52 protein-coding genes (2 of these 52 cut by a window edge) are annotated in these 57438 nt (G+C 72.2%); 35 read left to right on the top strand and 17 right to left on the bottom strand.

Features of this window, described 5'->3' with window-relative positions; translation table 11 throughout:
• Positions 1-415 carry the 5' portion of a magnesium and cobalt transport protein CorA gene (locus OG764_RS08705; protein ID WP_328967828.1) on the bottom strand. 758 nt of this gene lie to the left of the window's left edge, so the window shows 415 of its 1173 coding nt (coding positions 1-415); it begins with the start codon at positions 413-415; its stop codon lies off the left edge, out of view.
• 198 nt (positions 416-613) lie between these two features.
• Between OG764_RS08705 and OG764_RS08700 the strand changes: the two genes are divergently transcribed.
• Positions 614-1798, top strand: a complete 1185-nt coding sequence (locus OG764_RS08700) for a winged helix DNA-binding domain-containing protein (RefSeq protein ID WP_328967827.1) — start codon at positions 614-616, stop codon at positions 1796-1798.
• Between the two features lie 376 nt (positions 1799-2174).
• Positions 2175-3893, top strand: coding sequence for an AMP-binding protein (locus OG764_RS08695; RefSeq protein ID WP_328967826.1), 1719 nt, complete (start codon positions 2175-2177; stop codon positions 3891-3893).
• A gap of 124 nt (positions 3894-4017) precedes the next feature.
• Here OG764_RS08695 and OG764_RS08690 read toward each other — a convergent pair whose 3' ends face one another.
• Positions 4018-4506, bottom strand: a complete 489-nt coding sequence (locus OG764_RS08690) for a glutathione peroxidase (protein WP_328967825.1) — start codon at positions 4504-4506, stop codon at positions 4018-4020.
• Positions 4507-4626: 120 nt separating this feature from the next.
• Complete coding sequence (locus tag OG764_RS08685) at positions 4627-5454, bottom strand: hypothetical protein (RefSeq protein ID WP_328967824.1); 828 nt, start codon at positions 5452-5454, stop codon at positions 4627-4629.
• A 254-nt stretch (positions 5455-5708) separates the two neighbouring features.
• Between OG764_RS08685 and gcl the strand changes: the two genes are divergently transcribed.
• The gene (gcl, locus tag OG764_RS08680; protein WP_328972923.1) at positions 5709-7487 is read left to right on the top strand and encodes a glyoxylate carboligase; all 1779 of its coding nucleotides are present in this window, start codon (positions 5709-5711) and stop codon (positions 7485-7487) included.
• Between the two features lie 83 nt (positions 7488-7570).
• On the opposite strand, the gene OG764_RS08675 is transcribed toward gcl, so the two are convergent.
• The 4 genes from OG764_RS08675 to OG764_RS08660 form a co-directional block, all read right to left on the bottom strand.
• Positions 7571-8800 carry an IS30 family transposase gene (locus OG764_RS08675; RefSeq protein WP_328967823.1) on the bottom strand — a complete coding sequence of 410 codons (1230 nt, stop codon included), beginning with the start codon at positions 8798-8800 and terminating at the stop codon, positions 7571-7573.
• Positions 8801-9846: 1046 nt separating this feature from the next.
• Entirely contained in the window at positions 9847-11307 is a 1461-nt protein-coding gene (locus OG764_RS08670; RefSeq protein WP_328972922.1) for a catalase, read from the bottom strand.
• 216 nt (positions 11308-11523) lie between these two features.
• Complete coding sequence (locus tag OG764_RS08665; RefSeq protein WP_328967822.1) at positions 11524-12414, bottom strand: 2-hydroxy-3-oxopropionate reductase; 891 nt, start codon at positions 12412-12414, stop codon at positions 11524-11526.
• A 74-nt stretch (positions 12415-12488) separates the two neighbouring features.
• Complete coding sequence (locus OG764_RS08660) at positions 12489-13322, bottom strand: TIM barrel protein (protein WP_328967821.1); 834 nt, start codon at positions 13320-13322, stop codon at positions 12489-12491.
• Between the two features lie 177 nt (positions 13323-13499).
• Between OG764_RS08660 and OG764_RS08655 the strand changes: the two genes are divergently transcribed.
• The 7 genes from OG764_RS08655 (at position 13500) to OG764_RS08625 (ending at position 19615) form a co-directional block, all read left to right on the top strand.
• Complete coding sequence (locus OG764_RS08655) at positions 13500-13751, top strand: thiamine-binding protein (RefSeq protein WP_328967820.1); 252 nt, start codon at positions 13500-13502, stop codon at positions 13749-13751.
• Entirely contained in the window at positions 13748-14146 is a 399-nt protein-coding gene (locus OG764_RS08650) for a helix-turn-helix domain-containing protein (RefSeq protein ID WP_328967819.1), read from the top strand. Before OG764_RS08655 ends, OG764_RS08650 begins: the two co-directional genes overlap by 4 nt.
• A 154-nt stretch (positions 14147-14300) precedes the next feature.
• A complete protein-coding gene (gene uraD, locus OG764_RS08645; RefSeq protein WP_328967818.1) occupies positions 14301-14819 on the top strand; it encodes a 2-oxo-4-hydroxy-4-carboxy-5-ureidoimidazoline decarboxylase in 519 nt (172 codons plus the stop codon).
• A gap of 2 nt (positions 14820-14821) precedes the next feature.
• Positions 14822-15211 carry a hydroxyisourate hydrolase gene (gene uraH, locus OG764_RS08640; RefSeq protein ID WP_048478356.1) on the top strand — a complete coding sequence of 130 codons (390 nt, stop codon included), beginning with the start codon at positions 14822-14824 and terminating at the stop codon, positions 15209-15211.
• Position 15212: 1 nt separating this feature from the next.
• Positions 15213-16136, top strand: coding sequence for a factor-independent urate hydroxylase (gene pucL, locus OG764_RS08635; RefSeq protein WP_328967817.1), 924 nt, complete (start codon positions 15213-15215; stop codon positions 16134-16136).
• A 195-nt stretch (positions 16137-16331) separates the two neighbouring features.
• Positions 16332-17735, top strand: coding sequence for an 8-oxoguanine deaminase (locus OG764_RS08630; RefSeq protein ID WP_328967816.1), 1404 nt, complete (start codon positions 16332-16334; stop codon positions 17733-17735).
• A gap of 479 nt (positions 17736-18214) precedes the next feature.
• Positions 18215-19615: a nucleobase:cation symporter-2 family protein gene (locus tag OG764_RS08625; RefSeq protein ID WP_443055873.1), complete on the top strand. Its 1401-nt coding sequence runs from the start codon at positions 18215-18217 to the stop codon at positions 19613-19615.
• Positions 19616-19924: 309 nt separating this feature from the next.
• Here the strand turns inward: OG764_RS08625 and OG764_RS08620 are convergent, their stop codons facing one another.
• A complete protein-coding gene (locus OG764_RS08620) occupies positions 19925-21028 on the bottom strand; it encodes an Lrp/AsnC family transcriptional regulator (RefSeq protein ID WP_328967814.1) in 1104 nt (367 codons plus the stop codon).
• Between the two features lie 130 nt (positions 21029-21158).
• Between OG764_RS08620 and OG764_RS08615 the strand changes: the two genes are divergently transcribed.
• Entirely contained in the window at positions 21159-23156 is a 1998-nt protein-coding gene (locus tag OG764_RS08615; RefSeq protein ID WP_328967813.1) for an ATP-binding protein, read from the top strand.
• 487 nt (positions 23157-23643) lie between these two features.
• Here the strand turns inward: OG764_RS08615 and OG764_RS08610 are convergent, their stop codons facing one another.
• The 3 genes from OG764_RS08610 to OG764_RS08600 form a co-directional block, all read right to left on the bottom strand.
• The gene (locus OG764_RS08610; protein WP_328967812.1) at positions 23644-24846 is read right to left on the bottom strand and encodes a GDSL-type esterase/lipase family protein; all 1203 of its coding nucleotides are present in this window, start codon (positions 24844-24846) and stop codon (positions 23644-23646) included.
• A 330-nt stretch (positions 24847-25176) separates the two neighbouring features.
• The gene (gene aceB, locus OG764_RS08605; RefSeq protein WP_328967811.1) at positions 25177-26796 is read right to left on the bottom strand and encodes a malate synthase A; all 1620 of its coding nucleotides are present in this window, start codon (positions 26794-26796) and stop codon (positions 25177-25179) included.
• A gap of 246 nt (positions 26797-27042) precedes the next feature.
• Positions 27043-27663: a nucleotidyltransferase family protein gene (locus tag OG764_RS08600; protein WP_328967810.1), complete on the bottom strand. Its 621-nt coding sequence runs from the start codon at positions 27661-27663 to the stop codon at positions 27043-27045.
• A 39-nt stretch (positions 27664-27702) separates the two neighbouring features.
• On the opposite strand from OG764_RS08600, the gene OG764_RS08595 reads away from it, so the two are divergent.
• A complete protein-coding gene (locus tag OG764_RS08595; RefSeq protein WP_328967809.1) occupies positions 27703-27996 on the top strand; it encodes a DUF5955 family protein in 294 nt (97 codons plus the stop codon).
• A 172-nt stretch (positions 27997-28168) separates the two neighbouring features.
• Here OG764_RS08595 and OG764_RS08590 read toward each other — a convergent pair whose 3' ends face one another.
• Positions 28169-28387, bottom strand: coding sequence for a hypothetical protein (locus tag OG764_RS08590; protein ID WP_328967808.1), 219 nt, complete (start codon positions 28385-28387; stop codon positions 28169-28171).
• A 101-nt stretch (positions 28388-28488) separates the two neighbouring features.
• On the opposite strand from OG764_RS08590, the gene yczR reads away from it, so the two are divergent.
• A complete protein-coding gene (yczR, locus tag OG764_RS08585; RefSeq protein WP_328967807.1) occupies positions 28489-29955 on the top strand; it encodes a MocR-like transcription factor YczR in 1467 nt (488 codons plus the stop codon).
• A 34-nt stretch (positions 29956-29989) separates the two neighbouring features.
• Here yczR and OG764_RS08580 read toward each other — a convergent pair whose 3' ends face one another.
• Together OG764_RS08580 and OG764_RS08575 are read right to left on the bottom strand one after the other, a co-directional pair.
• A complete protein-coding gene (locus tag OG764_RS08580; RefSeq protein WP_328967806.1) occupies positions 29990-30619 on the bottom strand; it encodes a response regulator transcription factor in 630 nt (209 codons plus the stop codon).
• 31 nt (positions 30620-30650) lie between these two features.
• Positions 30651-31823, bottom strand: a complete 1173-nt coding sequence (locus tag OG764_RS08575) for a sensor histidine kinase (protein WP_328967805.1) — start codon at positions 31821-31823, stop codon at positions 30651-30653.
• Between the two features lie 147 nt (positions 31824-31970).
• On the opposite strand from OG764_RS08575, the gene OG764_RS08570 reads away from it, so the two are divergent.
• Both OG764_RS08570 and OG764_RS08565 read left to right on the top strand, forming a co-directional pair.
• Positions 31971-33062, top strand: a complete 1092-nt coding sequence (locus OG764_RS08570) for an ABC transporter permease (RefSeq protein WP_328967804.1) — start codon at positions 31971-31973, stop codon at positions 33060-33062.
• Positions 33059-33754 (top strand): ABC transporter ATP-binding protein, encoded by a 696-nt coding sequence (locus tag OG764_RS08565; protein ID WP_328967803.1) that lies wholly within the window; start codon positions 33059-33061, stop codon positions 33752-33754. Before OG764_RS08570 ends, OG764_RS08565 begins: the two co-directional genes overlap by 4 nt.
• A gap of 414 nt (positions 33755-34168) precedes the next feature.
• On the opposite strand, the gene OG764_RS08560 is transcribed toward OG764_RS08565, so the two are convergent.
• Positions 34169-34972 (bottom strand): IclR family transcriptional regulator, encoded by an 804-nt coding sequence (locus OG764_RS08560; RefSeq protein ID WP_328967802.1) that lies wholly within the window; start codon positions 34970-34972, stop codon positions 34169-34171.
• A 336-nt stretch (positions 34973-35308) separates the two neighbouring features.
• On the opposite strand from OG764_RS08560, the gene allB reads away from it, so the two are divergent.
• The 5 genes from allB to OG764_RS08535 all read left to right on the top strand — a co-directional run bounded on the left by allB (position 35309) and on the right by OG764_RS08535 (position 41004).
• The gene (allB, locus tag OG764_RS08555) at positions 35309-36643 is read left to right on the top strand and encodes an allantoinase AllB (RefSeq protein ID WP_443056196.1); all 1335 of its coding nucleotides are present in this window, start codon (positions 35309-35311) and stop codon (positions 36641-36643) included.
• A 2-nt stretch (positions 36644-36645) separates the two neighbouring features.
• A complete protein-coding gene (gene alc / locus OG764_RS08550) occupies positions 36646-37773 on the top strand; it encodes an allantoicase (RefSeq protein WP_328967800.1) in 1128 nt (375 codons plus the stop codon).
• Positions 37774-38015: 242 nt separating this feature from the next.
• Positions 38016-38630, top strand: a complete 615-nt coding sequence (locus OG764_RS08545) for a dihydrofolate reductase family protein (protein ID WP_328967799.1) — start codon at positions 38016-38018, stop codon at positions 38628-38630.
• 151 nt (positions 38631-38781) lie between these two features.
• On the top strand, positions 38782-39726 hold the full coding sequence (locus OG764_RS08540) for a DMT family transporter (RefSeq protein ID WP_443055872.1): 945 nt from the start codon (positions 38782-38784) through the stop codon (positions 39724-39726).
• An 81-nt stretch (positions 39727-39807) separates the two neighbouring features.
• Positions 39808-41004, top strand: coding sequence for a cytochrome P450 family protein (locus tag OG764_RS08535; RefSeq protein ID WP_328967797.1), 1197 nt, complete (start codon positions 39808-39810; stop codon positions 41002-41004).
• A gap of 20 nt (positions 41005-41024) precedes the next feature.
• On the opposite strand, the gene OG764_RS08530 is transcribed toward OG764_RS08535, so the two are convergent.
• Positions 41025-42041: a Gfo/Idh/MocA family protein gene (locus tag OG764_RS08530; protein WP_328967796.1), complete on the bottom strand. Its 1017-nt coding sequence runs from the start codon at positions 42039-42041 to the stop codon at positions 41025-41027.
• 154 nt (positions 42042-42195) lie between these two features.
• Between OG764_RS08530 and OG764_RS08525 the strand changes: the two genes are divergently transcribed.
• The 9 genes from OG764_RS08525 to OG764_RS08485 all read left to right on the top strand — a co-directional run bounded on the left by OG764_RS08525 (position 42196) and on the right by OG764_RS08485 (position 49786).
• Positions 42196-43212, top strand: a complete 1017-nt coding sequence (locus OG764_RS08525; RefSeq protein WP_443055871.1) for a sugar ABC transporter substrate-binding protein — start codon at positions 42196-42198, stop codon at positions 43210-43212.
• Positions 43209-44267, top strand: coding sequence for an ABC transporter permease (locus OG764_RS08520; protein WP_328967794.1), 1059 nt, complete (start codon positions 43209-43211; stop codon positions 44265-44267). The genes OG764_RS08525 and OG764_RS08520 overlap by 4 nt, the downstream gene beginning before the upstream one ends.
• Positions 44234-45103 (top strand): ATP-binding cassette domain-containing protein, encoded by an 870-nt coding sequence (locus OG764_RS08515; RefSeq protein WP_443056195.1) that lies wholly within the window; start codon positions 44234-44236, stop codon positions 45101-45103. The genes OG764_RS08520 and OG764_RS08515 overlap by 34 nt, the downstream gene beginning before the upstream one ends.
• A 15-nt stretch (positions 45104-45118) precedes the next feature.
• Complete coding sequence (locus OG764_RS08510; RefSeq protein WP_328967792.1) at positions 45119-46303, top strand: ROK family glucokinase; 1185 nt, start codon at positions 45119-45121, stop codon at positions 46301-46303.
• On the top strand, positions 46300-46881 hold the full coding sequence (locus tag OG764_RS08505; protein ID WP_328967791.1) for a hypothetical protein: 582 nt from the start codon (positions 46300-46302) through the stop codon (positions 46879-46881). The genes OG764_RS08510 and OG764_RS08505 overlap by 4 nt, the downstream gene beginning before the upstream one ends.
• A 68-nt stretch (positions 46882-46949) precedes the next feature.
• The gene (locus tag OG764_RS08500) at positions 46950-47582 is read left to right on the top strand and encodes an MBL fold metallo-hydrolase (RefSeq protein ID WP_328967790.1); all 633 of its coding nucleotides are present in this window, start codon (positions 46950-46952) and stop codon (positions 47580-47582) included.
• 29 nt (positions 47583-47611) lie between these two features.
• Positions 47612-48391: an exodeoxyribonuclease III gene (locus tag OG764_RS08495; RefSeq protein WP_328967789.1), complete on the top strand. Its 780-nt coding sequence runs from the start codon at positions 47612-47614 to the stop codon at positions 48389-48391.
• 69 nt (positions 48392-48460) lie between these two features.
• Positions 48461-48901, top strand: coding sequence for a DUF6278 family protein (locus OG764_RS08490; protein ID WP_328967788.1), 441 nt, complete (start codon positions 48461-48463; stop codon positions 48899-48901).
• Positions 48902-49042: 141 nt separating this feature from the next.
• The gene (locus OG764_RS08485) at positions 49043-49786 is read left to right on the top strand and encodes an amino acid ABC transporter ATP-binding protein (protein WP_328967787.1); all 744 of its coding nucleotides are present in this window, start codon (positions 49043-49045) and stop codon (positions 49784-49786) included.
• A gap of 183 nt (positions 49787-49969) precedes the next feature.
• Here OG764_RS08485 and OG764_RS08480 read toward each other — a convergent pair whose 3' ends face one another.
• Positions 49970-51187, bottom strand: coding sequence for a L,D-transpeptidase (locus tag OG764_RS08480; RefSeq protein ID WP_328967786.1), 1218 nt, complete (start codon positions 51185-51187; stop codon positions 49970-49972).
• 213 nt (positions 51188-51400) lie between these two features.
• Here OG764_RS08480 and OG764_RS08475 point away from each other — a divergent pair, with 213 nt between their 5' ends.
• The 6 genes in view from OG764_RS08475 to OG764_RS08450 are tightly spaced (at most 40 nt apart) and all read left to right on the top strand, a layout consistent with a single transcriptional unit that may run on beyond the window.
• Positions 51401-52564 carry a lipid II:glycine glycyltransferase FemX gene (locus OG764_RS08475; RefSeq protein WP_328967785.1) on the top strand — a complete coding sequence of 388 codons (1164 nt, stop codon included), beginning with the start codon at positions 51401-51403 and terminating at the stop codon, positions 52562-52564.
• The gene (murJ, locus tag OG764_RS08470) at positions 52561-54225 is read left to right on the top strand and encodes a murein biosynthesis integral membrane protein MurJ (RefSeq protein WP_443055870.1); all 1665 of its coding nucleotides are present in this window, start codon (positions 52561-52563) and stop codon (positions 54223-54225) included. Before OG764_RS08475 ends, murJ begins: the two co-directional genes overlap by 4 nt.
• A 40-nt stretch (positions 54226-54265) precedes the next feature.
• On the top strand, positions 54266-54946 hold the full coding sequence (locus OG764_RS08465; protein WP_328967784.1) for a response regulator transcription factor: 681 nt from the start codon (positions 54266-54268) through the stop codon (positions 54944-54946).
• 7 nt (positions 54947-54953) lie between these two features.
• Positions 54954-56390, top strand: coding sequence for an ATP-binding protein (locus OG764_RS08460; RefSeq protein ID WP_328967783.1), 1437 nt, complete (start codon positions 54954-54956; stop codon positions 56388-56390).
• Complete coding sequence (locus tag OG764_RS08455; protein WP_328967782.1) at positions 56387-57010, top strand: hypothetical protein; 624 nt, start codon at positions 56387-56389, stop codon at positions 57008-57010. Before OG764_RS08460 ends, OG764_RS08455 begins: the two co-directional genes overlap by 4 nt.
• Position 57011: 1 nt before the next feature.
• On the top strand, positions 57012-57438 hold the beginning of the coding sequence (locus tag OG764_RS08450; RefSeq protein WP_328967781.1) for a cytochrome P450. 893 nt of this gene lie beyond the right edge of the window; only the first 427 of its 1320 coding nucleotides appear in the window; the start codon lies at positions 57012-57014; the stop codon falls past the right edge of the window.

Genomic DNA, 57438 nt, shown 5'->3' with positions numbered 1-57438 from the left:
CGGCGCGCAGGACCACGAACAGGGTGTCGCCGTACCGCTCCAGCTTCGGGCGCTGATGGGCCTCCAGGGCGTCCTCGACGGCGAGCGGGTGCAGGTTGAACTCGGCCGCGAGGGAGTGGAGTTCGGATTCGGACGGACGGTGCAGGCCGATCCAGGCCATGCCGTCCTCCTGCTCGCGCAGTCGGCGGAACGTCTCGGCAAGCGTGGCGGGGGAGGCCACCCGGCGGCCGTCGTGGTAGAGGGCGGCCTCGACCACGCTGCGGTGCTGCGCGTCCGGCGCGGAGGGCCGCGCCGGGGCGGGCGCCGGCGCGGGCGGGGGCTGCGGGGTGCCGGCGCCGGCCGGGGGAGCGGCGGGGCGACGCCACGCGTGCTTCCTGGGCGTGGGCGCGTGGCGGCGGCCTCGGCTCTCCGGCATCGCAGGTTCAGCTCCCGGTCGGGCGGTAGAACGAATGGTCGAGGGTGTCTTGTTGGACTCCGAGCACGAGCAGGATATACGGGTAAAAGGGGACCGGCGCGTCCCTGCCGTGCCGGGACGTTCCGGCACGCAGGGCGAGCGGGGGAGCGTGGCCATCGAGGACGGTAATCGTCCTCAATCGGCGTTAGCGTGACCGTCATGGACACCCGGACGATTCCCGTACTCAGCCGCCGCGCCCTGGGCCGCGCCACGCTCTCCCGGCAGTTCCTCCTCACCCGGGCCGATATCAGCGCCAAGGAGGCCGTCGGTCACCTGCTCGGCCTACAGGCGCAGAACGTGAAGCCCCCGTACTTCCAGCTGTGGTCCCGTATCGCGGGCTTCGACCCGCAGGAGCTGTCGGCGCTGATGGAGTCGCGTCAGGTGCTGCGCATCGTCACCATGCGCTCCACCATCCACACCCACACGGCCGAGGACGCGGCCCGGCTGCGGCCGCTGGTCCAGCCCGCCCGCGACCGCGAGATCCAGAACTTCCGGAAGGGGCTGGAGGGAGTGGACCTGGACCGGCTGGCCCGGATCAGCCGGGAGCTGGTCGAAGCCGAGCCGCGCACGATGGCGCAGCTGCGCGAGGAGCTGCTGAAGGAGTGGCCCGACGCGGACCCGATGTCGCTGTCCGTGGCCGCGCGCTGCCGGCTGCCGCTGGTACAGGTCACGCCGAGGGGGGTCTGGGGCCGTTCCGGGCAGGTCCGGCTGACCACCCTGGAGAAGTGGGTGGGCGAGGCCGCCACCGACGCATCCGCCGCCCCGGAGGAGAGATCCGCCGCCTCTGCCGCCTCTGCCGCCTCCGACGCGTCCGCCGCTCCCGCCGGGACCGACGTGCTCGACGAGACCGTTCTGCGGTACCTCGCCGCGTTCGGGCCCGCGTCCGTCAAGGACATGCAGACCTGGTCCGGGCTCACCCGGCTGCGCGCCGCCTTCGACCGGCTGAGGCCGCGGCTGCTCGTGTTCCGCGACGAGGAAGGCGCCGAGCTCTTCGACCTCCCGGACGCGCCGCGCCCCGACGAGGACACCCCCGCGCCGGCACGCTTCCTGCCCGAGTTCGACAACCTGCTGCTCTCGCACGCCGACCGCAGCCGGATCGTTCCGCCCGAGTCCAAGGGCCGTACCTGGCGCGGAAACCAGGCCTACTGCACGTTCCTCCTCGACGGGCAGCTCGCCGGCATCTGGCGGCTGGAGCAGGACAAGCAGCGGTCCGAGCTGGTGATCGAGGCGTTCGGGAGCATCACGAAGGGACAGCGCGAGGAGTTGGCCGAGGAGGGCGGACGGATGGTGCGCGAGATGACCACGGCCGAGCACCCTTCCGTCCGCTTCGGCCCCGTCGCATGACCGGCCGCGACGGGCGATGACCGGCGACGCCCGCCGTGTGAACGGCGACGACGGGCGATGACCGGCAACGCCCGTCGCGTGAACGGAGACGACCGGCGATGACCGGCGCCCGGCCGACCCCGGCGATGCGCGCGCCGCTCCACCGGTCTGCGTCAATCAACGGCTGACGCGCACCTGGTGACGGACCCTCCCGAACCGGCACGATGCTCACGATCGATCGACGCCGCCGCACGATGCCCACGAACGTCCGCCGGACGACGCTCACGAACGTCGCCGTATGACGCTCACGCATGACGCTCACCCACGACGCTCATGCGCAACGCTCACGTACGACGCCGATCGATGCCTCACACCCGGCACGAGGAGGACGTACGTGATGGCGGAGACCACGGATCAGAGCGCGACCGGCAGTTTCCGGGCAGCGAGAGACTTCCTGCTGGCGCACCGGGAGGACTACGAGGCCGCCTGCGCGGGTTTCACCTGGCCGCGCCCCGAGCGGTTCAACTGGGCCCTGGACTGGTTCGACCGGCTCGCCGAGGGCAACGACGCCATCGCGCTGCACCTCGCCGAGGAGGACGGCACCGAGGAGCGCGTCTCCTTCGCCGACCTGGCCGTACGCTCCGACCGCGTCGCCAACTGGCTGCGCGCGCAGGGCGTACGCGCCGGCCACCGCCTCGTCGTCATGCTGGGCAACCAGCGCGAACTGTGGGAGACGGCGCTCGCCGCGATGAAGCTGCGGGCCGTCGTCATCCCGGCCACCCCGCTGCTCGGCCCGCACGACCTGCGCGACCGCATCGACCGCGGCGAGGCCCGGCACGTCCTGGTCCGCGCCGAGGACACCGCCAAGTTCGACGCGGTCCCCGGCTCCTACACCCGGATCGCCACCGGCGACGCGGTCCCGGCCGGCTGGCTGCGGTACGCCGACGCGTACGCCGCCGACGCCGCCTTCACACCCGACGGGGAGACCCGCGCCGACGACCCGTTGATGCTGTACTTCACCTCGGGCACCACCGCCCGGCCCAAGCTGGTCGAGCACACGCACGCCTCGTACCCCGTCGGCCACCTCTCCACCATGTACTGGATCGGGCTGCGCCCCGGCGACGTGCACCTCAACATCTCCTCGCCCGGCTGGGCCAAGCACGCGTACTCGAACCTCTTCGCCCCCTGGAACGCCGGGGCGACCGTGTTCATCCACAACTACACGCGCTTCGACCCCAAGCGCCTCATGGCCGAGATGGACCGGGTCGGCGTCACCTCGTTCTGCGCCCCGCCCACCGTGTGGCGGATGCTCATCCAGTCCGACCTCACCCTGCTGCGCACCCCGCCGCGCGAGGTGGTCGCCGCCGGGGAGCCGCTGAACCCCGAGGTGATCGAGCAGGTCCGGCGCGACTGGAACGTCACCGTCCGGGACGGCTTCGGGCAGACCGAGACCACCCTCCAGGTGGGCAACTTCCCCGGGCAGCAGGTCCGGCCCGGGTCGATGGGGCGGCCCGCGCCCGGCTACTCCATCGTGCTCGTCGACCCGGTGACCGGGCGCCCGGCCGAAGCGAAGCCCGGGGACGAGGGCGCGGGAGAGGCCGAGGGGGAGATCTGCGTGGAGCTGGCGGCCGGCCCGGTGGGGCTGATGACCGGATACCGCGGGGACGAGGAACGTACGGCGGAGGCCATGGCCGGCGGTTTCTACCACACCGGCGACATCGGCTCCCGGGACGCCGACGGGTACCTCACCTACATCGGCCGGGCCGACGACGTCTTCAAGGCCTCCGACTACAAGATCTCGCCGTTCGAGCTGGAGAGCGCGCTGCTGGAGCACGAGGCGGTGGCCGAGGCGGCCGTGGTCCCCTCGCCGGACCCGCTCCGGCTGGCCGTCCCCAAGGCGTACGTGACCCTCGCCGCGGGTTGGGAACCGGGAGCGGAGACCGCCCGGGCGCTGTTCGCGCACTCCCGCGCGGTGCTCTCGCCGTACAAGCGGGTGCGGAAGATCGAGTTCTCCGAGCTGCCGAAGACCGTGTCCGGCAAGATCCGCCGGGTGGAGCTGCGGGAGCTGACCGCGCAGGGCTCGACCGCGGAGTACGACGAGGCCGACCTGCGCTGACGCGTACGGCCGCCACGCCGCACACGCGCCCGCGGGTCACGTACCGCACGTGACCCGCGGGCGCCGCGTACGGCGCCCACTGCGTACCGCGGGCGTCGCGTACCCGGGCGTTGCGTACCGCCGGTCAGGCCGGCAGGAGGGCCTCGATGGCCGCGATGACCTCGGGGGACTCCGGCTCGGTGCGCGGGCGGAAGCGGTGCACGACCTCGCCGTCGGGCGAGATCAGGAACTTCTCGAAGTTCCACTGGATGTCCCCGGCCTCGCCGTCGGCGTCCGGGTGCTTGACCAGCTCGGCGAAGAGCGGGTGCCGGTTGTCGCCGTTGACGTCGCTCTTCTCCATCATCGGGAAGGTGACGCCGAAGCCGGCCGCGCAGAAGGTCGCGATGTCGTCCGCCGTGCCGGGCTCCTGGCCGCCGAACTGGTTGCAGGGCACGCCGATGACGGTGAAGCCCTTCTCCTCGTACGCGAACTGCAGCCGGGCCAGGCCCGAGTACTGCGGGGTGAGGCCGCACTGGGAGGCGGTGTTGACCAGCAGGATCGCCTTGCCCTTGAACGGCGCGAGGCTGGTGGGCTCGTCGGACAGGGTGGTCAGCGGGATGTCGTACAGGCTCACGACGTCTCTCCTCGGCAGTCGGGCAGGCGGCCGAACGCGCAGCCGGACGGGCATCCGGACGATGGTCCGGGCGGACGTCCGAACGGGTACGCGGACGGGCATGCGAACGGGCGGCCCAGCCTAGGCCCCGGTCGCCAGCAGTGCGTCCGCCGGGTCGTTCACCGGCTGCGGAACCCCGGTGAGGTCCATCACGAACAGCGGGATCCGCAGGTCGTCGGCACGCGCCCGGGCCTCCTCGGTGTAGCCGGCCAGCGCGAAGTAGACGGCGGCCGCCGAGGCCGTCAGCCCGTACAACCAGAGGCATTCCACGGCCCGCAGCCCGGCCGGCGCGGTCGTCGGGTCGACCTGCGCGACCAGCCCGGGCGCCCGCAGGTCCACCGCGGCCGAGGGCGCCGGCCGGTCGCCGGGCTGCCGTACGTCCCGGAAGCCGAGCCAGCGCAGGTAGAGCGCGGCGGTCGTCACCGCGTCCCGGGCGGTACGGATGGTCACCGGCCGGAACGCCGGGCGTGGAACCGGTCCGCCCGGGTCCCTGCCCGCAGCCCCGCCCGTCGGCCCGGCCGAGGCTCCACCCGTAGGAACACCCGCGGTCCCGCCCGGCGGGGGCGGGATGTGCGCCGGGGTCCGGCCCCCGGCCCCGCCGCCCGCCGGCGGGCGGAAGGGGAAGCCGGCCGGTCCGGGCACGGCGTCCGCCGGGACGACCGGTACCCGGGTCACCGTCCCGCAGCCGCACCCCACCTCGGGCTGCGGCCACTCGTCCCGCCGCCCGCAGGCGCCGCAGCGCACCGCCACCCAGCTGTCCGACCAGTTGCGGTGGGTCAGCGCCACCGGCTCCGCGCCGAGGTCCAGGGGCGGGCTGACGGGGGTGCCGCAGGCGCAGGGGAAGACCGCCGGGACGTACGGATTGTGCTGTCCGCACGCCGGGCAGCGCACCGGGAACGTCTCGGCCATGGTCAGCAGCCCCTCATGCCTGGTCGTACACGTGCTCGCTCTGTGTGTTCCATCGTCCACCACGAGCGACACGGTCGGGGTGCAGTCCCCGGGATTCGTGCAACTGACGGCCGCCCGCGGGTCTTTTGGTGGGTTCCGGGGTCCGGTACGGCCTTGACGGCTGTGAACGGGACCCCTTAGCTTGTTCCGTATAGCAGAACAAAACTTCCGCATTACGGAAACAGCCTGACCCGCAGGGAGACACGATGCCTCGTATGACAGCCGCCGCCGCTGCAGTGGAGATCCTCAAGCGCGAGGGTGTCGCACAAGCGTTCGGTGTCCCCGGCGCTGCGATCAACCCCTTCTACCGCGAGCTCAAGAACGTCGGCGGCATCGCCCACACGCTGGCCCGCCACGTCGAAGGCGCCTCGCACATGGCCGAGGGCTACACCCGCGCCAAGGCGGGCAACATCGGCGTCTGCATCGGTACGTCCGGCCCCGCCGGCACCGACATGATCACCGGTCTGTACTCGGCGATCGCGGACTCGATCCCGATCCTCTGCATCACCGGCCAGGCCCCGGTCTCGAAGCTCCACAAGGAGGACTTCCAGGCCGTCGACATCGCGTCGATCGCGAAGCCGGTCACCAAGAAGGCCACCACCGTCCTGGAGGCCGCCCAGGTCCCGGGCGTGTTCCAGGAGGCCTTCCACCTGATGCGCTCCGGCCGTCCCGGCCCGGTCCTCATCGACCTGCCGATCGACGTCCAGCTGACCGAGATCGAGTTCGACCCGGACACCTACGAGCCGCTGCCGGTCTACAAGCCGTCCGCGACGCGCGCCCAGGCCGAGAAGGCCCTGGGCTTCCTGCTGGAGTCCGAGCGCCCGCTGATCGTCGCCGGCGGCGGCATCATCAACGCGAACGCCACCGACCTGCTGGTCGAGTTCGCCGAGCTGACGAACATCCCGGTCATCTCCACCCTCATGGGCTGGGGCACCATCCCGGACGACCACGAGCTGGCCGCCGGCATGGTCGGTGTGCAGACCTCGCACCGCTACGGCAACGCGACGTTCCTGGAGTCGGACTTCGTCCTGGGCATCGGCAACCGCTGGGCCAACCGCCACACCGGTTACAACCTGGACGCCTACACCAAGGGCCGCAAGTTCGTCCACGTCGACATCGAGCCCACCCAGATCGGCAAGATCTTCGCCCCGGACTACGGCATCGCCTCCGACGCCAAGGCCGCCCTGGAGCTCTTCGTCGAGATCGCCAAGGAGCTCAAGGCCGCCGGCAAGCTGCCCGACTTCTCCGCCTGGGCCGCCTCCGCGCAGGACCGCAAGGCCACCCTGCAGCGCCGCACGCACTTCGAGAACATCCCCCTGAAGCCGCAGCGCGTCTACGAGGAGATGAACCGGGCGTTCGGACCGGAGACCCGCTACGTCACCACCATCGGCCTCTCCCAGATCGCCGCCGCGCAGTTCCTGCACGTCTACAAGCCGCGCAACTGGATCAACTGCGGCCAGGCCGGCCCGCTCGGCTGGACCATCCCGGCCGCCATCGGCGCCGCCACCGCGGAGCCGGAGACCCCGATCGTCGCCCTGTCCGGCGACTACGACTTCCAGTTCATGATCGAGGAGCTCGCGGTCGCCGCGCAGCACAAGGTCCCCTACGTCCACGTCCTCGTGAACAACGCCTACCTGGGCCTGATCCGCCAGGCGCAGGGCGGCCTCGGCATCAACTTCGAGGTCAACCTCGAATTCGAGAACATCAACACCCCCGAGCTGGGTGTCTACGGCGTCGACCACGTCAAGGTCGCCGAGGGCCTGGGCGTCAAGGCCATCCGCGTCACCGACCCGGACAAGCTGGGCGAGGCCTTCGAGCAGGCCAAGAAGTGGGCCCAGGAGTACCAGGTCCCGGTCGTCGTCGAGGCGATCCTGGAGCGCATCACGAACATCGCGATGAGCAAGACGGTCGACATGAGCGACGTCACCGAGTTCGAGGAGCTGGCCACCGAGCCCGGCCACGCCCCGACCGCCATCAAGGCCCTGCAGGCCTGACCCGCGGTCTGCCCCACCCCGCACCACCCGAACGGCCCCCGCCCCTCCCCCCGGCGGATTCTAGGGATCGTCGCAACACGTGATCACTGACGTGTGGTGGCGAGCAGTTTATGCAGGCGCTCGGCTGGGGTTTCCCAGCCGAGCGTTTTGCGTGGGCGGCTGTTCAGTTCGGCGGCGACTGCGTCCAGTTGCTCGCTGGTGTGGGCAGCGAGGTCGGTGCCTTTGGGGAAGTACTGCCGCAGCAGGCCGTTGGTGTTCTCGTTCGAGCCGCGCTGCCAGGGACTGCCGGGATCGCAGAAGTAGACCGGCATTTCGGCAGCGGTGGAGAAGACGTGGTGGCTCGCCATCTCGTTGCCCTGGTCCCAGGTCAGCGACCGCCGGAGGTGGGGCGGGATCGTCTGGACGGTGCTGGTCAACGCGTGGTGGAAGTGCTCGGCCCGGTGGCCGTCGGGCAGGTGGACCAGCATCAGGAACCGGGTGGAGCGTTCGACGAGAGTGCCGATGGCGGAACGATGGCCGGCGCCGACGATGAGGTCGCCTTCCCAGTGTCCGGGGATGGCACGGTCAGCGGCTTCGGCGGGTCGTTCGCTGATCATCACCATCGGTGAGGTGAAGCGGGGCTGGCGTTTGTTGGACTGGCGGTGTGGCTTGCGGCGAGCCCGTCCCGTTCGCAGAGCGAGGGCGAGTTCCCTGCGGAGCTCGCCGCGGCCCTGGACGTAGAGGGCCTGGTAGATCGTCTCGTGGACCACGTGCATCTCCGGCCGGTCGGGGAACCGCCTGCGCAGAGCGTGGCAGATCTGTTCCGGGCTCCAGTGCCGACCAAGACGGTCCTGGATGAATTCTCGCAGTTCGGGGGTGGTGCCGATCTTTCCGGCTTTGGGCCGGGGCCGGCGTGCGTCGGCGCGACGCTGGGCGGCATGGGGCCGGTAGTACCACCGCCCGTTGGGCAGGACCGTGCGATTACGGCGTATCTCTCTGCTGACCGTCGACGGACTGCGTCCCAGCTCGGAGGCGATGGCGCGGACCGTCGCCTTCTCCCGCACCCGGTCGGCGATGTGAAGACGCTCGGACTCCGACAGAAAACGAGAAGCGCCCGGTGGCGCCCGCACGATGTGTGCGGGCGCCACCGGGCGCTTTGCGCGTCCCTCAGGCCGTCCATTGCGCCACTCACGGCCGGTCCTGGGGTTGATGCCGACGAGGCGACTGGCCTCGCGGTTGCCGTATCCGAGTCCCATGAGCCGGAAGTATTCCTCCCGCTCCCGGCTCAGCTTCCCCCGGGAGTGCTGCTTTGCAGGCCGAATCTCGAAGTCCATCGCATCCCCTGAGCTGGGGTGTTGCGACGACCACTAGAACGGAAGCCCCCCGGAGGGACGGGGGCCGTCTCGCGTGCCCCCCGCAACGGCCCGTCCCGCCTGACCGGCAACCTCCGGTCTCGCCGGTGCCCGGGCGGCACGTCCCGCCTGGCCGGCAACCTCCAGCCTCGCCGGCGTTTGAGGCGCGGGGTTTGGGGCGGAGCCCCAAGCAACCCGGCTTCGCCGGGCACCGGGCTCCGCCCGGACCCGCTCCTCAAACGCCGGAGGGGCGGGGGGTGCGCGGGGTTGGCGGGCTCCGCCCGGACCCGCTCCTCAAGCGCCGGAGGGGCTGGGGGGTGCGCGGGGTTGGCGGGCTCCGCCCCGATCCGCTCCTGAAATGCCGGAGGGGCTGGAAGTTGCCGCCCCGGCCACCGGCAAGGCTGGAGGTGGCGCTCCCGGGCACCGGCGAGGCGCAGCGCCCCGTACAGGGCGAGGAGCGAATCGCCGACCCCTGGGTACGACAGAGCACTGGGTCACGGGCCCCGGGTACGACAAAGCGACCGGGTCGCGGGCCCCCGGTACGACGAAACGCCGGGTCACGGACCCCCGGGTACGGCAAAGCGCCGGGTCACGGGACCGTCCGTGACCCGGCGCTTTGGCCTGGGAAGTGTTACCGCCCGACGGGGCGAGGCTGGCGCGACAGGACGTTCGCACCCGCCGGGCGGGGTCTGTGTGCTCCTTCGCTCCGTGCCGCGCGTACGGAGGGGACGCTGTGCGTGCCCCCTGCACACGCGCGCCGTCGCGCGTCCCCTATATAGGGGACAGGAGTTGCCTGGGACCGCGGTGGTGGCGACAGACCCTCCGGCTTCGTCCCCCTCAGGTCAAGGGACGGGCCTCGGAGCCTTTACCACCGCACTGGCTCGACACCACCGCGGTCCTCACGCGGCGCCGGCCACGAGGACCGGCGCATTGTGCCCTTGCCGTGGACCACCCCTCATCCGGGTTCACGACAGCGGGCGTGCACCCGGGGCCTGACCTCCCGTCGGGCCCCCGGCACGTTCTGGTGGCTACTGCTCGTCGCGCAGGGCGCGGACGGCCGCCTCGACGCGCTTGCCGTAGTCGGCGTCGGCGGCGTGGAAGTGAGCCAGGTTCTTCTCGATGACGTCCTCGCGGGAGACCTGCGACAGGCCACCGGCTATGTTCGCCACCAGCCGCTGCTTCTCGTCCTCGGACATCAGGCGGAAGAGCTCACCGGCCTGGAAGAAGTCGTCGTCCTTGGTGTGGGCCGGGGCCTCGTGCGTGCCGGTGAAGCCGGAGACGGCCTTCGGGGCACCGAGCGCCAGACCGGTCTCGGCCGGACCCTGGTACGAGTTGGGCTCGTAGTTCTTGTCGTGGCGCGAGCCGTTGCGCAGCGCCATGGCGCCGTCGCGGCCGTAGTTCTGGGCCTCGGTCGCCTTGGGGGCGTTGACCGGCAGCAGGGTGTGGTTCACACCGAGGCGGTAGCGCTGGGCGTCCGCGTAGGCGAAGAGGCGGCCCTGGAGCATCTTGTCCGGCGAGGCGGTGATGCCCGGGACGAAGTTGTTCGGGGAGAAGGCGGACTGCTCGACCTCGGCGAAGACGTTCTCCGGGTTGCGGTCGAGGACCAGGCGGCCCACGCGCTGCAGCGGGTAGTCGCTGTGCGGCCACACCTTGGTGAGGTCGAACGGGTTGAAGCGGTACTCCGCGGCCTCGGCGGCGGGCATGACCTGGACGTACAGGGTCCAGCTCGGGTTCACACCGCGCTCGATCGCCTGGAGGAGGTCGGTCTGGTGCGAGTTGGCGTCCTTGCCGGCGAGCTCGGCGCCCTGCTCGGAGGACAGGCAGCGGATGCCCTGGTTCGTCTTGAAGTGGTACTTGACGAAGAAGGCCTCGCCCTGGGCGTTGGTCCACTGGTACGTGTGGGAGCCGTAGCCGTTCATGTGACGGTACGACGCCGGGATACCGCGGTCACCCATCAGCCAGGTGATCTGGTGCGTCGCCTCGGGGGCGTGCGCCCAGAAGTCCCAGACGTTGTCCGCCTCCTGCTTGCCCGTGAAGGGGTCGCGCTTCTGGGAGTGGATGAAGTCGGGGAACTTGATCGGGTCCTTGATGAAGAACACCGGGGTGTTGTTGCCGACGAGGTCGTAGTTGCCCTCTTCGGTGTAGAACTTCAGCGCGAAGCCGCGCGGGTCGCGGACGGCGTCCGCGCCACCCAGCGAGTCGGCCACCGTGGAGAAGCGCAGGAACGTTTCGGTCTTCTTGCCGACCTCGTTCAGGAACGCCGCGCTGGTGTACGCGGTGACGTCGTCGGTCACCTCGAAGTAGCCGTAGGCGGCGGAGCCGCGGGCGTGCACGACACGCTCCGGGATGCGCTCGCGGTTGAACCGGGCCAGCTTCTCGATGAGCTGCTGGTCCTGGATCAGGAGCGGGCCACCGACGCCGGCGGTGGCGGAGTTCTGGTTGTCGGCGACCGGAGCGCCTGACTCGGTCGTAAGCACGCGCTTCGACATGGTGACCTTCCGTACGGGTAACTGCTGACGGAAACGGACTTCCGTCATGCGGATGAGCCTAAATTCGGGCCGATCGCAGCGTCAACAGTTTGTTGAACAAAGATGGAGAGAGGTGCTCCGGACGGCACCGGCGCTTGGGCGCGACAGGACAGGTGTCAGCACCGGTGCCATCCGGAAACTCGGGTCCCCCGGAGGGGGTGGTGGGGCTCGGTCGGGTCAGACCTGCGAGCCGGAGAGGCGCTCGACGGCGCGCAGCAGGGCCGAGTGGTCCAGGCCGCCGTCACCCTGGGCGCGCAGCGAGGCGACCAGCTGGGCGACGACCGCGCCGACCGGAAGGGCCGCACCGACGTTGCGGGCGGCGTCGGTGACGATGCCCATGTCCTTGTGGTGCAGGTCGATCCGGAAGCCGGGCTTGAAGTCGCGGTTCAGGAAGTTGTCCTTCTTGCGGGTCAGGACCGTGGAGCCGGCCAGACCGCCGTTGAGGACGTCCAGGGCGGCCTGGAGGTTCACGCCGGACTTCTCGAGGAAGACGACGGCCTCGGCGCAGGCCTGGATGTTGACCGCGACGATGAGCTGGTTGGCGGCCTTCACCGTCTGGCCGGAGCCGTGCGGGCCGCACAGGACGATGACCTTGCCGAGTGCCTCGAGGATCGGGAGGGCCTCGTCGAAGTCGGCCTGCTCGCCACCCACCATGATCGAGAGCACGGCCTCGATGGCGCCGGCCTCGCCGCCGGACACCGGGGCGTCCAGGACGCGGATGCCCTTCGCGGCGGCGTTCTTCGCGAGGTCCACCGAGGTCTGCGGGGTGATCGACGACATGTCGATGATCAGCGCGCCGGACCTGGCGTTCGCCAGGATGCCGTTCTCGCCGTACGAGATGGCCTCGACCTGGGGGGAGGCGGGCACCATCGTGATGATCACGTCGGCGTCCTTGACGGCCTCGGCGATCGAGCCGGCCGCGGTGCCGCCGGCGGCGGCGAGGCGCTCCAGCTTGTCCTGCTCCAGGGTGAAGCCGGTGACGGAGTAGCCCGCCTTCAGCAGGTTCTCGGCCATGGGGGAGCCCATGATTCCGAGGCCGATCCAGGCGATCTTGGGAAGCGTGCTCATGATGAGGTCCTTCTCTTAAAGCTATGTACGAAAAGTGGCGAGGGTGCCTGGCGGAACGCCCGGACTTCGTCCTCTTACTCGGCGGCGCGAGCCTCGGCGGGCAGCCACTCGAAGGACGCGGCGGCGTCGGCGGCCTTGTACTCCAGGCCGACGAAGCCCTGGTAGCCGGCCTTGCGGAGCTGGTCGAGCAGGTCCTCGAGGGGAAGCTCGCCGGTGCCCGGGGCACCCCGTCCCGGCTTGTCCGCGATCTGGACGTGGCCGGTCTTGGCGGCGTACTTTTCGATGACCTCGGAGAGGTCCTCATCGTTCATCGCCAGGTGGTACAGGTCGAGCAGGAACTTGGCGTTCCCGAGGCCGGTGGCCTCGTTCACCTTGTCCACTACCTCGATGCCGGCCGGGGCGCTCACCAGCGGGTAGAGCGGCGACTCGGGCTTGTTGAGGGTCTCGATCAGGAGGATCGCGCCGACGCGGTCCGCGGCCTGAGCCGCCACGACCAGGTTCTTCAGCGCGAGCTCGTCCTGAACGGCCGGGTCCACGCCGTCGACGCGGTTGCCGTAGAGGGCGTTCAGCGCCTTGCAGCCGACCGAGGCCGCGAAGTCGGCGGCCACGTTGATGTTGGCGTTGAAGCGCTCCGACTCCTCGCCGGGTACCGACACCGCGCCGCGGTCCGGGCCCGGCAGCCGGCCGGCGTAGAAGTTCAGGCCCACCAGCTGGGTGCCGGCGTCCTCAAGAGCCTTCTTGAGGGCGTCGAGCTCCTCCTGTGCGGGGGTGGGGGTCTCGATCCAGGGCCACCACAGCTCGACCGCCGTGAAGCCCGCCGCGGCGGCGGCCGCGGGGCGCTCCAGGAGCGGGAGTTCCGTGAAGAGGATCGACAGGTTCACATCGAAGCGCTGGTCCGTGTATCCCATGAGGGGTGTGCGCTCCTTCCGTATTGCGGAAGTTATTTTCTGCTTGATGGAAGGTTGCATGGGTTCTCGTGTCGATGTCAAGTGCCGACTCCCGGAATTTCGCCCACCCGTCGCCCGGTCACCACCGCTGAAGGAGGCGCTGTCGCGCCGCCCCTCCTGGCCGGGTAGCTTGACGGCGTGCGATTGAGAGTGGAGTTCACGACCGAGCCCTTCGATCTCGAAGAGGCCCCCGCCCATGCCGTGGCCGCTCGCGAGGTCATCCAGAAGGCGCAGCTGGACGCGGTGGATGTAGGCCCGTTCGGCAACACCGCCGAGGGCGGTGCCGACGAGGTGCTGGCCGCGGTGGCCGCGCTGCTGCGCGACTCGCTGGAGGCCGGTGCCACCCGGGTCTCGCTCCAGGTCAACGTGGTCGGGGAGGAAAACCGATGACCGAGCCCCGCGACCACCCCTTCGTCACCGCGGTCAAGCCGCTGGTGGACGCGATGGGCGGCGAGCTGATGGATCCGGCCGCGGCCGGCCCCGACGACGTCGTGCTGGCCTGGGAGGGCCGGGACCTGCTGGCCGTACGGCTGCCGCAGCTCTCCGATTCGCTCGACCACATCCTGGCCGCGCTGGAGCGGCGGCACGGCATGCCGCTCGCGCAGCTCGACCGGAAGGCCAAGCAGGACGTGGTGCGCATACTGGAGGCGCGCGGCGCCTTCGCCGTGCGCCACGGTGTCGAGACCGTCGCCGGCGCGCTCGGGGTCAGCCGCTTCACGGTCTACAACTACCTGAACCGGGATTCCGGCGCGCCCGCCCGGCCCGCCAAGGACGTCCAGGGGTGAGCGGAGCGTTACCCCAGGTTACGAGCCGCCGCCCGAATCGACCGGGCGGCGGCTTTTGTGTACGGGAAGTTTCAACAAAGTGTTGACGCCGTGTTGTCCAGGGCGTTAGCTATGCGCAGCCCGTCAAAGCAACAACAGGCCACGGAGGCCTACCGTGACTTCGAGTCCGACCCCGGGTCTCACCCGGTTCAACGCCTTGGACGACAGCGAGGCCACGGCCGAGCTGCACGAGGTGTGCGCCAGTTCGGCGTGGGGGAGCAAACTGCTCGCCCAGCGCCCCTTCGCAGACGCCGAGTCCCTGTTCGCCGCGAACGAGTCCGCCATGGCGGAGCTCACCGCGGAGGACCTGGGCGAGGCCATGGGAGGCCACGCGCCGATCGGCCGTCCGAAGCCGGGAGACCCGACCTCCGCCCGCGAGCAGCGCGGCATGGCCGGCGCCTCGGAGGAGCTCAAGACCGAGCTCCTCGAACTGAACCTGGCCTACCAGGAGAAGTTCGGCCACGTCTTCCTCATCTGTGCCACCGGTGCGACCGGTGAGTTCATGCGGGACGCGGTCAAGGTCCGGATCGACAACTCGCCGGAGCAGGAGCGGGAAATCGCCCGCGGCGAGCTCGTCAAGATCAACAGGATCCGTCTGACCCGCCTCGTCGAACTCGCAGAAGAAGGAGCGTGAGCATGAGCACCGCGACCACCGCGTCGGTGTCCACGCACATCCTGGACACCAGCATCGGACGCCCCGCCGAGGGCGTCGCCATCTCCCTGTCGGCCCGTACGGGTCTCGACGGCGAGTGGGCGGCCCTGGGCGGCTCCGCCACCGATGCGGACGGGCGATGCAAGGACCTGCCGGCGCTGCCGGAGGGCACCACCCACGTACGTCTCGACTTCGAGACCGAGACGTACTTCTCCAAGAAGCAAGCCGAGGCGCAGCAGGACGCCCCCCGCGTAAGGGACAGCGGTGCGTTCTTCCCCGAGGTCACCATCACCTTCGCGGTGAACCCCGGTGAGCACTACCACGTACCGCTGCTGCTCAACCCGTTCGGCTACTCCGTTTACCGAGGGAGCTAGCATGGCCACGATTCTGGGCCAGAACCAGTACGGCAAGGCAGAGAACCGCGTCGTCAAGATCACGCGGGACGGCGACACGCACCACATCAAGGACCTGAACGTCTCGGTCGCGCTCTCCGGCGACATGGACGACGTCCACTACTCCGGCTCGAACGCCAACGTCCTGCCGACGGACACCACCAAGAACACGGTGTACGCGTTCGCCAAGGAGTACGGCATCGAGTCCGCCGAGCAGTTCGGCATCCACCTGGCGCGCTGGTTCGTCAACAGCCAGGAGCCGATCCAGCGCGCGCGCATCCGGATCGAGGAGTACTCCTGGTCCCGGATCGCCACCTCGGACGCCAACTCGAAGTTCATCGGCTCCGACGAGGTCAACCACTCCTTCGTCCGCGACGGCGGCGAGACCCGCGTCACCCAGATCACCTACGACGGTGAGAACTGGGAGGTCATCTCGGGCCTCAAGGACCTGGTCGTCATGAACTCGACCAACTCCGAGTTCTGGGGCTACGTCAAGGACAAGTACACGACCCTCAAGGAAGCGTACGACCGCATCCTCGCGACCCAGGTGTCCGCCCGCTGGCGGTTCAACTGGACCGACGACGAGCAGCGCATGCCCAACTGGGAGAAGTCGTACGAGCAGGTCCGCAAGAACATGCTGGAGGCCTTCGCGGAGACCTACTCGCTGTCGCTCCAGCAGACCCTGTACCAGATGGGTTCGCGGATCATCAACCACCGTTCGGAGATCGACGAGGTCCGCTTCTCGCTCCCGAACAAGCACCACTTCCTCGTCGACCTGGAGCCCTTCGGCCTCAAGAACGACAACGAGGTCTACTTCGCCGCCGACCGCCCGTACGGTCTGATCGAGGCGACGGTCCTGCGGGACGGCGCCGACGCGCGCATCCCCGTGGACATGACCAACCTCTGACGAGGACCGGCACGTCCCGGGGCGCCGCAGTGGCCCCGGGGCGTGCGGTGTCGCAACACCCCCCCACTTCCTGAACTCGGCACCCGGAAGAGCGACCGGCCGCGCAGTACTGTCAGCTGCCAGGCCGGGCTCCGGCACTCAAATCCCCTGGGTCCTGCCGTGCCCGCACCGCCACTGAAAGCACGAGGAAGCCCCATGGCAGCATCGGCAGCCACTGACAGCGCGGTCGAGCGCATCGTCATCGAGAACTGTGCGATCGCGACCGTCGACGCCAACGACACCGAGTACGCCTCGGGCCACGTCGTCGTCGCAGGCAACCGCATCGAGTCCGTCGGCGCGGGCAAGGCGCCCGAGAACCTCGAGAACGTCGTACGCCGGATCGACGGTACGGGCCACCTCGTGACCCCCGGTCTGGTCAACACGCACCACCACTTCTACCAGTGGATCACGCGTGGTCTGGCGACCGACCACAACCTCTTCAACTGGCTCGTCGCGCTGTACCCGACCTGGGCGCGCATCGACGAGCAGATGGCGTACTCGGCCGCGCAGGGCTCCCTCGCGATGATGGCCCGTGGCGGCGTCACCACCGCCATGGACCACCACTACGTCTACCCCAAGGGCTCCGGCGACCTCTCCGGCGCGATCATCCGCGCCGCGTCCGAGATGGGCGTCCGCTTCACCCTCGCCCGCGGTTCCATGGACCGCAGCGAGAAGGACGGCGGCCTGCCCCCGGACCACGCCGTCGAGACCCTCGAAGGCGCGCTCGCCGACACCGAGGCGACCGTCAAGAAGCACCACGACCACTCCTTCGACGCGATGACCCAGGTCGCCGTCGCCCCGTGCTCCCCGTTCTCCGTCTCCACCGAACTCCTCAAGCAGGGCGCGGAACTGGCCCGCCGGCTCGGCGTACGCCTGCACACGCACGGCTCCGAGACCGTCGAGGAAGAGCAGTTCTGCAAGGAACTGTTCGGCATGGGCCCGACCGACTACTTCGAGTCGACCGGCTGGCTCGGCGAGGACGTGTGGATGGCGCACAGCGTCCACATGAACGACTCCGACATCGCCGCCTTCGCCCGTACGAAGACCGGTGTCGCGCACTGCCCGTCCTCGAACGCCCGGCTGGCCGCCGGCATCGCCCGGGTCCCGGACATGCTCGCCGCGGGCGTCCCGGTCGGCCTCGGCGTGGACGGCACCGCCTCCAACGAGTCCGGCGAACTGCACACCGAGCTGCGCAACGCGCTCCTCATCAACCGCCTCAACCCGGTGCACCGCGAGCGCGCCCTCAACGCGCGCCAGGCCCTGCGCCTGGGCACGTACGGCGGCGCCCAGGTCCTCGGCCGCGCCGACAACATCGGCTCCCTGGAGCCGGGCAAGCTCGCCGACCTGGTGATGTGGAACCTGAGCACCTTCGCCCACTCCTCCATCGCCGACCCGGTCACCGCGCTCGTCTTCGGCGCCGCGGCCCCGGTCACGCTGTCGCTCGTCAACGGCAAGCAGATCGTGGACAACAACCGGCTGCTCTTCGTCGACGAGGACGCCATCGCCCGCTCCACGCGGGAAGAGGCGCAGCGCCTCGCGCGGATCACCGCGCAGGCCTGATCCTCCCCCCGGCCCCTCCCCCCAGCTGCCGCTGGGAGGTGCCCCCAGGGGGGACCCCAGGAATCCGGCCGGGGGGGACGGCCCTCGGCCGGTGGCCGCGGACCCGAGCGGGGTCCGCGGCAGCCGCTCCGGGGGGTGCCGCACTCGTGACGGCATCCCCCGGGCCGGCGACTCGTAACGTCCCGCGTACGCGCGCGGCCGAACGCCCCGCCGTGACGGCCGCTACCGGTACCACTCGTGGCACCGCCACCCGCACCCACGTCGCTCGCCGCGTGCCGCTTCGGCACGCCCCGAGCACGGGGCCCGGAAGCCGCAGCCAGGGGCCCGCCCGCAGCACGGAGCACCGGAGACCGGTCAGGGCACACCGGCCTCTCCCGCACCACCCTTCACAACTGAATCGCCGCACGACGCGCTCAGCTTTCGCACCACCTCCCAGACACCCACGTCCCTGCCGACGTGTTAACCGACCGGAGGAAGCCGTGGCCGAAATGCCCAGGTTTCGCAAAGACGCAGTCGATGTACCAGCCCGGACGCAGCCGGTCGCCGAGACCCATCCGGTGGACGAGACCCTGCCGCCGCTGAAGATGTTCACCAGCGGCCTCCAGCACGTGGCCGCCATGTACGCGGGTGTCGTCGCCCCGCCCATGATCCTCGGACCGGCCGTCGGCCTCTCCGCCACCGAGACCGCGTTCCTGATGGGCGCCTCGCTCTTCACCGCGGGACTCGCCACCCTGCTCCAGACCCTCGGCTTCTGGAAGATCGGCGCCCGGCTCCCCTTCGTCAACGGGGTCTCCTTCGCCGGAGTGACCCCCATGGTCGCCATCGGCAAGGGCGCGGGGGCCGACGCGATACCCGTCATCTTCGGCGCGATCATCGTCGCCGGACTCCTCGGCTTCCTCGCCGCCCCCTACTTCGGCAAGCTGGTCCGCTTCTTCCCGCCCGTGGTCACCGGCACCGTCATCACCCTCATCGGGATCTCCCTGCTGCCCGTGGCCTTCAACTGGTCCCAGGGCGGCAACCGCACCGCCACCGACTACGGCTCCCTGCGGAACATCGGCATGGCGGCCGCCACGCTCGTCATCGTCCTGCTGCTGCGCCGGCTGCTGCGCGGCTTCCTCCAGCAGATCGCCATCCTGCTCGGCCTGGCGGCCGGCACCCTGCTCGCCGTCCCGCTCGGCATGACGAACTTCGACGCGATGCGCGACGCCGACCTGGTCGGCTTCCCGACCCCGTTCCACTTCGGCGCCCCGCAGTTCGAGGTCGCGGCGATCGTCTCGATGTGCATCGTGATGCTCGTCTGCATGACCGAGTCCACCGCCGACATCCTGGCGCTCGGCAAGATCGTGGGACGGCCCGCCGACGCGCGGACCATCGAGGGCGGGCTGCGCGCCGACACCCTCGGCAGCGCGCTCAGCCCCCTCTTCAACGGCTTCATGTGCAGCGCCTTCGCCCAGAACATCGGGCTCGTCGCCATGACCAAGGTGCGCAGCCGGTTCGTCGTAGCGGCCGGCGGGGGCATCCTCATCCTGCTCGGGCTGTGCCCGATGGCCGCCTCGGTCATCGCGCTGGTACCGCTGCCGGTGCTCGGCGGGGCCGGGATCGTGCTGTTCGGGTCGGTGGCGGCCAGCGGGATCCAGACGCTCGCCGGGGCGGCCATGGAGAAGGGCGAGAACGCGCTGATCGTCGCCGCGTCGGTGGGTGTCGGCCTGATCCCCATCGCGGCCCCGGACTTCTACCACGCGTTTCCCGAGGACCTGCTGGTGGTGCTCGACTCCGGCATCAGCACGGGTTGCGTGGTCGCCATCCTCCTCAACCTCGCCTTCAACCACCTCGGCGCGAGGCACACCACCCCCACCCCCGACCCCCTACCCGCCCACTGACGCGCCCTTCGGGCTGACGGTGGCGCGCGTATTCAACCCCTCCGGCGTTTGAGGAGCGGGTCCGGGCGGAGCCCGGCAACCCCGCGCACGCTTCAGCCTCGCCGGCGCCCGTGGGGGCAACTCCAGCCCCTCCGGCGTTTGAGGAGCGGGTCCGGGCGGAGCCCGGTGCCCGGCGGAGCCGGGTTGCAGCCTTGGGGCTCCGCCCCAAACCCCGCGCCTCAAACGCCGGCGAGGCTGGAAGTGGCGCCCCAGGGTGTCGGCGAGGCTGGGGGCGCCCGTTAGGGCGGCGGGTTGGGGGCCGGTGGCGGGTCAGGCGGCGCGGGGGCGTAAGGGGCCCGGTTCGGGGTCGGGGTCGGCGTAGGGCGAGGCCGTGCCGGGCGCCGGATCCGACCAGATGTCCGGGACCACGCACCGCACCCTCCGCCCACCCTGATCCAGCACCTGCGCCTCGGACTTGCGCGTGTGCAGCGCGACCGCCGTGTCGGTGATCCGCAGCCCCGGGAGCCGCCGCGTCAGCTCGGCCGTGTACCGCGACAGGTCCTCGGTCGTCCGCAGCCGCGCACTGATCATGAAGTTCCACGGCCCGCTGACCGACATGCAGGTCCGTGTCTCGCGGATGCCCGCGGCCACCGCCGCGCAGTCCGCGACCTCGTACTCGGACACCTCGGCCCACACCGTCGCCGACACCGGCCAGCCCGAGAGCCTGGCGGCCAGTGCGCAGCTGTACCGCAGGCTGTGCCCGGCCTCCAGCCGGGCCAGCCGGCGGCGTACCGTCGACTCGCTCATCGCGAACTCGCGGGCCAGCGAGGCCACGCTGCGCCGGGCGTCGGAGGCCAGCGCCAGCACCAGCGGCCGGTCCTCGTCGGTCATTCCGGCGGGCGCGGCCGCCGACAGCTGGAGCGGCCGCCCGGCCCGGCCGGTCAGCTGCGCCACCTGGGCCGGCGTCAGCTGGTCGAGGCGCCAGCGGTCCGGCGCGCAGTGCACGGACGTCACCATCGAGGAACGGGTGGTGACGACCCCCGGTATCCGCTGCACCCGCTGCGTGAGGTACCGGTACAGCGCGTGCAGGTCCGGCACGGCCACGAAGGCCAGCAGGTCCCGCCCGCCGGTGACGTGCTCCACGCCCAGCGTGTGCGCGTCACCGGCGAGGACCCTGCCGACCGCGGGCGAACGGCCGGCCGCACAGCCGATCTCGACCCAGGCCATGCACGGGGGCCGGCGGCCGGTCCGCAGGCCCAGTCCCGATATCCAGGCGTCGCCGGTGGCGGTGAGCCGCTCCCAGCGGCGCGCGAGGGTGTCGGGACGGGCGCCGAGCACCGGCCCCAGCCGCTCCCAGCTCGCACGGGGAGCGAGCTGGAGTGCGTGGACCAGCGCCCGGTCCATGTCGTCCATGGCGGAATTGGCTGAGTACATACCCTTCCCCTGGTGGTTCTCCCGGTCGCAGGCGAGGGGACCGGTGTGACAGCCGATGATCTCTCTTTGGTGCGTTCAACCCGGCACGGGGGTTGTCGCGTGCGTCTTCGTCAGCAGCGGGGGAGGAAGTGTGGCCGAGTCCCCGGGGGGCGTACGCGCCATGGTGCCCGCCGAACCGTCAAGCTTCGTCGGCCGTGAGGACGAGCTCGCCGCCACGGCCGCGCTGCTCGCCACCGGCCGCCTGGTCACTCTCACAGGGCCCGCGGGCATCGGCAAGACCCGGCTCGCGATCCGGGCGGTCCGTACCGGCCGCACCGGGCAGCCCGCCGGGCGCCGGGCCCCCGAGACCGTCTGGGCCGACCTGGCCGGGCTGCCCGAGGAGCGCTGGGCCGCCCTGGAGGGCGAACTCGTCGACGGCCTCGCCGGCCGGCCCGTCCTCCTCGTACTCGACGGCTGCGAGCAGCTCGGCGAGACCTGTGCCGGGCTGGTCGGCCAGCTGCTGGTGCGGCTGCCGCAGCTGCGTGTGCTCGCCACCTCGCAGTGGCCGCTGGGCATCGACCCGGAGGTGTGCCTGCCGGTGCCGCCGCTCGCCGTGCCCCCCGTCGAGGCCGAGGGCGACGCGGCCGCCGACCCCGCCGCGTACCCGGCCGTACGGCTGTTCACCGAGCGGGCCCTGGGCGCCGACCCGTTCTTCGAACTGACCCGGCGCAACTCCGCGCCGGTCGCCCGGCTGTGCCGCGCCCTCGACGGCATCCCCGGCGCCCTCGAACTCGCGGCCGGGCGCCTCCACCAGTACGCGCCCGAGCAGGCCCTGCGCCGGGTCGAGGCCGACCCGCTGCGCTTCCTGGCGGGCGGCGCCGGCCGCGGCACCCGCGGCGACGTCGAACGCACCCACCGGCTGTGCTCCCCGGCCGAGCGGCTGCTGTGGGAGCGGCTGTCGGTGTTCGCGGGCGCCTTCGACCAGGCCGCCGTCGAGGCCGTCTGCGGATTCGGCGCGCTGTCCACGGAGGAGGCGGGCGAGGCCCTGCGCCGGCTCGCCCCCGGCCTGCTGCTCGACGCCGGGCCGGGCCGCCACCGGCTGCCGCTGTCCGTACGGGCCCACGCCGCCCGGCAGCTCCTCGTACGCGGGGACCACACGGAGGCGGCCCGCCGGCACCACGAGTGGTACCGGCTGACCGCCGAGCGGTCGGCGCAGCTGTGGCGGGCCGGGCTCCAGCGGGAGGCGCGCGAACTGGCCCTGCGGGAACTGCCCGACCTGCGGCTGGCGATGAACCCCGTGGGCGGCGCGGGAGCGGCCGCCGCCCTGGAGGTCGCGGTCGCGCTGTGGTTCCTGTGGGCGGCCTGCGGGCTGCTGGTCGAGGGCCGCCGGCACCTGGAACGGGCGCTGGCCGCGCACCCGGCCCCGCGTCCGGCGCGCGCCCTGTGGCTCACCGCGTGGCTGGTGGGCTGCCTGGGCGAGGCGGACGGGGCGGATCCGCTGCTGATCGAGGGATGGGCGGCGGCCGTGCAGGAGGGCGAGGACACCTGCGTGGCGTACCTCGCGCACGCCCGCGGCACGGTGGCGCTGTGGGACACGCGCTTCGACGACGCCGCGGGGGAGTTCCGCGAGGCGCTGGACCTGCTGCCGGCGCAGCCGGAGTTCGGGCCCGGCCGGGGCGCGCTGATCGCCGCGCACACCTTGGCGCTGTCCTGGACGGACCCGTCGGCGGTACCCGTCGAGGACGGCCCGCCCACCGGCGCCGATCCGTGGGCCCGCGCCTGGGTCGGGTACGCGCACGCCCAGGTGCTGCGGCGGGAGGACCAGGTGCGGGCGGCCCGGGGCGAACTGCTGCGGGCGCTCGGCACCCAGCTGGCCCTGGGCGACCTGCTGGGCCAGGCCGCCGCGGCCGAGTTGCTGGCCGCGCTGGAGACGGACCTGGGGCGGCACCGGGAGGGCGCGATGCTGTTGGGGGCGGTGGACCGGATCAGGGCGGTGCTGTTGCGGGATCCGCGGGCCGCGGCGTTCTGGGCCCGTGGCCGGGCGCCCGCCGAGACCGTGTTGCGGGCCCGCCTGTCGGAGGCCGAGTACACCCGCGCCTACGCCGAAGGCGCCCGCGCCGGCCTCCGCACCCTCCTCCCGGACGCCTGACCCCCGCCCCACCCCAGCACCCTGGTGCGCAACCCCCGGTCCTGTCGGCGCCCCGGGCGCAACCTCCGGCCTCGTCGACGCTGCCTGCGACAACTCCAGCCTCGCCGGCGTTTGAGGGGGGCCTGTGCGGGGCCCACCCCTGCCTCGCTGACGTCTTGGGGCGCAGTTCCCGGCCTCGCCGGCGTTTGAGGCGCGGGGTTTGGGACGGAGCCCCAAGACTGCAACCCGGCTGACGCCGGGCACCGGGCCCTGCCCGGACCCGCTCCTCAAACGCCGGAGGGGCTGGAGGGTGCGGGGGGTTAGCCGGGCTCCGCCCGGCACCGCTCCTCAAGCGCCGGAGGGGCTGGAGGGTGCGGAGGGTTGCCGGGCTCCGCCCGGACCCGCGCCTCAAACGCCGGCGAGGCTGGGTGTTGCCGGCGGAGCCGAAGGGCGCGCCACGGTCAGCGTGGGGGCTGACCGTGGCGGGGTCCGGGACGGGTCGGGGCGGTTACGGGAGGGGGGTCAGGTACATGCCGGTGTGGTCGGCGCCGGCCGTGTTGCGGCAGGACTGGCCACCGCCAGGCTGCCCCGCGAGCAGCGTGAGACAGCGTCCCAGCGCCAGCTGGCCGTAGTAGTTCGGGTGCATGGACTCCTGCACCAGCCCCTGCGACGAGTTGTTGTCGATCCAGCGCGCCCACTCACTGGTCTTGGCGGACGGCACCTGCGTGGACGTGACCTGCTTGCTGGCCTTGGCGCACACCTCACGGCCCTGCATCATGTCGCGCAGGTCGAGGAACTGGACGCTCTTGGCGGCGGCCACCGCCTTCAGACGGTTCGCGATCTGCGGCACGAGCGTGTCGCGGGCCCAGTCGGAGTCCCGGTTCCAGAACGGGCAGCCGCCGGTGTTGTAGCGGCTCCAGTCGCTCTGCGTGTAGCGGTTCTCGGCGCCGCGCGGGATGGGCGACGGGTACGACTGCAGGACGAGCCGGTAGTCCCCGGTCCCGTAGCCCGCGGCGGACATGACCGCGCGGATCTCGTCGACGGACTTGCCGACCTTGGCCATCACCGCGTCGATCTTGCCGTTGACGACCTCCTGCTGGTCGTCGTAGCAGTACGAGCCCCAGAGCACGAAGTCGTAGGCGCAGTTCTCGATGATGTCGGCGAAGCCGAGGTCGTTGCCGCCGATCGAGAGCGTGATCATCTTGACGTCGTGGGAGGCGGCGACGGCGGCCAGCCGGTCGGCTTGGGGCGCCTCGCCCTTGTAGGCGACGCCGCCGTTCGCGGCGCGGAACACGTTGTCGGTGACGGCCCCGGAGCAGGCGAGGTTGACGGCGACGTCGGCGATCCCGGTCGCGCTGTTGACCTCGGAGGAGTCGGAGCGGTGGCAGCCGTTGGCGGCCGTGGCGCCGTACACCCGGCTCGGGTCGTACGTACTGCCGGAGACCCACGCGCGGTCGGAGCCGTTGCGGCTGCCGCTGTTGGTGAGGCTGTTGCCCTTCCAGCGGCCGGCCTCGCCGGAGATGTAGCTGTCGCCCATGGAGACGACGGCGCTGGGTCCGGCCCCGGGGCTGGCGGCCGCGGTACCGGCGCTCGCGCCGAACAGCGTGGTGGCGGCGAGCGGCAGCGCGAGCGCGGCGCAGGCGGCGAGCCGGGCGGTGCGGGCGGCGCGCGGGGACGGGGTGGCGGTGCGGGAGGTGCGGAATCCGATCACTGCGGAACTCCTGCGGTCGGCCTGCACCCGATGGTCAACTCGGGCACATGGCTGGGGAAGTGGGGGAACCGCCGGCCGGTGGCAACGGAAAGGTGCCACGCACGCCTTTGTTACCGCTAGGTAGCCGCAGGTTACTTTTGGGTAACGACCGACCGGTCGTTCGGCTCCCCCTCGCCGCCGGGCCTCCTCGACGAACCGTCAGATCTCCGCCCCATCGGCGTGCGAGCAGGAAAAACCGCCGCCCCCGGGGTCGGTGACCCCGGGGGCGGCGGCGGGCCGGTTCGGCTGCTGTGCGAATTCAGCCGAAAGGGCGGGTTTTCAGAGGGTTGCTCAGCCGGTGAGCTGGTCGTAGGCGGGGAGGGTGAGGAAGTCCGCGTAGTCGGCGTCCAGGGAGACCTGGAGGAGCAGGTCGTGGGCCTGCTGCCACTTGCCGGCGGCGAAGGCCTCGTCGCCGATCTCGGCGCGGATCGCGGCCAGTTCGGTGGCGGCGACCTCGCGGGCCAGGTCGGCGGTGGCGAGCCGGCCGTCCTCGAAGATCACGCCCGCGTTGATCCACTGCCAGATCTGCGACCGGGAGATCTCCGCGGTGGCGGCGTCCTCCATCAGGTTGAAGATGGCGACGGCTCCCAGGCCGCGCAGCCAGGCCTCGATGTAGCGGATGCCGACCTGGACCGCGTTGCGCAGGCCGTCGAACGTGGGCTTCGCGTCGAGCGAGTCGATCGCGATCAGGTCGCCGGGCGCCACGGAGACGTCCTCGCGCAGGCGGTCCTTCTGGTTCGGCTTGTCGCCGAGGACCGCGTTGAAGGAGGCCATGGCGATCGGCACCAGGTCCGGGTGGGCCACCCACGAGCCGTCGAAGCCGTCGCCCGCCTCGCGGTCCTTGTCGGCCTTGACCTTCTCGAAGGCGACCTTGTTGACCTCGGCGTCCTTGCGGGACGGGATGAAGGCCGCCATGCCGCCGATGGCGTGCGCGCCGCGCTTGTGGCAGGTGCGGACCAGGAGTTCGGTGTACGCCCGCATGAACGGGGCGGTCATCGTCACCGCGTTGCGGTCCGGCAGGACGAACTTCTCGCCGCCGTCACGGAAGTTCTTGACGATGGAGAAGAGGTAGTCCCAGCGGCCGGCGTTCAGGCCCGCGGCGTGGTCCTTGAGTTCGAAGAGGATCTCGTCCATCTCGTACGCGGCCGTGATCGTCTCGATCAGGACGGTGGCGCGGACGGTGCCCTGCGGGATGCCCACGTAGTCCTGCGCGAAGACGAAGATCTCGTTCCAGAGGCGCGCCTCCAGGTGCGACTCCGTCTTCGGGAGGTAGAAGTACGGGCCCTTGCCGAGGTCGATCAGCCGCTGGGCGTTGTGGAAGAAGTACAGGCCGAAGTCGACCAGCGCGCCCGGGACGGCGCGGCCGTCGAAGCGCAGGTGGCGCTCCTCGAGGTGCCAGCCGCGGGGCCGCATGACGACGGTCGCGAGCTCCTCGGCGGACTTGAGGGCGTACGACTTGCCCGTGCGCGCGTCGGTGAAGTCGATCCGGCGCTCGTAGGCGTCGATCAGGTTGAGCTGGCCGAGGACGACGTTCTCCCAGGTGGGAGCGGAGGCGTCCTCGAAGTCGGCGAGCCAGACCTTCGCGCCCGAGTTGAGAGCGTTGATGGTCATCTTGCGGTCGGTCGGACCGGTGATCTCCACGCGGCGGTCGTTGAGCGCGGCCGGCGCCGGCGCGACCTTCCAGTCGCCCTCGCGGATCTGTGCGGTCTCCGGGAGGAAGTCGAGGTGGGAGGTGCGGGCGATCTCGGCGCGGCGCTCGGCGCGGCGGCCGAGGAGCTCGTCGCGGCGGGGCGTGAATCGCCGGTGCAGCTCGGCCACGAAGGCCAGTGCCGCTTCGGTGAGGACCTCGTCCTGCCGGGGCAGGGGCTCGGCGTCGACGATGGCCAGCGTGGACGGCGCTGGTGCTGACATATCTGTCACTCCTTCAGCGGCGGTGCCTTGCGGCCGCGGGAATGCTCGCGCACGGCACGGAGTGCCGCAGGGTGTTGAGAGTTCCTGGATACGGTCGCGGGCGCCGTATGTGGTTCAGGGCGCTTCTGACCAGTGGATAGTAATTTCCACGTCGTGGAAGTTCAATGGTTTGTTGATGTCGAGATTCTCTGAGTCGACAGACTCCGGTTGTGGATGGCTCTCAGTGCCATCGCGGTCACGCCCCGCTCAGGCGAGACGCGCCAGATCGGGCGGGGTGTCGATGTCGTAGTCCTCCGCGATGTCGGCGCACTCCACCAGGATGAGGTCCGCGGCGTGATTCCTCAGGTGGACGCGCGCACCGCGGTCCCCGGTCGCGGTGGCGCGGATGTCCGGCCACCGGTCCGAGCCGAAGAGCACCGGATGCCCGCGCTCCCCGTCGTACGCGGCGGCGGCCAGGCTGGCGGGGGAGCGGTACGCGGCCCGCACCCGGGCGACGGCCTCCGGCCCGATGCCCGGCTGGTCGACGAGGGAGACCAGCGCGGCATCGGCGCCGGTGCCGGCCAGCGAAGCGAGGCCGGCCCGCAGCGAGGAGCCCATGCCCTCGGCCCAGTCCGGGTTGTCGACGACCACGCATCCGGCCAGGTCGGCGCGCTCGCGGACCTCCGCGGACGCGGCGCCGAGCACCACGTGCAGCGGCGCGCAGCCCGCCTCGCGCAGCACGCGCACCGCGTTCTCGACGAGCGGGCGGCCGCGGTAGTCCAGGAGTGCCTTGGGCCGGCCTCCGAGGCGGCGGCCGCCGCCCGCGGCGAGCAGCAGGCCGGCGATGCGGGGCGCCGTGGTCGGCGCGGTGATCCGGGTGTGTGCCATGGGTCCTGGATACCACCACGGCATGGTTGACTGACCGGCGTGCGCGAGCGCGTGGACAACGGTGAAGGGGACCCCAGGGTGGTCGCGCTGCGACTCGCGGTCTCCCGGCTGCGACGGGAACTGGCCGGATACCCAAGGGAGTTCGCCGAGCGGGGGATCGCCGAGGACGAGCTCGGCGCACTCGGCGCAATGGCGTCCGGCGCCGCGCCGGAACCGGCCCGGCTGGTGCGCTCGCTGCTGGCCGTGGCGGGCGCCCTCGGCTCGGTCAGCGCCCTCTCCGCCCCCCTCGCCGCCCTGAGCGAAGCGGTCCGCGCCTTCACCCCCCGCCGCTGACCGAAACCCGCGCCCTCGCGACCCGCCCCGCCCCGTCCGCCTCCGCCCTGCCCCGCCCCGTCCGCCCCCGCCCTGCCCCGTAGCGTCCGTCCCCGTCCCGCCCCGTAGCGTCCGTCGCCTCCGTCCCGCGTACGGACGCCCCCGCGCGCCCGCCGCAGATCCCGCGCCGCCCCTACGTACGTACCGGGCGCTCGGGACGGGACGCCCGCGCGCCGGCGCCCGCGTGCCGGCGGGGAAAGGTGCGCGTGATCGTGCGGGCCGCCGTGCGGACGGCCGAGCGCAGGGCGCGGGAGACGCCCAGCGGGGCCGCGATGCGGGACTCGTGGGCCCGCAGCAGCGCCCGCTCGTCGCGGTCCGTGAGGGTCGCGGCCGGCGTGCGGTCAGCGTTCACACCATGGATGTTCACCAGATCTCCCTTGCCAATCGGGGGCCAATAAGGGGAGTCTGGAGCCGGATTGGCCTGGTCGGCAGAGCCAATCGGGGGAGGTTGGCATGGCAAGCGGGCGAGTGGTCCATACGGCGGACAGGACCATCGGCAGCCGCCAGCTCGCTGCCCTGCTCCCCCCGGAAGTGCTGGCCCGCCCCGGCTACCGGGCCCTCGCCGAGGCCGTCCGCACCCTCATCCTCGACGGCCGGGTCCCCCTGCACGTCCGGCTGCCCGCCGAGCGCGAGCTCGCCGAGGCCGTCGGCGCCAGCCGGGCCACCGTCACCGCCGCCTACGACCTGCTCCGCGAGAGCGGCTACCTGCACAGCCGCCGCGGCTCGGGCACCTTCACCGAGTTGCCCGCCGGCCACGCGCCGGTCGGCGCGCACGCGCTGGTGCCCGACGACGACGGCATCGACCTCGCCATCGCCGCGATGGGCGCCCCCGAGGGGGTCCTCGGCGAGGCCCTGGCCTGGGCCGCGCCGCGGCTCGCCGAAGTGGCCCGGACCCCCGGCTACCGCCCGTACGGCCTGCCCGAGCTGCGCGCCGCCGTAGCCGACCGCTACACCCGCCGCGGCCTGCCCACCCGCCCCGACCAGATCCTGGTCACGGCGGGCGCCCAGCAGGCCCTGGTCCTCGCGCTCGGCCTGCTGTGCCGCGTCGGCGACCGGGTGATGACCGAGAACCCCACCTACGCCAACGCCCTGGACGCCGTACGCCACGCCCGGCTGCGGACCGCGGCCGTCGCCGTCTCCGACCGCGGCTGGGACATGGAGCTCGCCGAGTCCGCACTCCGCCAGACCGAGCCGCGCGCCGCCTACGTCGTACCGGACTTCCACAATCCGACCGGCTCGCTGATGCCCGTCGAGGACCGGCAGCGGCTGCTCGCCGCGACCCGCCGCGCCGGCACCTGGCTGATCGTCGACGAGACCATCTCGGAGATCGCCCTCGACGTGCCCCGGCCCGCCCCGCTGGCCTCCCTCGGCAGTCGCGGCGGCGCCGACCACGTGCTCACCATCGGCTCGCTCAGCAAGACCCACTGGGGCGGCCTGCGGGTGGGCTGGATCCGGGCCGGCGCCCAGCTGATCACCGAACTCACGGCGGTCCGGGTCGCCTCCGACATGACCGGTTCGCTGCTGGACCAACTGGTCGCGATCCGGCTGCTGGCGGACCTCGACCAGGGCCTGCCCGCCCGCCTCGCCCAGCTCCGCGACCAGCGGTCCGCGCTGGTCACCGCCTTGCAGCAGTACACCCCGGAGTGGCGCTGGCAGCTGCCGCCCGGCGGCCTGTCGCTCTGGGTCGACCTCGGCGAACCGGTCAGCTCCGCGCTCGCCGAGCGGGCCGGCGCGGCCGGCGTCCACATCGGCCGCGGTGCCCGCTTCGGCGTCGACCCCGGCACCTTCGAGCACCGCCTGCGCATCCCGTACACGCTGCCCGCCGCCAGGCTGGAGGAAGGCGTCCGACGCCTCGCCGCCGCCTTCCACGAGGGCGTGCCGCTGTCCCCGGCCGTCGACCGCCCGCACTGGGTGGCCTGACCCCGCCGGCGGGGTCGGACCGCGACGACACGGGCTACGGCGTGCGGATCAGGCGCCGGGCACCCGCGAGCGCCACGGCCGCCGTGCGCGAGTCGACGCCGAGCTTGGCGTAGACGTGGACCAGGTGGGACTTGACCGTGGCCTGGCTGAGGAAGAGCTTCTTGCTGATCTGCTGGTTCGAGAGGCCGTCGGCGACCAGCTGGAGCACCTCCAGCTCCCGCTTGGTCAGCGCCTGCGCCGGGGTGCGCATCCGGTCCATCAGGCGCAGCGCCACCGCCGGAGCCAGCGCCGACTGGCCCGCCGCGGCCGTACGGACCGCCGCCGCCAGCTCCTCCGGCGGGGCGTCCTTGAGCAGGTAGCCGGAGGCGCCCGCCTCGACCGCCGCCAGGATGTCCGCGTCCGTGTCGTACGTGGTGAGGACCAGCACCCGCGGGGCGCCGGGCCGGGCCGTGATGGCCGCGGTGGCCTCGGAGCCGTGCATGCCGGCACCGAACCGGAGGTCCATGAGGACCACGTCGACCGGTCCGGCGGCGGCCAGCGCCACCGCCTGCTCGGCGGTCGAGGCCTCCGCGACGACCGCGAAGTCCGGCTCGGTGTCGAGGACCGCGCGCAGCCCGGCCCGTACCACCGGGTGGTCGTCGGCCAGCAGCAGCCTGATGGTCATACGTGCTCCACGGTCGGCGGGGTGCGGGGGGTCATGCCGGCGCCACCGGCAGCGGCAGGGTGACGGCCAGCGCGGTGCCCTGGCCGGGCGCAGACTCCACGGTGAACGTGCCGCCGAGGGACTCGGCGCGCGAACGCATCGCGGGCAGGCCGAAGCCGCCCTCGCCGGACGGCGCGGACCGAGGGTCGAAGCCCCGCCCGTCGTCCACGACGTCCAAGGTCACCGAGGTGTCCATGAAGGTCAGCGTGATCTCGGCGCGCTCCGCCCGCGCGTGCCGCACCACGTTCGCCAGCGCCGACTGCGCGATCCGCAGCAGCGCCACCTCGTACGGGGTGGGCAGCTCGGCCGGGCCGCCGCTCAGCGAGAACCGCACCCGGGGCCCGGGCGCGGCCGAACACAGCCGCTCCAGCGCGGCCGCCAGCGAACCGTGCTCCAGGTCGGGCGGGGTCAGGGCGCGGACGAAGCGGCGGGCCTCGGCCAGGTTCTCCTGGGCGGCCTCGCGGGCCCGCGCGATGTGCCCGGCCGCCGGCGAACCCGCCGGCAGCGAGCGTTCCGCCGCGCGCAGCAGCAACTGGATCGAGGACAGGCCCTGGGCCAGCGTGTCGTGGATCTCGCGGGCCAGCCGTTCCCGCTCGGCCATGGTGCCGGCGCCGCGTTCGGCGGCGGCCAGCTCCGCGCGGGTCGTGATCAGCTCCTCGATCAGCTCCCGGCGGCGCTCGCTCTCCCGGTACAGCGCCTGGTAGCCCAGGGCGGTCGCGACGGCCACCGCCGCGCCCAGCAGCGGGCCGAGGAAGGCCCCCGGGTTCACGGTCGGACTGTGCGCGACGAAGCCCGCGATCGCCCCGCACGCGGTGACCGCCACGGCCGGCACCGCCCACCGCAGCGGCAGCAGGTGCAGGTGCAGGAAGTACAGCGGGAAGGCGATCCACACCCCGAGAGGCGACACCGCGAGCAGGCCCGCCCAGGCCACCAGCAGGACGGCCAGCCACAGCGCGCCGGCGCGCGGCGAGCTGCGCACCGCCGGGGCGCGCACGCCCGCGCAGTACAGCGCGGCCATCACCGCGGCGGCCGCCACCGTCCACCCGGCCCGCGGCTCGGCATCGGCCGTGGCCCGTACGGCGGCCAGCGCCAGCAGGCCCAGCAGCAGGGCGTGCAGACACAGCCGCAGGATGCGGGAGACGGGGGTCAGGGGGCGGGGCTCCATGGCGGAAACCAGCCTAAGCGGGCCGGGCCGTGGAGCGGCCGCCGCGGCGGTCAACCGAAAGTTCGATGTCCCCGTGCACCCTTTGACCCCAGGATCCCTACCGTGGCGCGATGCCGTGTGCCCGAGGGGAAGGCCAAGGTGGGGGACATGTTCGTCGCATGGAAAGACCTCCGGTTCGCCAAGGGCCGCTTCGCCCTGATGGGCGCCGTCGTGGTGCTGATCACGCTGCTCGTGGGCCTGCTGTCCGGGCTGACCGCGGGCCTGGCACGGGAGAACACCTCGGCCGTCACCGGCCTGCCCGCCGACCACCTCGCGTTCGGCGCCCCGGCCGGCGGCCAGAAGGTGTCCTTCACCCACTCCTCGGTGTCCGAGAGCGCCTGGCGCAGCTGGGCCGGCCGGCCCGGCGTGGCCGCGGCGGACCCGGTCGGCATCCGCACCCTCAACGCGCGGGCCGGCGAGCGGACCGCCGCCGTCTCGGCGTTCGGCGTGGAACCGGACGCGGGCATCGCCCCCCGGGTGCCCGGCGTCCCGCTCGGGCCGGGCCGGGTGATCCTCTCCGAGAAGGCCGCCGCGGAACTCGGGGTCACGGCCGGCGACACGGTGCGCGTCGGCAGCGTCGAGGAGACGGTGGCGGCGGTGTCCGGCACGGCCGCCTACAGCCACACGCCCGTGGTCTGGGTGGCCCTCGACGACTGGCAGCGCATCGGCAACTCCGGCACCCCGCCGGAAGAACAGGCCACCGTGATCGCGCTGCGCACCACAGGCGGCGCCGACCTCGCGGCCGGCGACCGGGCTGCCGGTACGAAGACCCTGCCGCTGGACGAGGCGCTGACCGCCATCGGCTCGTACACCGCGGAGAACGGCTCGCTCCAGCTGATGCGCGGCTTCCTCTTCGTGATCTCCGCCCTGGTCATAGGGGCCTTCTTCACCGTGTGGACCATCCAGCGCAGCGGGGACGTCGCCGTCCTCAAGGCGCTCGGCGCGTCCACCCCGTACCTGCTCAAGGACGCGCTCGGCCAGGCCGTCGTCATGCTGCTCGCCGGCACCGGCCTCGGCAGCGGGCTCGCGGCCGCCGCCGGAGTGCTGATCAGCGGGGGCGACGTGCCCTTCGTGCTCGATCTGCCGACCGTGCTGATCCCCGCCGCCGTCATGATCGGCCTCGGCGTGGTCGGGGCGGCCCTGTCCATCCGGCGGATCACCGCCGTCGACCCCCTGACCGCCCTCGGGAGCGCCCGATGACCCTCCTCGTCCACGACGTCACGCTCACCTACCCCGACGGCGACGGCCGCCTGACCGCCCTGGACGCGGTCTGCCTCGACGTGCCCGCCGGCACCCTCACGGCGGTCGTCGGACCGTCCGGCTCGGGCAAGTCCAGCCTGCTCGCGGTGGCCGCGACGCTGGTGACGCCGGACTCCGGGCGGGTGGTGGTGGCCGGGCAGGACACCGCGCGGCTGACCGCGGCGCAGAAGTCCGCGCTGCGGCGCGAGCACATCGGCATCGTCTTCCAGCAGCCGAACCTGCTGCCGTCGCTGAGCTGCGCCGAGCAGCTGCTGGTGATGGCGCATCTGTCCGGACGGCCGTCGCGGCACCTGCGGCGCCGGGCGCTGGAGCTGCTGGACGCGGTGGGGCTGGCGGACAAGGCGGACCGGCGTCCGCATCAGCTGTCCGGGGGGCAGCGGCAGCGGGCGAACATCGCGCGGGCGCTGATGAACGAGCCGTCGGTGCTGTTGGTCGACGAGCCGACCAGTGCGCTGGATCACGAGCGGGGCGAGGGGGTGCTCGACCTGCTGGTCGGGCTGACGCGGGAGCGGGGGACGGCGACGGTGCTGGTCACTCACGACCGTACGCACCTGGGGCGGATGGACCACACCGCCACCATGACCGACGGCCGCCTCGCCCCCGCCGCCGACCTCAAGTCCCTCACGGGCTGACCCCGCCGCCCCCAGCCTCGCCGGCTGCCCGAGGGTCAACACCCTGCCTCGGCGGCAAACCCCGCCGACCCCGTCGCACGCTTCAGCCCCTCCGGCGTTTGAGGAGCGGGTCCGGGCAGGGCCCGGCGACCCCGCGCACGCTCCAGCCCCTCCGGCGTTTGAGGAGCGGGTCCGGGCGGAGCCCGGTGCCCGGCGTCAGCCGGGTTGCAGTCTTGGGGCTCCGCCCCAAACCCCGCGCCTCAAACGCCGGCGAGGCTGGAAGTTGCCCGCCAGGGCACCGGCGTGGCCGGGGCGGGCCCGGCCCAGGTCCGCCTCAAACGCCGGCGAGGCTGGAAGTTGCCCGCCAGGGCACGGTAAGGCTGAGGCGGGCCACGCCCAGGACCGCCGCGAGCGCCGCCCAGGGCGTCAGGCCCGCTACGCCGGGTTCTGGTTGGAGAGGGCTACCGAGAGTTCGGCGGCGATGCCCTGGAGGACGGGGACGATCGTTTCGGTCGCGGCCTCGGTGACGCGACCGGCCGGGCCGGAGATGGAGATCGCGGCGGCCGTCGGAGAGTTCGGCACCGACACGGCCAGGCACCGGACTCCTATTTCCTGCTCGTTGTCGTCCACCGCGTAGCCCGCCCGGCGGACCTGCTCCAGCGCCTCCAGGAAGCCCTCCGGAGTGGTGATGGTCTTCTCGGTGGCGGCGGGCATGCCGGTCCGGGCGAGCAGCGCCCGCACCTCGTCGGCAGGCGTGTACGCGAGCAGCGCCTTGCCCACGCCCGTCGAGTGCGGCAGCACCCGGCGGCCGACCTCGGTGAACATCCGCATGGAGTGCTTGGACGGCACCTGGGCGACGTAGACGATCTCGTCCCCGTCGAGCAGGGCCATGTTGGCGGTCTCGCCGGTCTCCTCGACGAGCCGGGCCAGGTAGGGCCGGGCCCAGGTGCCCAGCAGCCGCGAGGCGGACTCGCCGAGCCGGATCAGGCGGGGGCCGAGCGAGTACCGCCGGTTGGTCTGCTGGCGCACGTAGCCGCAGGCGACCAGGGTGCGCATCAGGCGGTGGATGGTGGGCAGCGGGAGTCCGCTGGCGGCGGAGAGCTCGCTCAGGCCGACCTCGCCCCCGGCGTCGGCCATACGTTCGAGCAGATCGAAGGCGCGCTCAAGGGACTGGACGCCACCGCTGGCGGCAGGGGCCTTTGAGGAAGCGTCGGTGGTGCTGGCGCTGGACGTCGGCACGGCGCGGTCCTTTCGGTGCTGGCAGGCAAGGGAGCAGCCTACCGGGCGCTTGTCGCCCGCCCTAGTGCGAGGGCGAGACCGTACCCGCCGGTCAGAGGGGGTTTGTCCGGGTGGGCCGGGCCCCGGCGGGCCGTCCGGCACGCCACCCGTGGTGGTAGCTACGTTCTGTAGAGTGAAATCTTAATTCCATTCTGTGGAAACATCCAATTGCGCCGAGCGCCACTCGGGCGACCGTCCGGGGGCTCTTGACGGGCTCCGTGTCGCCGTGAAGACTCCGTCAACAGAACGTTGAATTTCGCTCTGTGGAAGTAGATGGGGAGGTTCCGGGTGTCCGACGTGGCTGTGGAACTGGTACTGCGCTCGACGCGCGTCATCACTCCCGAGGGGACGCGCGCGGCCTCGGTCGCCGTCGCCGACGGGAAGATCGCGGCCGTGCTGCCGTACGAGGCCGAGGCGCCCGCGGGCGCCCGGGTCGAGGACTTCGGCGACGACGTCCTGCTTCCGGGCCTGGTCGACACCCACGTCCACGTGAACGACCCCGGCCGCACCGAGTGGGAGGGCTTCTGGACCGCCACCCGCGCCGCCGCGGCCGGCGGCATCACCACCATCCTGGACATGCCCCTCAACTCCCTGCCGCCGACCACCACGGTGGACAACCTGCGCGTCAAGCAGGACGTCGCCCGCGCCAAGGCGCACGTGGACGTCGGCTTCTGGGGCGGCGCGCTGCCCGGCAACGTCAAGGACCTCGCCCCGCTGCACGACGCCGGCGTCTTCGGCTTCAAGTGCTTCCTGTCGCCGTCCGGCGTCGAGGAGTTCCCGGAGCTCGACCAGGAGCAGCTGGCCTCCTCGCTCGCCGAGATCACCGGCTTCGGCGGCCTGATGATCGTGCACGCCGAGGACCCGCACCACCTGGACTCCGCGCCGCTCGTCCCGGGGCCGAAGTACACCGACTTCCTGGCCTCCCGGCCGCGCGACGCCGAGAACACCGCGATCGAGAACCTCATCGCCCAGGCCCGGCGGCTGAACGCCCGCGTGCACGTCCTGCACCTGTCCTCCAGCGACGCGCTCCCGCTGATCGCGGCCGCGAAGGCCGAGGGCGTACGCGTCACCGTCGAGTCCTGCCCGCACTACCTCACCCTGACGGCCGAGGAAGTCCCGGACGGCGCCAGCGAGTTCAAGTGCTGCCCGCCCATCCGTGAGGCCGCCAACCAGGACCTGCTGTGGGACGCGCTCGGCGACGGCACCATCGACTGCATCGTCTCCGACCACTCGCCGTCCACCGCGGACCTGAAGACGGCCGACTTCTCGACCGCCTGGGGCGGCATCTCCTCCCTCCAGCTGGGCCTGCCGGCCGTCTGGACGGAGGCGCGCAAGCGCGGCCGCACCCTGGAGGACGTCGTCCGCTGGATGTCGGAGGCCCCCGCGCGACTGGCCGGGCTGAGCCAGAAGGGCGCCATCGAGGCCGGCCGTGACGCCGACTTCGCCGTCCTCGCCCCCGAAGAGACCTTCACCGTGGACCCGGCCGGTCTCCACCACCGCAACCAGGTCACGGCGTACGCGGGCAGGACCCTGCACGGCGTCGTGAAGTCCACCTGGCTGCGCGGTGCGCAGATCGCCGACCACGGCACCCCGTCCGAGCCCACCGGCCGACTCCTCGAAAGGCAGAACTGACCGTGGCACAGCGTTCAACTGGATTGGCTTCCTTCACCGGCAACGCGAACCCGTACGGAGGCGGCGACCCGTACGCGGACTACCGCACCGCGGACTTCCCGTTCACCCAGTACGCGAACCTCGCCGCCCGTGAGCTGGGCGCCGGCGTCATCGCTGCCAACGACGAGTTCTTCGCCCAGCGCGAGAACCTCCTCATCGCCGAGGCCGCGCACTTCGACCCCGAGGACTTCGGGCACAAGGGCAAGGTCATGGACGGCTGGGAGACCCGCCGCCGCCGCGGAATCTCCGCCGAGCAGCCCTGGCCCACCGCCGAGGACCACGACTGGGCGCTCGTACGCCTGGGCGCCCCCGGCGTGATCCGCGGCATCGTCGTCGACACCGCCCACTTCCGCGGCAACATGCCGCAGGCCGTGTCCGTCGAAGGCGCCTCCGTGGCCGGCGCGCCCACCCCCGAGGAGCTCCTCGGCGACGACGTGAAGTGGACGACGCTGGTCCCGCGCACCCCGGTCGGCGGCCACGCGGCCAACGGCTTCGAGGTCGACGCCGAGCAGCGCTTCACGCACCTGCGCGTCAACCAGCACCCCGACGGCGGCATCGCCCGCCTGCGCGTCTACGGCGAGGTCCTGCCCGACCCGAAGTGGCTCGACGCGCTCGGCTCCTTCGACGTGGTGGCCCTGGAGAACGGCGGCGCCGTCCAGGACGCGTCCAACCGCTTCTACTCCCCGCCGACCAACACCATCAACCCGGGCCGCTCCCGCAAGATGGACGACGGCTGGGAGACCGCCCGCCGCCGCGACGACGGCAACGACTGGATCCGCTACCAGCTCGTCGCCGAGTCCGAGATCCGCGCCGTCGAGATCGACACCGCCTACCTCAAGGGCAACTCGGCCGGCTGGGCCTCCCTGTCGGTCAAGACCGGCGAGGAGGGCGAGTGGACGGAGTTCCTGCCGCGCACCCGCCTGCAGCCCGACACCAACCACCGCTTCGTCCTGGACGCCCCGGCGGTCGGCACGCACGTCCGCATCGACATCTTCCCGGACGGCGGCTTCTCCCGCCTGCGCCTGTACGGCTCGCTGACCGAGTCGGGCGCGGCCGCGCTGACCGCCCGCCACCGGGAGCTGAACGGCTGACGCCGGCCGCTCCTGACCACCGATGAACCCGGGCGGTGCGACACCCGCCCGTGATCCCGGGACGTGCCGGAAGACAGCGCCGGCACGTCCTGAGGCGCCCGCGGGGCGTGCCGGAAGACAGCGCCGGCACGCCCCGCGGTTTTTTCCGCCGTTTTCCGCGCGGGACCGATGAGTTCCACGCCCCAGGGAAGTCTTCCTCCTGAAGTGACCGACGTTCCGGCTGATTCAGGAGTTGTGTATCCATGGGCAAGCTGACCCTCACCACGTTCCTCACCCTCGACGGCGTCATGCAGGCCCCCGGCGGGCCGGACGAGGACCGCAGCGACGGCTTCGCGTACGGCGGCTGGCAGTTCCCGTTCGCCGACCAGGACTTCGGCGCGTACATGGGCGAGGTGTTCGGGCGGGCCGGCGGCTTCCTGTTCGGCCGCCGTACGTACGACACCTTCGCGGCGTTCTGGCCCACGCTCACCGACCCGGCTGACCCGATCGCCTCGCGCTTCAACTCGCTGCCCAAGTACGTCGCCTCGAACTCCCTCAAGGACCCCGAGTGGGCGGGCACCAGCGTCCTCACGGGCGACCTGCGGACCGCGATCGAGGCGGCCAAGGAGCAGACCGAGGGCGAGCTCCAGGTGCACGGCAGCGGCGAGCTGGCCCAGTACCTCCTCGGCGAGGACCTCGTCGACGAACTCAACCTGCTGATCCACCCCGTCTTCCTCGGCGAGGGGCGGCGGCTGTTCCCGGCCGGCGGGCTGCCGACCGCGTGCGAGCTCACGGACTCCCGCACCACCGGCGCCGGCATCGTGATCCACACCTACCGGCCGACCGGACGCGCCACCTTCGGCAGCATGGGTGGCTGAGGCCGCTGACGCGGCTGAGGGGGCTGACGGGACGGCCCCGGCTGACGCGGCGGATCGAGCGGACCCCGCGGATCAACGCCCTCGACCGGGGCGGGCCGGGCCGGTACCGTGATCGTTCCCGTGTGAGCCGCCGAAGTCTCCACCCCGCACCATGCCGCCGGAGACCAAGGTGTCCTCACTCAGCGCCACCGCGCCCGCTCTCGCCCCGCGCCGCCCCTGGGCCGCCGACCTGCCCGTCCTGCTGGTCGCGGTGGTCTGGGGCGGCAGCTACCTCGCGGCCAAGGGCATCACCGTCGCGCACACCGTCGTCGCCGTGCTCGTCCTGCGCTTCGCGGTGGTGCTGCCGGTGCTGGTGGCCGCGGGGTGGCGGGGCCTGCGGGCGCTGACCCCCGCCCAGTGGCGCGGCGCGGGCCTGCTCGGACTGGTGCTGAGCGGGATCTTCCTGCTGGAGACGTACGGAGTCGTCCACACCTCGGCCACCAACGCCGGTCTGATCATCAGCCTGACCATGATCTTCACGCCACTCGCGGAGGCAGCCGTACGCCGGGTCCGGCCCCGGGCGGCCTTCCTCGCCGCGGCCGGCGTCTCGGTCGCCGGGGTGGTCCTGCTGACCCAGGGGGCCGGCTTCACCGCGCCCTCGGCGGGCGATCTGCTGATCCTGCTGGCGGCCCTCGCCCGTACCGTCCACGTGCTGCTCATGTCGCGGGTCAAGGCCGTCCAGGACGCCGACGCGCTCTCGCTCACCACCGTCCAGCTCGGCGCCGCGGTCGTGGTGTTCGCGGTCCTCGCGGCGCTCCCCGGCAGTGGCAGCACGCCCTGGGCGGTCGCGGCGGACTTCGGTCCGCGGGAGTGGGCCGGGCTGCTCTTCCTCTCCGTCTTCTGCACGCTCTTCGCCTTCTTCGTGCAGATGTGGGCCGTGCGCCGCACCTCGCCCTCCCGGGTGAGCCTGCTGCTCGGAACCGAGCCGCTGTGGGCCGCGGCCGCCGGCATCGCGATCGGCGGTGAGCACCTGGGCGCCGCGGGCCTCGCCGGGGCCGCCCTGGTGCTGGCCGGTACCGCCTGGGGCCGCCGCGCGGCCACCCCCGAACCGGCCTGAACGGGTGTCCGAATATCACCCCCGGGTGTAAGGGCCGCGCCTAGGCTGAGCGGATCACTACGGGGGAAAGGGTGGCCTCTCATGCCACTGATGGACATCAACGGATACGCCGAGGGCTTCAACGAGAATCCGTACCCGCACTACGCGGCGATGCGCGCGGCCGGACCGGTGCACCGCGTCAAGGACGCGGGCGGCGACGACCTCTGGCTGATCGTCGGATACGAGGAGGCCCGCCAGGCCCTCGCGAACCCGGCGCTCGGCAAGGACTGGCGCATCCACGAGCGCTACACCGACAACGTCCAGGCCAGCGAGGTCAACCGGAACATGCTGGAGGCCGACGCGCCGCACCACACCCGGCTGCGCAAGCTGGTCGCCCGCGAGTTCACCGGCCGCCGCATCGAGGCCCTGCGCCCGCGCGTCCAGCAGGTCACCGACGAACTGCTCGACGCCATGGCCGCCGACCCGGCCCGGCAGACCGACCTGATCGAGGCGCTCGCCTTCCCGCTGCCGATGACCGTCATCTGCGAGCTGCTGGGCGTCCCCGACCTGGACCGCGAGCCCTTCCGGCTCATGTCCAACGAGATCCTGGCGCCCGCCACCCCGGAGACCGAACTCAAGGCCCTCCAGGACATGGCCGCCTACCTCGCCGTGCTGATCGAGCGCAAGCGCGCCGCCGGCGGCGAGGACCTGCTCAGCGCCCTCATCCAGACCAGGGACGAGGACGGGGACGGCGACCGCCTCGACGGCGAAGAGCTGATCGGCATGGCCTTCCTGCTGCTGGTGGCCGGCCACGAGACCACCGTCAACCTGATCGCCAACGGCGTCCGCGCGCTGCTCGACCACCCCGAGCAGCTCGCCGCGCTCCGCGCCGACCTCGACGGACTCATCGACGGCGCCGTGGAGGAGATGCTCCGCTACGACGGGCCCGTCGAAAACGCGACGTTCCGCTTCGCCCACGACGACATGGAGATCGCCGGCACGGCCATCGCCAAGGGCGACCCGGTGCTCGTCTCGCTGGCCGCCAGCAGCCGCGACGGCGAGCGCTACCCGGAGCCCGACACCTTCGACATCCGCCGCGCACCCCAGGGCCACCTGGCCTTCGGCCACGGCATCCACTTCTGCATCGGGGCCCCGCTGGCCCGGATGGAGGCCCGGATCGCGATCCGCGGCCTGCTGGAACGCTTCCCCGACCTCGCCGAGGTCGGCGACCGCGAACCGTACGAATGGATCACCTCCTCGCTGATCCGCGGCGTCAGGCACCTGCCGGTCCGCTGGTAGCGGAAGTGACCCGCCGCCGCTCAGCGGACCGGAAGACCGGCCGGGACCTCCGCGAGGAGGACCGGCCGGTGCTCCCGGCGGGACAGCTCGCACGCCTCCGCGATCCGCAGCGCGTGCAGCCCCTCCCGCCCGTCGCACGGATTGCCGCCCTCGCCGCGCACCAGCCGTACGAACGCGTCCAGCTCCGCCTCGTAGGCGGCCGCGAACCGCTCCAGGAAGCCCGTCCAGGGCTTGCTCGCCGGGGGAGGGCCCAGCGGCTCGGTCGACGCGATCGGCGTCCGGTCGTCGAGGCCCGCCGAGACCTGGTCCAGCTCCCCGGCCAGCTCCATCCGCACGTCGTAGCCCGCGCCGTTGCACCGGGTCCCGGTGCAGGTCACCAGCGCCCCGCCGGTGAGGGTGAGGACGGCCGCCGCCGTGTCGACGTCCCCGGCCGCACGGAACATCGCCGGCCCGGCGTCCGAACCGGTGGCGAACACCTCCGCCACCTCCTGCCCGGTCACCCAGCGCACCATGTCGAAGTCGTGCACCAGGCAGTCCCGGTACAGCCCGCCCGACGTGCCCAGATATCCCGGCGGGGGCGGCGCCGGGTCGGCGGTCATCGTCCGTACGGTGTGCAGCCGGCCCAGCGCCCCGGACCGGACCAGCTCCCGGGCGGTGCGGTAGCCGGCGTCGAAGCGGCGCATGAAGCCCAGCTGGAGGATCCCGCCCGCCGCGTCCACCTCCGCGAGCGCGGCCAGGGTCCCGGGCAGGTCCGGGGCGACCGGTTTCTCGCAGAACACCGGCAGCCCCGCCCGGGTGGCCCGTGTGATCAGCTCCGCGTGCCCGGCGGTGGCGCAGGTGATCACCACCGCGTCCACACCCCACGTGAAGACGGCGTCCACGCTCGGGGCCGCCGTGGCCCCCAGCCGGTCGGCGAGCGCGACGGCCCGCGCCGGGACGGCGTCGGCCAGCAGCAGGGAGCCGGCATCCGGATGCCTGCTGAGCGCCGCGGCGTGGAACGACCCGATCCGGCCCGTCCCGATGAGCCCGATACGCATGGAATCAACGTGACCCCACCGGCGGCGCCTGTCAATCATTTCGGTGTTTGCCGCCATTCCGCCGGGTTCGGTGTTCTGGACCGGGTGGCGGATACTTGGGCGGCTGGAATCGGTTTGGCCGTATTTACTCGATGCACGGGAAGGGCGCGGCGACGTGGCTAGGGTTCGGACAGGGGCGGCACGGGTCGTGGGCGCGCTGCTCGCGGCGGTGCTGGGCGCCTCCCTCGCGGGATGCAGCAGTACGGGCGGCAAGCGGGCCGAGGAGCGGGCCCGCGCGGCGGCCGAGCAGGGCCGCCCGGCCGTGTCCACCCCGCGCTGGACCTTCGCCATGGTCACCCACGCGGGGGACGGCGACACCTTCTGGGACATCGTCCAGAAGGGCGCCGAGGAAGCCGCGGCCAAGGACAACATCAACTTCGTCTACTCGCACGACGACCAGGCACAGCAGCAGGCCCAGTTCGTGCAGAACGCCATCGACCAGAAGGTCCAGGGCATCATCGTCAGCCTCGCCAAGCCCGAGGCCCTCAAGGACGTCATCGCCAAGGCCGTCAAGGCCGGCATCCCCGTGATCACCGTCAACTCGGGATCCGCCCAGTCCAAGGCCTACGGCGCACTCACCCACATCGGCCAGGACGAGGAGATCGCGGGCGAGGCCGTCGGCGCCGAGCTGACCGAGCGCGGGAAGAAGAAGGCCGTGTGCGTCCTGCACGAACAGGGCAACGTGGGCCACGAGCAGCGCTGCGCCGGCGCGAAGAAGACCTTCGGCGGCACCCTGGAGAACCTGTACGTCGAGGGCACCAACATGCCCTCCGTGCAGGCCGCCATCCAGGCCAAGCTCCAGGCCGACCCGTCCGTGGACGCCGTCGTCACCCTCGGCGCGCCCTTCGCGCCCACCGCCGTCAAGGCCAAGGACGCCGCCCGCAGCAAGGCCGAGATCGACACCTTCGACCTCAACGAGTCCGTCGCCCGGGACCTGCAGTCCGGGGCGCTCGGCTTCGCCGTGGACCAGCAGCCCTACCTCCAGGGCTACGAGGCCGTCGACCTGCTGTGGCTCTACCGCTACAACGCCGACGTGCTGGGCGGCGGCCGGCCGGTGCTCACCGGCCCGCAGATCGTCACCGCCGGCCAGGCGGCCGAGCTGGAGAAGTTCATCAAGCGGGGCAGCCGATGAAGGCCGCCGCGCCCGCCCCCGCTCCGGCCCCGGCGGCGCGCGACGAGCGGCTCGTACCGGTCTCGCTGGTCAAGCGGCTCCTCGGCCGCCCCGAGCTGGGCGCGGTCGTCGGCGCCGCCGCCGTGTTCGTGTTCTTCTCCTTCGCGGCCGACAGCTTCCTGCGGGCCAGCAGCCTGAGCACGGTCCTCTACTCGGCCTCCACCATCGGGATCATGGCCGTGCCGGTGGCGCTGCTGATGATCGGCGGCGAGTTCGACCTCTCCGCCGGCGTCATGGTCACCAGCTCGGCGCTGATCTCCTCGATGTTCAGCTACCAGATGACGGCCAACGTCTGGGTCGGCGTCCTGGTGTCGCTGCTGGTCACCCTCGGTTTCGGGTTCTTCAACGGCTTCATGCTGACCCGGACGAAGCTGCCCAGCTTCATCATCACGCTCGGCACCTTCCTGATGCTGACCGGACTGAACCTCGGCTTCACCAAGCTGATCAGCGGCACCGTCTCCACCAAGAGCATCGGCGACATGGAGGGCTTCCCCTCCGCGCGGGCGCTCTTCGCCTCCCAGTGGACGATCGGCTCGGTCACCCTCAAGGTCACCGTCCTGTGGTGGTTCGCGCTGGTCGCCCTCGCCACCTGGATCCTGCTGCGCACCCGCGCCGGCAACTGGATCTTCGCGGTCGGCGGCGGCGCCGACGCCGCCCGCGCGGTCGGCGTCCCCGTGGTCAAGACCCGCATCGGCCTGTACATGGGCGTCGCCCTGTGCGCGTGGATCTCCGGCCAGCACATCCTGTTCTCGTACGACGTGGTCCAGTCCGGCGAGGGCGTCGGCAACGAGTTCCTGTACATCATCGCGGCGGTCATCGGCGGCTGCCTGATGACCGGCGGCTACGGCTCCGCCATCGGCTCGGCGGTCGGCGCGTTAATCTTCGGCATGACGAGCAACGGCATCGTCTACGCCCAGTGGGACCCCGACTGGTTCAAGTTCTTCCTCGGAGCCATGCTCCTTCTGGCCACCCTGCTCAACGCCTGGGTGCGCAAGCGCGCGGAGGCGACCTCGTGACGGCCCTGATCGAGCTGGACGGAATCAGCAAGTACTACGGCAGCATCAAGGCCCTCGAAGGGGTCTCGCTGGAGGTCTCGGCGGGCGAGATCACCTGCGTGCTCGGCGACAACGGCGCCGGCAAGTCCACCCTCATCAAGATCATCGCGGGGCTGCACCGGCACGACGCCGGCAGCTTCCGGATCGAGGGCGAGGAGACGGTGCTGGCCAACCCGCGCGCCGCCCTCGACCTCGGGATCGCCACCGTCTACCAGGACCTCGCCGTGGTCCCGCTGATGCCGGTGTGGCGGAACTTCTTCCTCGGCTCCGAGCCGACCCGCGGCCGCGGCCCCTTCCGCCGCCTCGACGTGGCACGGATGCGCGAGACCACCCGCACGGAGCTGCTCCGCATGGGCATCGACCTGCGGGACGTGGACCAGCCCATCGGCACCCTGTCCGGCGGCGAGCGCCAGTGCGTGGCCATCGCCCGGGCCGTCCACTTCGGCGCCAAGGTGCTCATCCTCGACGAGCCCACCGCGGCACTCGGTGTCAAGCAGTCCGGGGTCGTGCTCAAGTACGTGGCCGCCGCCCGTGACGCGGGCCTCGGCGTGGTCCTCATCACGCACAACCCGCACCACGCGCACCTGGTCGGAGACCGCTTCGTACTGCTCAAACGCGGTGCGATGGCGGGCAGCCACACCCGTGACTCGATCACCCTGGACGAGCTGACGCGCCAGATGGCGGGTGGGTCCGAGCTGGAGGAGCTCAGCCACGAGCTGGAGCGGGTGGCAGAATCGGAAGGACCCCGACCGGAACCGTCCCGGCCGACACCGCCCACCGACCGCGACGGACACTGAGGACATCAGCACTCGATGAGCACCTACCGGGAGTTCACGCTCGCCCACCGAGGCTCGGCGCGAGGCACCGTCCTGCGGACCGTCGGGACCCGCGAGCGGCGCTCGCACCTGACCGCCCCGCGCGTCCCCACCGTCGGCATCGACATCGGCGGCACCAAGGTGATGGCCGGCGTGGTCGACGCCGACGGCGTGATCCTGGAGAAGCTGCGCACCGAGACCCCCGACAAGTCCAAGAGCCCCAAGGTCGTCGAGGACACCATCGTCGAGCTGGTCCTCGACCTCTCCGACCGGCACGACGTGCACGCCGTGGGCATCGGCGCGGCCGGCTGGGTCGACGCCAACCGCTCCCGGGTGCTGTTCGCCCCCCACCTCGCCTGGCGCGACGAGCCGCTCCGGGACGCCCTGCAGTCCCGCCTCGCGGTCCCGGTCATGGTCGACAACGACGCCAACACCGCCGCCTGGGCGGAATGGCGGTTCGGCGCGGGCCGCGGCGAGGACCACCTCGTGATGATCACCCTGGGCACCGGCATCGGCGGCGCGATCCTGGAGGGCGGGCAGGTCAAGCGCGGCAAGTTCGGCGTCGCCGGCGAGTTCGGGCACATGCAGGTGGTCCCCGGCGGCCACCGCTGCCCCTGCGGAAACCGCGGCTGCTGGGAGCAGTACAGCTCGGGCAACGCCCTGGTGCGCGAGGCCCGCGAGCTGGCCGCCGCCGACTCCCCGGTCGCGTTCGAGATCATCGACCGGGTCAAGGGCAACGTCGCCGAGATCACGGGCCCGCTCATCACCGAGCTGGCCCGCGAGGGCGACCCCATGTGCGTCGAACTGCTCCAGGACATCGGCCAGTGGCTCGGCGTCGGCATCGCCAACCTCGCCGCCGCCCTCGACCCGTCCTGCTTCGTCATCGGCGGCGGCGTCAGCGCCGCCGACGACCTGCTCATCGGGCCCGCCCGGGACGCCTTCCGCCGCCACCTGACCGGCCGCGGCTACCGTCCCGAGGCCAGGATCGCCAAGGCCGAGCTCGGCCCCGAGGCAGGCATGGTCGGCGCCGCCGACCTGGCCCGGCTGGTGGCCCGCCGCTTCCGCCGCGCCAACCGGCGCCGGGTCGAGCGCTACGAGCGGTACGCGCAGGCCGGACGCCTGTGGACCGGATTCACCACGGGGGACAGCAGCCGCAAGACAGAGGACCAGGACCAGCCGTGAACCCCACCCTGCCCCGCCAGGCCCAGGCCCCCGACGAGGTCGGCTCCCGGCCCCCGGAGGACCGCCGCCACGTGGTGCGCCGCCGCTGGCTGACGGCGATCATCATCGTGCTGCTCATCGGGGTCCCCGCCGGCTACCTCGCGATCTCCGCCGAGCAGAGCCGCAGCAGCGGCCGGGAGAAGGCCGCGAAGGTCGGCGCCACCCAGGTCCGGGCCGGCTGGCCGTCCCGGGTGCAGCGCAGCATCTACGAGGTGCCGATCCCCGACTGGTCCACGAGCGTCGGCTTCTACGAGACCAACAACTGGCGCACCAGCCGGCTGTACGTCCAGTTCACGACGAACCCCGTCGACCTGGGGATCTTCCTCAAGGCCATGGGCACCGACCGGGAGGCGCTCAAGCCGGGCGTCTGCGTCAGCGAGCGGGACTCCGGGGTGGCCGGCTGGACCTGGTCCGCGGACCGCCGGTGGGTCTGCACCACCCACGACCAGCCCGACCCGCGCCCCACCCAGGACGTCATGGTCGACCTCACCGACCCGGAGAAGCCCCGGGTGTACGTGGTCTCCACCGCGACCCCCTGACGGCCCCGGCTCCGGACCGGGCCGCGCCCCCGCTCCCGCCGCCGTTGATCAAGCCCTAGCCTGGGCCCATGAAGCTCACGAAGAAGCTGCACTCGTGCGTACAACTGGAGAAGGACGGGCACACGCTCGTCATCGACCCGGGCACCTTCAGCGAGCCGGACGCCGGACTCGGCGCGGACGCCCTGCTGGTGACCCACGAGCACCCGGACCACTTCGAGGAGGGCCGGCTGAGGGCCGCGCTGGAGGCCAATCCGGCGGCCCGGCTGTGGACCCTGCGCAGCGTCGCCGACCGGCTCGCCGCCGCCTTCCCGGGCCGCGTGCACACCGTGGGCGACGGCGACACGTTCACGGCCGCCGGCTTCGAGGTGCAGGTGCACGGGGAGCTGCACGCGGTGATCCACCCCGACCTGCCGCGGGTGACCAACATCGGCTTCTTCGTGGAGGACTCCCTCTTCCACCCCGGCGACGCCCTGACGCTGCCCGGCAGGCCCGTGGACACCCTGATGCTGCCGGTGCACGCGCCCTGGAACAAGGTCGCCGAAGTGGTCGACTACCTGCGCGAGGTCAAGCCGCGCCGGGCCGTCGACATCCACGACGCCTACCTCTCCGACCTCGCGCGCCCCATCTACGACGGGGTGATCGGCGCGCTCGCCGGGCCGGGTCACGAACGGCTCGCCGCGGGTGACGCGACCGACCTGTGAGTGTCGGACCCGGGCGGTAGGTTGGTGACATGCGCATCGCCACATGGAACGTCAACTCGATCACCGCCCGGCTGCCCCGGCTGCTGGCCTGGCTGGAGAGCACCGGCACCGACGTGCTCTGCGTCCAGGAGACCAAGTGCTCCGCCGAGCAGTTCCCGTTCGACCAGCTGCGCGAGCTGGGCTACGAGTCGGCGGTCAACGCGACGGGCAGGTGGAACGGGGTCGCGCTGCTCTCCCGGGTGGGCCTGGAGGACGTGGTCGCGGGCCTGCCCGGCGGCCCGGACTACGAGGGCGTCGCCGAGCCCCGCGCCATCTCCGCCACCTGCGGCGGCGTCCGGCTCTGGTCGGTGTACGTGCCCAACGGCCGGGAGGTCGAGCACGACCACTACGGGTACAAGCTCGACTGGTTCCGCGCGCTGGCCGCGGCGATCGCCGAAGACGCCGCGGGGGAGCGCCCGTTCGCCGTCCTCGGCGACTACAACGTGGCGCCGACCGACGAGGACGTGTGGGACCCGGCCGTCTTCGCGGGCCTGACCCACGTCACCCCGGCCGAGCGGGAGGCCCTCGCGGCCCTGCGCGCCGCCGGCCTGGCCGACGTGGTGCCGCGCCCCCTCAAGTACGACCGCCCGTACACGTACTGGGACTACCGGCAGCTCGCCTTCCCGAAGAACAACGGCATGCGCATCGACCTGGTGTACGGCAACGCCGCCTTCGGCACGGCGGTCAAGGACGCCTACGTCGACCGCGAGGAGCGCAAGGGCAAGGGCGCCTCGGACCACGCCCCGGTCGTCGTCGACCTGGACGTCTAGGCACGCGGACCCCGGCGGGCGCAGGCGCGCCTGGGCCCGCCGGGCGCATACGAATGCGAGGCTGGCGGTATGAACATCCCCTTCCTGGACCACTGGCGCAAGCGGCACGAGACGGAGCACGGCCACGCTCTGGCCACCGCGCTGGCGGACGATCCCGCGGGGGTGGTCGAACTGTTCTCCGAATGCGAGATGCTCCGGGTCCAGGCGGGGGCGGCCGGACTCGAACTCGACGAGACCCCGGCCTCGTTGCAGGCGCTCGACCAGCTGATGCCGCGCTGGCGGCGCGACCCCGAGGCGGCGCCCTGGCTCGGCAACGACGCGGGCCTCTACCTCGGCACCGTGATCATCAGGTCCGTTCCCGGCGCCGGCTGGCAGGTGTGGCCCAACGGCCAGCCCGTGATCCGCCTGGCCTCGGGCCGCGAGCTGAACGTGGTGGAGTCGGGCGTCTCCTGGGCCATGACCGGATCGCCCGAGCTCTGCCAGGTCTACGCCGAGGCCGCCGAGGTCTGACCCTCCGAGGTCCGGCCCCGGTCCGTGCGCCGCTCCCGCCGGTAGGTTTATGCCGTTCTTATGCGTGTCGAGGTGAAGTCCCGTTCCCGGGTGGATAGTTTGCGCTGACCTCGGCACAGCAACAGGTGGGTAGGGCAGCGCATGGCGGTCGATCCGTTGATCGAGCTGCGGGACGTCAACAAGCACTTCGGGCAGTTGCACGTCCTCCAGGACATCAGTCTCACCGTCGGCCGCGGGGAGGTGGTGGTGGTCATCGGCCCCTCCGGCTCCGGGAAATCGACCCTGTGCCGGGCGATCAACCGCCTGGAGACCATCGAGTCCGGCACCATCACCCTGGACGGCAAGGCCCTGCCCGACGAGGGCAAGGACCTCGCCGCGCTGCGGGCCGACGTGGGCATGGTCTTCCAGTCGTTCAACCTCTTCGCGCACAAGACCGTCCTCGACAACGTCTCCCTGGCGCAGATCAAGGTCCGCAAGCGCAAGAAGGAGGACGCGGACCGGCGCTCCCGGGAGCTCCTGGACCGGGTCGGCCTCGCCTCGCAGGCCGAGAAGTTCCCCGCCCAGCTCTCCGGCGGGCAGCAGCAGCGCGTGGCGATCGCCCGGGCGCTGGCCATGGACCCCAAGGCGCTGCTCTTCGACGAGCCGACCTCGGCGCTCGACCCGGAGATGATCAACGAGGTGCTGGAGGTCATGCAGGCCCTCGCCCAGGAGGGCATGACGATGGTCGTGGTCACCCACGAGATGGGCTTCGCCCGCTCGGCGGCCAACCGGGTCGTCTTCATGGCCGACGGGCGGATCGTCGAGGACCGGACCCCGGAGGAGTTCTTCACGGCGCCCGAGAGCGAGCGTGCCCGGGACTTCCTCTCCAAGATCCTCAAGCACTGAGGGGAGGCCGGTGACGCGGACCCGCCCGGCGCCCGTGCCGCCGGCGCCGGGGACGTGGACGGGCCGCCCCGCCCCCGGCAGCAGGAGATCACTGCTCGCGCAGCGGCACCGACAGGTACGAGGGGTCGGCGCCGGGCGAGGAGAAGGTCAGCTGCGCACCGGCGGGGCCGTGCCCGGTACGCGTCATCCCTTGAGCGCGCTCTTGGCCTGCCACTCGGTCCAGGACAGGTTCCACTCGCCGTAGCCGTTGCCGATGTCGGGCTTGCCCTTGGAGCCGTTGCCGGTCACCTCGAAGGGGTCGCCGGGCTGGACCTCGGCGTAGAAGTCCGCGGCGTTGGCGGTGCTCATGCCCACACAGCCCGAGGAGGTGTTGGCGCTGCCGAAGTTGCCGGCGTTCCACGGCGCGGCGTGCGCGTACATGCCCGACCAGGTGAGCCGCATCGAGTAGTCGACCATCTTGTCGTAGGCGTCGCCGAGGCCCACCGTCTGGGAGTCCATGCGGATGGTGCCCTCCTTCGCCATCACGACGAGCTTGCCCTCCCAGGAGGCCTTCTGGCCGCCGGGGGTGCCGGCCGAGATCGGGATCTGCTTGATCTCCTTGCCGTCGCGGGTCATCGTCAACTGCTTGGAATCGAGGTCGACGGCGATCCGCTGGTCCTTGCCGATCTTGAACTCCGTGTTGTAGTCGCGGACGAAGTAGCCGCCGCCCTGCCCGGAGTCGATGCCGTTCAGGTCCATCTGGAGCTTGACCTCGGTGCCGGACTTCCAGTACTCGCGGGGGCGCCAGTCCACCCGGTCCTTGCCGGAGTAGTCCGTGAACCAGCCCCACGAGCCCTCGGTGTTGTTCGAGCTCGTCACCTTGAGGTGCTTCTCCACCTCGGCCCGGTTCTTGACCGGGTTGTCGAAGACCAGGGAGATCGGCTGGGCGATGCCGACCACCGAGCCCTTGCCGGGTCCGATGGTGATCTTGTTGACCTTGTCGGCGGCCGCGGTGGTGAACCCCGCGTTCGCCGAGGCGCCGGCGGTGTCCTTGGCCGCGACCCGGTACGACGTGCCGGGGGAGGCGTTGCGCTCCGAGGTCCAGCTCTTGCCGTCGGCCGCCATCCGGCCGGTGAGCTCACCGCCCTTGCCGTCCGTGACCTTCACCAGCGAGAGCTTCTCGCCCCCGGTCAGGGTCACCTTCACCGGCTCGCCCGGCTTCGCCTTGTCCCCGGACAGGTTCACGGATATGGACATCGCGGCCTGCTCCTTCATCTCGGCCGCGCCGGAACCCGATCCACCCGATCCGCCGGACCCGCCCGAGCACGCGGTCAGCGCGGCGGCGAGCACGGCGCCCCCCACGACGGCGGCGTGGCGGACGCGGCTGCGCGACGACAGGAAAGTACGGCGTGTACGGCTCAACGAAACCCCTCCGGAAAATATGTATGTCCGCAAAGAAGATGGGGACAGGGGGACTTTAGGTTGCCGATTCCCCGGAATAAATCGGTCTTTCGCTTGTGACGTCGACCGCAGCGAAACGGTCATCGTCCGGTCACAAACGCCGCGCGCGGCCGTCACGCACGCCTGTGACAGTCCTGTTCCACCACCACAGGACGAACAGGAAGGGCAACTGCCGTGTGCGCGCTGCTCGTGACAAGTACCCGGCCGAGCCGGGAAGGCGAACTGAAGGTCCGCTCCCTGACCCTCCCCGAGTACCGGGCATTCCTCGCCGAACACCGGCAGGCGAGTTTCCTGCAGTACCCGTCCTGGGCCGAAGTGAAGGACCAATGGCGCTCGGAACGGGTCGGATGGCACTTGCCCACGGGTGAGACGGCCGGCGCCGCCCTCGTTCTCTACCGCCAATTCCCCGGCACCCGCAAATACTTCGCGTACCTGCCCGAAGGACCCGTCGCCGACTGGTCCGACCCGGCGATCGACCGCTGGCTCGACCCGCTGCTGCGCCACCTGCGCGCCGCCGGCGCCTTCGCCGTCCGCATCGGCCCCACCCCCGCCTACCGCCGCTGGGACGCCGCCACCGTCAAGGCCGCCACCGGCCCCGGCCGGCAGCTGTCCGACGTACTCGCCACCGAGGTCGACCCGGTCGGCGCGGCCCTCGCCGACCGGCTGCGCACCCGCGGCTGGACCCGCTGCGGCGGCGAGTCCGACGGCGACGCCCAGCCCCGCCACGTCTTCCGCGTCCCGCTGGCCGGCCGCACCCTCGACGACCTGTGGTCCGGGCTCAACCAGGAATGGCGGCGCAACGTCCGCAAGGCGCGCACGTCCGGGGTGGAGACCGTCGTGGGCAGCGCCGCCGACCTGCCCGAGTTCTTCCGGCTGCTGCGGATCACCGAGGAGCGCGACGGCTTCCGGCTCGGCCGCTCGCTGACCTACTACGAGCAGCAGTACGCCGCGCTCAACGCCGAACACCCCGGCCGGATGCGCCTGTACCTCGCCCGCCACGAGGGCGAGATACTCGCCGCCCACACCATGATCTCCGCCGGCGGGCGGGTCTGGTACCAGACGGGCGCGTCCGCCGACCACCGCCGCGAGGTCCGCCCCAGCAACGCCCTTCAGTGGCGCATGATGTGCGACGCCCACGCCCTCGGAGCGGACGAGTACGACATGCGCGGGGTACCCTCCACCCTCGACCCCGACGCCCGCTCGTTCGGTCTGCTGCGCTGGAAGCTCGGCACCGGCGGCCAGGTCGTCGAAACCCTCGGAGAGTGGGAGACCGCCATGAGCGGAGCCGCCAACAACGCGCTGTACCGCGCCTTCCAGGCGTACCTGGCGCGCCGGTGACCGCGACAGCCACCCGTCCGGAGCCGGCCCGCGGCCCCGCGCACGCGGCGCCGAAGAAGAGCTCGGTGCTGCGCAGCGGCGCACTCATGGCCGCGGGTTCCATCGTCTCCCGGGCCACCGGCTTCGTCCGCTCCGCGGTCGTCGTCGCCGCCCTCGGCACCGGCCTGCTCGGCGACGGCTACGCGGTCGCCAACACCGTGCCGAACATCCTCTACATCCTGCTCATCGGCGGCGCCCTCAACGCGGTCTTCGTCCCCGAGCTGGTCCGCGCCGCCAAGGAGCACGCCGACGGCGGCGCCGCCTACACCGACCGGTTGCTCACCGCCTGCACCGCCGCCCTGGTGGTCCTCACCGCCGCCGCGGTCCTCGCCGCCCCGCTGCTGGTCGGCGCGTACACCGAATACACCGGCGAACAGGCCGAGCTGACCGTCGCGCTGGCCCGCTACTGCCTCCCGCAGATCCTCTTCTACGGGCTGTTCACCCTGCTCGGACAGGTGCTGAACGCGCGCGGCCGGTTCGGCGCGATGATGTGGACCCCCGTCCTCAACAACCTCGTCGTCATCGCCGTCTTCGGGCTCTACCTGTACACCGCGCACGGCGCGCAGGACGGACTGTCCGCCGCCGACGCCCGGCTGCTCGGCTGGGGCACCACCGCCGGCATCGTCGTGCAGGCCCTCGCCCTCGTCCCGTCCCTGCGCGCCGCCGGATTCCGCTGGCGGCCCCGCTTCGACTGGCGCGGCAGCGGCATGGCCCGCCCGCTGCGCAACGCCGGCTGGCTGGTCCTGCTCGTCCTCACCAACCAGCTCGCGTACTGGGCCGTCACCCGGCTCTCCACCATCACCGGGCAGCGCGCCGAGGCCGCCGGCCTGGCCGGCGGCGCCGGCTACACCGCCTACAGCAACGCCTACCTGCTGTGGGCCGTCCCGCAGGGCATCGTCACCGTCTCCCTGGTCACCGCCCTCATGCCCCGCATGAGCGCGGCCGCCGCCGACCGCGACCTCGCCGCCGTCCGCCGCGACGTCTCCTACGCGCTGCGCTCCACCGCCGCCCTGGTCGTCCCCGCCGCCTGCCTCTTCCTGGCGCTCGCGCCCTGGGTGATCGGCGGCGTCTTCGGCTACGGCCGGACCGGGCCCGCCGACATCGACGTGATGGCCGGCATCCTGATGGCGTTCGCCCCCGGGCTGATCGCCTTCTCCGGCCAGTACACGCTCTCCCGCGGCTTCTACGCGCTCTCCGACACCCGCACGCCCTTCTACCTCAACCTGGTCATCGCCGTGCTCAACGCCGGCCTGTCGGTCGCCGCGTACCTGCTGCTGCCGCCGCGCTGGGCCGTCACCGGCATGGCCGGGGCGTACTCCGCCGCCCTCTTCGCCGGCCTCGCCGTCACCGCGTACACCCTCGGCCGCCGGCTCGGCGGCGGCTCCCTGCTGCGCTCGCCCGCGCTCGGCGCCCACCTGCGGCTGCTGCTCGCCGCGGTGCCGGCCGCGGCCCTCGGCCACGCGGCCGCCCGGGCGGCCGACGGCCTCGGCGACATCGCCGCCGTCGCGGCCGGCACCCTCGTCCTCGCCACGGTGCTGGCCGCACTCGCCCGCCCGCTGCGGCTCACCGAGATCGACAACCTGCTGGACTCCGTCCGCCGGCGCCTCGGCGCCGGCGGATGAGCGGAGGAATCACCGTGCGAACGACTGGGATACTGGCCTGATGCCACGCGTACTGCTGATCGAGGACGACCCGTCCGTGCGGGAGGGCGTGGGCCTGGGCCTGCGCCGCCGGGGTCACGAGGTGCGGGCCGCGGAGACCGGCGAGGCCGGACTGGTCGCGCTCGCCGAGTTCCGGCCGGAGATCGTGCTGCTCGACCTGATGCTGCCCGGCATGAACGGCGTGCAGGTGTGCCGCCGGATACGCGAGACCAGCCAGTTGCCGGTCATCATGCTGACCGCCCGCGGCGACGACTTCGACATCGTCGTGGGCCTGGAGGCGGGCGCCGACGACTACATCGTCAAGCCCGCCCGCACCGAGGTCATCGAGGCCCGCATCAAGGCGGTGCTGCGCCGCCTCGTCGAACCCGCCGGCCGGCCCGCCGTCGAGTTCCACGGCGAACTCGCCGTCGACCGGGCCGGACTCACCGTCGCCCGCAACGGCGAGCGCCTCGCGCTCGCCCCCAGCGAACTCAAGCTGCTCCTCCACCTGAGCGCCTCGCCCGAGCAGGTCTTCAGCCGCCAGCAGCTCCTGGAGTACGTCTGGGACCACAGCTACCACGCCGACGCCCGCCTGGTGGACGCGTGCGTCCGTCGGCTGCGCACCAAGATCGAGGCCCCCGAGGGCAGCCCCCGCTACGTCCAGACCGTCCGGGGCTTCGGCTACCGCTTCGGCCCCCTGTGAGCCGGCCGTGAAACGATTCGCACCGCTCGGCCTGCGCACCCGCCTGATCGCCGGCTTCCTGCTGGTCGCCGCGATCAGCGCCGCCACCACCGCGGCACTCACCTACCGCGAGGCGCGCCGCGCCATCCTCACCCAGGCCCAGGACACCGCGGTCGGCACCCTGCGGGACCAGTTGGAGAAACGCCCGATCGCGCTGCCGCCGCAGAAGGCCGCCCTCCAGGCGATGGTCAACGACATCGCCGCGCGCGGCAAACCGCGCCCGTGGACGGTCTTCGCCGAGTACGGCTCCCTCCAGGTGTCCTCCGTGGCGTCGCCCACCTCCACCGTGATCACCAAAAGCCTCCAGCAGGCGGCCCGTTCCAAGGCCACCGGCTCCTTCCAGCGGGTGATCAAGGGCGACTCCGTCTACCTGACCTTCGCCATGCCCGCCGTCTTCGACCGGTACGACACCGACCAGCCCAGCGGCCTGATCGTCTACGGCGTCATGGACCTCGAAGTCGAATCGGCCACCGTCGACGCCCTCGTGCTGGCCGCCCGCGACGGCGCCCTGCCCGCCCTGGCCGTCGCCCTGATACCCGCCCTGCTCGCCGCGCGCAGCGTGCTGCGCCCCGTACGGGACCTGCGGCACGCGGCCCGCCGGATGGGCCGCGGCGAACTCGACACCCGGATCACCGTCAAGGGCCGCGACGAGCTCGCCGACCTGGCCCGCACCTTCAACGAGAGCGCGGGCGCCCTCCAGCACTCCGTGGACGAACTCCAGCAGGCCGAGGCGCGGGCCCGCAGGTTCGCCGCCGACGTCTCCCACGAACTGCGCACCCCGCTCGCCGGGATGCTCGCCGTCACCGAGGTGCTCGACGAGGAGGCGGCCCGCCTCGACCCGGACACCGCCTCCGCCCTGCGGCTGGTCAGCGCCGAGACCGGCAAGCTCGCCACCCTCGTCGACGACCTGATGGAGATCTCCCGCTTCGACGCGCGCGCCGCCGAACTCAACCTGGACGAGGTCGACCTGGCCGAGACCATCGGCAAGACCCTCGAACGCCGCCACTGGCAGGGCCAGGCGGCCGTCACCGTCCCGCCGGGGCTGCGCGCCCGGCTGGACCCCCGGCGCTTCGACGTGGTCCTCGCCAACCTCGTCGGCAACGGGCTGCGGCACGGCGGCGGCCCGGTGCGGGTGTCGGTCCGCACCGAGGACCGGGCGGACGGGGAATGGGTGCTCACCGAAGTCTCCGACCGCGGGCCGGGCATCGCCCCCGAGGTGCTCCCGCACATCTTCGACCGCTTCTACAAGGCGGACGCGGCCCGCAGGCGCTCGGCGGGCAGCGGCCTCGGACTCGCCATCACCCTGGAGAACGTACGGTTGCACGGGGGCACCATCCACGCTGCCAACGGACCGGCCGGCGGGGCCGTCTTCACCGTGGAGATGCCGAGGGAGGCACAGGCATGATCCGGCGCGCGAAGCCGCTCGCGAGCGCCGCCGCCGCGGTGGCACTCGCGGTCGCGGCGCTGCTCACCGGCTGCGGCATCGACCCCGCCGGAATCCAGGACACCTCCGTGGTGGAGGCCGGCCTGCCCGCCACCATCACCACCATCCCGGAGCAGCACGGCCTCGTGGTGTACTTCGTCAACGCGCGGGGCAGGCTCACGCCGGTCGTCAAGCCCGGCCCGTTCGACGGGGACGAGGCGACGCACGCCCCCGAGACCGGCGCCGAGTCGGGCGGTGCCGACGGGGCGGGCAGCACCGGCAGCACCGACGAGCGCTACACCTTCCCCGTGAACCTCGTGCTCCACATGTTGTTCCGCGGACCCACCCAGGCCGACCGCGCGGCCGGACTGGGCACCCGGCTCCCCGCCGACGCCTCGAACCACTCCACAGAGCTGACCTTCGACGACGACAAGGTGTCCCTCGTGCTCGGATTCCCCGTGAAGCCCCTGTCGGAGACCGCACGCCAGCAGATCGTGTGCACGATCTCGCGCCACACCGCCGAGCTGATGCCCAAGACCGTGGTGCTGTCCGGCCCCGGCGGCCGGACGGAACCCGACGTCTGCCGCGCCCCGGCGCTCTGACATGGCGCCGGACGCACCCGGGGCGGCGCCACCGCCGTCCGACGGGGTGCCGGACGTCTTCGACCCGCGGATCCACGCCGCCGGGCCGCCACACCGGGCCTACCGGCTGCTGCGCGACCGGTACCCGGTGGCCTGGCAGGCCGAGCCCGAGGTGCTGGGCTGGCCGGCCGGCCCCGGCTTCTGGGCGGTCACCCGGCACGCCGACGTGGTCCGCGTCCTCAAGGACGCCCGCACCTGGTCCTCGTACCTCGGGGCCACCCAGATCCGCGACCCCGACCCGGCCGACCTGCCCTTCCTGCGGCGCACCATGCTCAACCAGGACCCCTACCCGGGGCCCTGCGGCTCCGGGGAGCCCCCCTCCGACCACGGCAGGCTCCGCCGGCTGGTCTCACGGGCCTTCACCCCGGCCCGCGTCGAGGCCTTCGCCG

This window comes from Streptomyces sp. NBC_00239 (genome assembly GCF_036194065.1).
Classification (GTDB): domain Bacteria; phylum Actinomycetota; class Actinomycetes; order Streptomycetales; family Streptomycetaceae; genus Streptomyces.
This window is presented reverse-complemented; position numbering and strand designations above follow the sequence as displayed.

Excerpts from the sequence above, each read along its gene's own strand:
- OG764_RS08700 (WP_328967827.1), top strand. The coding sequence starts at position 614 with ATGGACACCCGGACGATTCCCGTACTCAGCCGCCGCGCCCTGGGCCGC.
- OG764_RS08695 (WP_328967826.1), top strand. The coding sequence starts at position 2,175 with ATGGCGGAGACCACGGATCAGAGCGCGACCGGCAGTTTCCGGGCAGCG.
- OG764_RS08685 (WP_328967824.1), bottom strand. The coding sequence starts at position 5,454 with ATGGCCGAGACGTTCCCGGTGCGCTGCCCGGCGTGCGGACAGCACAAT.
- gcl (WP_328972923.1), top strand. The coding sequence starts at position 5,709 with ATGACAGCCGCCGCCGCTGCAGTGGAGATCCTCAAGCGCGAGGGTGTC.
- OG764_RS08675 (WP_328967823.1), bottom strand. The coding sequence starts at position 8,800 with ATGGACTTCGAGATTCGGCCTGCAAAGCAGCACTCCCGGGGGAAGCTG.
- OG764_RS08670 (WP_328972922.1), bottom strand. The coding sequence starts at position 11,307 with ATGTCGAAGCGCGTGCTTACGACCGAGTCAGGCGCTCCGGTCGCCGAC.
- OG764_RS08665 (WP_328967822.1), bottom strand. The coding sequence starts at position 12,414 with ATGAGCACGCTTCCCAAGATCGCCTGGATCGGCCTCGGAATCATGGGC.
- OG764_RS08660 (WP_328967821.1), bottom strand. The coding sequence starts at position 13,322 with ATGGGATACACGGACCAGCGCTTCGATGTGAACCTGTCGATCCTCTTC.
- OG764_RS08650 (WP_328967819.1), top strand. The coding sequence starts at position 13,748 with ATGACCGAGCCCCGCGACCACCCCTTCGTCACCGCGGTCAAGCCGCTG.
- uraH (WP_048478356.1), top strand. The coding sequence starts at position 14,822 with ATGAGCACCGCGACCACCGCGTCGGTGTCCACGCACATCCTGGACACC.
- pucL (WP_328967817.1), top strand. The coding sequence starts at position 15,213 with ATGGCCACGATTCTGGGCCAGAACCAGTACGGCAAGGCAGAGAACCGC.
- OG764_RS08630 (WP_328967816.1), top strand. The coding sequence starts at position 16,332 with ATGGCAGCATCGGCAGCCACTGACAGCGCGGTCGAGCGCATCGTCATC.
- OG764_RS08620 (WP_328967814.1), bottom strand. The coding sequence starts at position 21,028 with ATGTACTCAGCCAATTCCGCCATGGACGACATGGACCGGGCGCTGGTC.
- aceB (WP_328967811.1), bottom strand. The coding sequence starts at position 26,796 with ATGTCAGCACCAGCGCCGTCCACGCTGGCCATCGTCGACGCCGAGCCC.
- OG764_RS08600 (WP_328967810.1), bottom strand. The coding sequence starts at position 27,663 with ATGGCACACACCCGGATCACCGCGCCGACCACGGCGCCCCGCATCGCC.
- yczR (WP_328967807.1), top strand. The coding sequence starts at position 28,489 with ATGGCAAGCGGGCGAGTGGTCCATACGGCGGACAGGACCATCGGCAGC.
- OG764_RS08580 (WP_328967806.1), bottom strand. The coding sequence starts at position 30,619 with ATGACCATCAGGCTGCTGCTGGCCGACGACCACCCGGTGGTACGGGCC.
- OG764_RS08575 (WP_328967805.1), bottom strand. The coding sequence starts at position 31,823 with ATGGAGCCCCGCCCCCTGACCCCCGTCTCCCGCATCCTGCGGCTGTGT.
- OG764_RS08570 (WP_328967804.1), top strand. The coding sequence starts at position 31,971 with ATGTTCGTCGCATGGAAAGACCTCCGGTTCGCCAAGGGCCGCTTCGCC.
- OG764_RS08565 (WP_328967803.1), top strand. The coding sequence starts at position 33,059 with ATGACCCTCCTCGTCCACGACGTCACGCTCACCTACCCCGACGGCGAC.
- OG764_RS08545 (WP_328967799.1), top strand. The coding sequence starts at position 38,016 with ATGGGCAAGCTGACCCTCACCACGTTCCTCACCCTCGACGGCGTCATG.
- OG764_RS08540 (WP_443055872.1), top strand. The coding sequence starts at position 38,782 with ATGCCGCCGGAGACCAAGGTGTCCTCACTCAGCGCCACCGCGCCCGCT.
- OG764_RS08535 (WP_328967797.1), top strand. The coding sequence starts at position 39,808 with ATGCCACTGATGGACATCAACGGATACGCCGAGGGCTTCAACGAGAAT.
- OG764_RS08530 (WP_328967796.1), bottom strand. The coding sequence starts at position 42,041 with ATGCGTATCGGGCTCATCGGGACGGGCCGGATCGGGTCGTTCCACGCC.
- OG764_RS08520 (WP_328967794.1), top strand. The coding sequence starts at position 43,209 with ATGAAGGCCGCCGCGCCCGCCCCCGCTCCGGCCCCGGCGGCGCGCGAC.
- OG764_RS08510 (WP_328967792.1), top strand. The coding sequence starts at position 45,119 with ATGAGCACCTACCGGGAGTTCACGCTCGCCCACCGAGGCTCGGCGCGA.
- OG764_RS08500 (WP_328967790.1), top strand. The coding sequence starts at position 46,950 with ATGAAGCTCACGAAGAAGCTGCACTCGTGCGTACAACTGGAGAAGGAC.
- OG764_RS08495 (WP_328967789.1), top strand. The coding sequence starts at position 47,612 with ATGCGCATCGCCACATGGAACGTCAACTCGATCACCGCCCGGCTGCCC.
- OG764_RS08490 (WP_328967788.1), top strand. The coding sequence starts at position 48,461 with ATGAACATCCCCTTCCTGGACCACTGGCGCAAGCGGCACGAGACGGAG.
- OG764_RS08485 (WP_328967787.1), top strand. The coding sequence starts at position 49,043 with ATGGCGGTCGATCCGTTGATCGAGCTGCGGGACGTCAACAAGCACTTC.
- OG764_RS08465 (WP_328967784.1), top strand. The coding sequence starts at position 54,266 with ATGCCACGCGTACTGCTGATCGAGGACGACCCGTCCGTGCGGGAGGGC.
- OG764_RS08455 (WP_328967782.1), top strand. The coding sequence starts at position 56,387 with ATGATCCGGCGCGCGAAGCCGCTCGCGAGCGCCGCCGCCGCGGTGGCA.